This is a genomic window from Bradyrhizobium sp. CER78, assembly GCF_029846235.1.
Lineage (GTDB): Bacteria > Pseudomonadota > Alphaproteobacteria > Rhizobiales > Xanthobacteraceae > Bradyrhizobium.
In genome coordinates this window covers 1-45165 of sequence record NZ_JARVWP010000032.1, presented here as the reverse complement: position 1 = coordinate 45165, position 45165 = coordinate 1, and the positions used below count along the sequence as shown (strand labels likewise).

35 protein-coding genes and 1 pseudogene are annotated in these 45165 nt (G+C 65.3%); 21 read left to right on the top strand and 15 right to left on the bottom strand.

Features of this window, described 5'->3' with window-relative positions; genetic code table 11:
• Nucleotides 1-4 precede the first annotated feature (4 nt).
• The 4 genes and pseudogenes from QDT69_RS36365 to QDT69_RS36350 all read right to left on the bottom strand — a co-directional run bounded on the left by QDT69_RS36365 (nucleotide 5) and on the right by QDT69_RS36350 (nucleotide 6184).
• On the bottom strand, nucleotides 5-1984 hold the full coding sequence (locus tag QDT69_RS36365) for an acetyl-CoA carboxylase biotin carboxylase subunit (RefSeq protein WP_279711275.1): 1980 nt from the start codon (nucleotides 1982-1984) through the stop codon (nucleotides 5-7).
• Nucleotides 1981-3597: an acyl-CoA carboxylase subunit beta gene (locus tag QDT69_RS36360; protein ID WP_279711274.1), complete on the bottom strand. Its 1617-nt coding sequence runs from the start codon at nucleotides 3595-3597 to the stop codon at nucleotides 1981-1983. Before QDT69_RS36360 ends, QDT69_RS36365 begins: the two co-directional genes overlap by 4 nt.
• Nucleotides 3597-5193, bottom strand: a pseudogene (locus QDT69_RS36355) (AMP-binding protein). Before QDT69_RS36355 ends, QDT69_RS36360 begins: the two are co-directional and overlap by 1 nt.
• A gap of 124 nt (nucleotides 5194-5317) precedes the next feature.
• The gene (locus tag QDT69_RS36350; protein ID WP_279711273.1) at nucleotides 5318-6184 is read right to left on the bottom strand and encodes a 3-keto-5-aminohexanoate cleavage protein; all 867 of its coding nucleotides are present in this window, start codon (nucleotides 6182-6184) and stop codon (nucleotides 5318-5320) included.
• A 215-nt stretch (nucleotides 6185-6399) separates the two neighbouring features.
• Here QDT69_RS36350 and QDT69_RS36345 point away from each other — a divergent pair, with 215 nt between their 5' ends.
• Nucleotides 6400-7623 (top strand): ABC transporter substrate-binding protein, encoded by a 1224-nt coding sequence (locus QDT69_RS36345; RefSeq protein WP_279711272.1) that lies wholly within the window; start codon nucleotides 6400-6402, stop codon nucleotides 7621-7623.
• A gap of 143 nt (nucleotides 7624-7766) precedes the next feature.
• Here the strand turns inward: QDT69_RS36345 and QDT69_RS36340 are convergent, their stop codons facing one another.
• The 4 genes from QDT69_RS36340 to QDT69_RS36325 all read right to left on the bottom strand — a co-directional run bounded on the left by QDT69_RS36340 (nucleotide 7767) and on the right by QDT69_RS36325 (nucleotide 11909).
• Nucleotides 7767-8600 carry a helix-turn-helix domain-containing protein gene (locus tag QDT69_RS36340; protein WP_279711271.1) on the bottom strand — a complete coding sequence of 278 codons (834 nt, stop codon included), beginning with the start codon at nucleotides 8598-8600 and terminating at the stop codon, nucleotides 7767-7769.
• Between the two features lie 197 nt (nucleotides 8601-8797).
• Complete coding sequence (locus tag QDT69_RS36335; RefSeq protein ID WP_279711270.1) at nucleotides 8798-9454, bottom strand: glutathione S-transferase family protein; 657 nt, start codon at nucleotides 9452-9454, stop codon at nucleotides 8798-8800.
• On the bottom strand, nucleotides 9454-10620 hold the full coding sequence (locus QDT69_RS36330) for an acyl-CoA dehydrogenase family protein (RefSeq protein WP_279711269.1): 1167 nt from the start codon (nucleotides 10618-10620) through the stop codon (nucleotides 9454-9456). The genes QDT69_RS36335 and QDT69_RS36330 overlap by 1 nt, the downstream gene beginning before the upstream one ends.
• Nucleotides 10621-10772: 152 nt before the next feature.
• Nucleotides 10773-11909 carry an acyl-CoA dehydrogenase family protein gene (locus QDT69_RS36325; RefSeq protein WP_279711268.1) on the bottom strand — a complete coding sequence of 379 codons (1137 nt, stop codon included), beginning with the start codon at nucleotides 11907-11909 and terminating at the stop codon, nucleotides 10773-10775.
• Nucleotides 11910-12124: 215 nt separating this feature from the next.
• On the opposite strand from QDT69_RS36325, the gene QDT69_RS36320 reads away from it, so the two are divergent.
• The 3 genes from QDT69_RS36320 to QDT69_RS36310 all read left to right on the top strand — a co-directional run bounded on the left by QDT69_RS36320 (nucleotide 12125) and on the right by QDT69_RS36310 (nucleotide 16017).
• Nucleotides 12125-13666 (top strand): long-chain fatty acid--CoA ligase, encoded by a 1542-nt coding sequence (locus tag QDT69_RS36320; protein ID WP_279711267.1) that lies wholly within the window; start codon nucleotides 12125-12127, stop codon nucleotides 13664-13666.
• 125 nt (nucleotides 13667-13791) lie between these two features.
• The gene (locus tag QDT69_RS36315; RefSeq protein ID WP_279711266.1) at nucleotides 13792-15012 is read left to right on the top strand and encodes an ABC transporter substrate-binding protein; all 1221 of its coding nucleotides are present in this window, start codon (nucleotides 13792-13794) and stop codon (nucleotides 15010-15012) included.
• A gap of 294 nt (nucleotides 15013-15306) precedes the next feature.
• Nucleotides 15307-16017 carry a DUF1614 domain-containing protein gene (locus tag QDT69_RS36310; RefSeq protein WP_279711265.1) on the top strand — a complete coding sequence of 237 codons (711 nt, stop codon included), beginning with the start codon at nucleotides 15307-15309 and terminating at the stop codon, nucleotides 16015-16017.
• A gap of 11 nt (nucleotides 16018-16028) precedes the next feature.
• Here the strand turns inward: QDT69_RS36310 and QDT69_RS36305 are convergent, their stop codons facing one another.
• Nucleotides 16029-16793, bottom strand: coding sequence for a helix-turn-helix transcriptional regulator (locus tag QDT69_RS36305; RefSeq protein ID WP_279711264.1), 765 nt, complete (start codon nucleotides 16791-16793; stop codon nucleotides 16029-16031).
• Nucleotides 16794-16992: 199 nt separating this feature from the next.
• Here QDT69_RS36305 and QDT69_RS36300 point away from each other — a divergent pair, with 199 nt between their 5' ends.
• From QDT69_RS36300 to QDT69_RS36290, 3 genes are all read left to right on the top strand, one after another.
• Nucleotides 16993-19266: a marine proteobacterial sortase target protein gene (locus QDT69_RS36300; RefSeq protein ID WP_279711263.1), complete on the top strand. Its 2274-nt coding sequence runs from the start codon at nucleotides 16993-16995 to the stop codon at nucleotides 19264-19266.
• A 191-nt stretch (nucleotides 19267-19457) separates the two neighbouring features.
• Nucleotides 19458-20033: a class GN sortase gene (locus QDT69_RS36295; protein WP_279711262.1), complete on the top strand. Its 576-nt coding sequence runs from the start codon at nucleotides 19458-19460 to the stop codon at nucleotides 20031-20033.
• Between the two features lie 168 nt (nucleotides 20034-20201).
• Nucleotides 20202-22424, top strand: coding sequence for an acetate--CoA ligase family protein (locus tag QDT69_RS36290; protein WP_279711261.1), 2223 nt, complete (start codon nucleotides 20202-20204; stop codon nucleotides 22422-22424).
• A gap of 141 nt (nucleotides 22425-22565) precedes the next feature.
• Here QDT69_RS36290 and QDT69_RS36285 read toward each other — a convergent pair whose 3' ends face one another.
• Entirely contained in the window at nucleotides 22566-23327 is a 762-nt protein-coding gene (locus QDT69_RS36285) for a trypsin-like serine protease (RefSeq protein WP_279711259.1), read from the bottom strand.
• A gap of 438 nt (nucleotides 23328-23765) precedes the next feature.
• Between QDT69_RS36285 and QDT69_RS36280 the strand changes: the two genes are divergently transcribed.
• The 10 genes from QDT69_RS36280 to QDT69_RS36235 all read left to right on the top strand — a co-directional run bounded on the left by QDT69_RS36280 (nucleotide 23766) and on the right by QDT69_RS36235 (nucleotide 32871).
• Nucleotides 23766-24440 (top strand): response regulator transcription factor, encoded by a 675-nt coding sequence (locus QDT69_RS36280; protein ID WP_279711258.1) that lies wholly within the window; start codon nucleotides 23766-23768, stop codon nucleotides 24438-24440.
• Nucleotides 24441-24780: 340 nt separating this feature from the next.
• Nucleotides 24781-27219 (top strand): S8 family serine peptidase, encoded by a 2439-nt coding sequence (locus tag QDT69_RS36275; RefSeq protein ID WP_279711257.1) that lies wholly within the window; start codon nucleotides 24781-24783, stop codon nucleotides 27217-27219.
• A gap of 175 nt (nucleotides 27220-27394) precedes the next feature.
• A complete protein-coding gene (locus QDT69_RS36270) occupies nucleotides 27395-27589 on the top strand; it encodes a hypothetical protein (RefSeq protein WP_050419847.1) in 195 nt (64 codons plus the stop codon).
• Nucleotides 27590-27645: 56 nt separating this feature from the next.
• Complete coding sequence (locus QDT69_RS36265) at nucleotides 27646-27825, top strand: hypothetical protein (RefSeq protein ID WP_279711256.1); 180 nt, start codon at nucleotides 27646-27648, stop codon at nucleotides 27823-27825.
• Between the two features lie 50 nt (nucleotides 27826-27875).
• The gene (locus tag QDT69_RS36260) at nucleotides 27876-28214 is read left to right on the top strand and encodes a hypothetical protein (RefSeq protein ID WP_279711255.1); all 339 of its coding nucleotides are present in this window, start codon (nucleotides 27876-27878) and stop codon (nucleotides 28212-28214) included.
• A 95-nt stretch (nucleotides 28215-28309) separates the two neighbouring features.
• Nucleotides 28310-28996 (top strand): isoprenylcysteine carboxylmethyltransferase family protein, encoded by a 687-nt coding sequence (locus QDT69_RS36255; protein WP_279711254.1) that lies wholly within the window; start codon nucleotides 28310-28312, stop codon nucleotides 28994-28996.
• Nucleotides 28997-29150: 154 nt separating this feature from the next.
• Nucleotides 29151-29783 carry an HAD-IA family hydrolase gene (locus tag QDT69_RS36250; protein ID WP_279711253.1) on the top strand — a complete coding sequence of 211 codons (633 nt, stop codon included), beginning with the start codon at nucleotides 29151-29153 and terminating at the stop codon, nucleotides 29781-29783.
• A gap of 173 nt (nucleotides 29784-29956) precedes the next feature.
• A complete protein-coding gene (locus QDT69_RS36245) occupies nucleotides 29957-30271 on the top strand; it encodes a hypothetical protein (RefSeq protein ID WP_279711252.1) in 315 nt (104 codons plus the stop codon).
• A 269-nt stretch (nucleotides 30272-30540) separates the two neighbouring features.
• Nucleotides 30541-31488 carry a MoxR family ATPase gene (locus QDT69_RS36240; protein ID WP_021078095.1) on the top strand — a complete coding sequence of 316 codons (948 nt, stop codon included), beginning with the start codon at nucleotides 30541-30543 and terminating at the stop codon, nucleotides 31486-31488.
• Nucleotides 31489-31494: 6 nt separating this feature from the next.
• Complete coding sequence (locus QDT69_RS36235) at nucleotides 31495-32871, top strand: VWA domain-containing protein (RefSeq protein WP_279711251.1); 1377 nt, start codon at nucleotides 31495-31497, stop codon at nucleotides 32869-32871.
• 18 nt (nucleotides 32872-32889) lie between these two features.
• Here QDT69_RS36235 and QDT69_RS36230 read toward each other — a convergent pair whose 3' ends face one another.
• Nucleotides 32890-33417: a hypothetical protein gene (locus tag QDT69_RS36230; protein WP_279711250.1), complete on the bottom strand. Its 528-nt coding sequence runs from the start codon at nucleotides 33415-33417 to the stop codon at nucleotides 32890-32892.
• Between the two features lie 330 nt (nucleotides 33418-33747).
• Here QDT69_RS36230 and QDT69_RS36225 point away from each other — a divergent pair, with 330 nt between their 5' ends.
• On the top strand, nucleotides 33748-34971 hold the full coding sequence (locus QDT69_RS36225; protein WP_279711249.1) for a DUF2235 domain-containing protein: 1224 nt from the start codon (nucleotides 33748-33750) through the stop codon (nucleotides 34969-34971).
• A gap of 204 nt (nucleotides 34972-35175) precedes the next feature.
• Here QDT69_RS36225 and QDT69_RS36220 read toward each other — a convergent pair whose 3' ends face one another.
• The 3 genes from QDT69_RS36220 to QDT69_RS36210 are packed head-to-tail and all read right to left on the bottom strand — an operon-like array spanning nucleotide 35176 to nucleotide 39217.
• Nucleotides 35176-37389 (bottom strand): molybdopterin cofactor-binding domain-containing protein, encoded by a 2214-nt coding sequence (locus QDT69_RS36220; RefSeq protein ID WP_279711248.1) that lies wholly within the window; start codon nucleotides 37387-37389, stop codon nucleotides 35176-35178.
• On the bottom strand, nucleotides 37386-37877 hold the full coding sequence (locus QDT69_RS36215; RefSeq protein ID WP_279711247.1) for a 2Fe-2S iron-sulfur cluster-binding protein: 492 nt from the start codon (nucleotides 37875-37877) through the stop codon (nucleotides 37386-37388). The genes QDT69_RS36220 and QDT69_RS36215 overlap by 4 nt, the downstream gene beginning before the upstream one ends.
• A complete protein-coding gene (locus tag QDT69_RS36210) occupies nucleotides 37874-39217 on the bottom strand; it encodes a cytochrome c (protein ID WP_279711246.1) in 1344 nt (447 codons plus the stop codon). Before QDT69_RS36210 ends, QDT69_RS36215 begins: the two co-directional genes overlap by 4 nt.
• 110 nt (nucleotides 39218-39327) lie before the next feature.
• Here QDT69_RS36210 and recQ point away from each other — a divergent pair, with 110 nt between their 5' ends.
• Entirely contained in the window at nucleotides 39328-41196 is a 1869-nt protein-coding gene (recQ, locus tag QDT69_RS36205; protein ID WP_279711245.1) for a DNA helicase RecQ, read from the top strand.
• 49 nt (nucleotides 41197-41245) lie between these two features.
• On the opposite strand, the gene QDT69_RS36200 is transcribed toward recQ, so the two are convergent.
• Nucleotides 41246-42178, bottom strand: a complete 933-nt coding sequence (locus tag QDT69_RS36200) for a DUF1186 domain-containing protein (protein ID WP_279711244.1) — start codon at nucleotides 42176-42178, stop codon at nucleotides 41246-41248.
• 199 nt (nucleotides 42179-42377) lie between these two features.
• Here QDT69_RS36200 and QDT69_RS36195 point away from each other — a divergent pair, with 199 nt between their 5' ends.
• The gene (locus QDT69_RS36195) at nucleotides 42378-44126 is read left to right on the top strand and encodes an NAD(P)/FAD-dependent oxidoreductase (protein WP_279711243.1); all 1749 of its coding nucleotides are present in this window, start codon (nucleotides 42378-42380) and stop codon (nucleotides 44124-44126) included.
• Nucleotides 44127-44206: 80 nt separating this feature from the next.
• A complete protein-coding gene (locus tag QDT69_RS36190; protein ID WP_279711242.1) occupies nucleotides 44207-45148 on the top strand; it encodes a metallophosphoesterase in 942 nt (313 codons plus the stop codon).
• Nucleotides 45149-45165: the final 17 nt, after the last annotated feature.

Below are 45165 nucleotides of genomic sequence, written 5' to 3'. Positions count from 1 at the left end.
CCGATTATGCGGCCGCCTCGATCTCCACCACGATCTTGCCCGTCGTCACCTGCTCGCCCTCGGCAACGTCGATCGACGACACCGTGCCCGCGACGCCGGCGGTGTGGACATGCTCCATCTTCATCGCCTCCAGCGTCATCACCGGCTGGCCGGCCGCGACCTTGTCGCCGGCCTTCACCAGGACAGCTACGACCCGGCCATTCATGGCGGCGCGGACCTTGCCGTCGCCGCCGGCGGCCGACGCGCTCTCCGGCGGCGCGAGCGTGAGGTCGCGGGCCGACAGCGTGACGCCGCGATGCAGGATGTAGAGCCGATCGCCGTCACGCAGGAACTTGGCCTGCTCCATCACACCGTCGTGGTGCAAGCGGATGCTGTCCTGATCGAGCTCGTCGATCACGAAGCTGAAGCGATCGCCGTTACGGGTCGCGACATAGCTGCCGTCGCGGTCGCGAACGATCTCGATCTCCTGCATGCCGTGGCCGAGATCGATCCGCAGGCCGAGCGGGAATGTCGCCGATAGCGACCGGCCGCGCTGCCATAGTGGTGCATGCGGATGGGTGACATAGAGCAGCAGCGCCGCGAGCGCGACGTCGCTGCCGCGATCGGGCCGCGGCGCCAGCAAGGCATCGCGGTTATTGCCGATGAAGGCCGTGGTCGCCTCGCCCTTGGCGAAGACCGGATGGCGCAGGCAGTCGATCAGAAAGCCCTGGTTGGTGGTAACGCCGAACGCGGTGACCTGCTCCAGCGCAGAGATCAGCTTGCCGCGCGCTTCGTCGCGGGTCGCACCATGGCTGATGACCTTGGCGATCATCGAATCATAGAACGGCGGGATCTCCGAGCCGGACTGCAGCGCGTGCTCGACGCGGATGCCGTCGGGCATCTGCCAGCGCGCCATCGTGCCGGATTGCGGCATGAAGTCGTGCCCGGCATCCTCGGAGCAGAGCCGCACCTCGATGGCATGGCCAGAGAAACTGATGTCCTCCTGCTTCATACCGAGCGGCTCGCCCCTGGCGACGCGAAGCTGCAGCTCGACCAGATCGAGGCCGGTGATCGCCTCGGTGACGGGATGCTCGACCTGAAGCCGCGTGTTCATCTCCATGAAGTAGAAATTGCCGGCGCGGTCGAGCAGGAATTCCAGCGTGCCGGCACCCTCGTAGCCGATCGCCTTGACCGCCTGGACTGCGACGGCGCCCATCCGCGCGCGCAGCTCCGGCGTTACCGCCGGCGATGGTGCTTCCTCGATCAGCTTCTGGTGCCGCCGCTGCACCGAGCAGTCGCGCTCGCCGAGATGAATGGCGTTGCCATGGCGATCGCCGAACACCTGGATCTCGATGTGGCGCGGATCGACGATGGCGCGCTCGAGGATAACGGTGGGATCACCGAACGCGCCCTGCGCTTCCGATCGGGCGCTGCGTAGCGCATCCGGAAACGCCGCCGCATCCGCAACCAGCCGCATGCCGCGGCCGCCGCCGCCGGCGACCGCCTTGATCATGACGGGAAAGCCGATCGCCTTGGCTTCCGCCAGCATCGCCGCATCGCTCTGGTCGGCACCTTGGTAGCCAGGCACGCAGGGCACGCCGGCCTTCTGCATGATCTCCTTGGCGCCGGCCTTGTTGCCCATCGCGAGGATCGCCTCCGGCGACGGGCCGATGAACACCAGCCCTGCGTCGCGGCACGCCTGCGCAAAATCCTCGTTCTCGGCGAGGAAGCCGTAGCCGGGATGCACCGCGCCGGCGCCGCTTGCCTTGGCGGCGGCAATAATCGCCTCGATCTTGAGATAGGATTGCGCCGGCAGCGGCTCGCCGATCCGCACCGCCTGATCGGCCTCGCGCACATGCAGCGCGTCGCGGTCGGCGTCCGAATAGACGGCGACCACGCCATAGCCGAGCCGCCGCGCGGTACTCATGATGCGCAGTGCGATCTCGCCGCGGTTGGCGATCAGGACCTTGAAGAACGGTGTCCGCTTCACGATGGTACCGCTCATGGCCGCGCCACCGAGAACTGCATGCGCTGAGGAGTGCGCGCCTCCCCTTCGCGGCAGATCGCCAGCACCTCCGACAGCACCGTCCGCGTGTCACGCGGATCGATCACCCCGTCGTCGAGCACGCGGGCGCTGGTCGAGAACACGTCCATCTGACTGTCGAACACGCCGGTGATCTGCGCCTTCATCGCGTCCAGCTTCTCCTTCTCGATCGGCTTGCCGCGCCGCGCGGCAGCCGCCTCGGTGACGATCGCCATGGTCTCGGCGGCCTGCTCGCCGCCCATCACGGCGGTCTTGGCATTCGGCCAAGAGAAGCAGAAGCGCGGATGGAAGCCGCGGCCGCACATGCCGTAATTGCCGGCGCCGAACGAGGCGCCGCAATACAGAGTGATCTGCGGCACCGTTGCCGAGGTTACCGCCTGGATCATCTTCGAGCCGTGCTTGATCATGCCGGCCTCTTCATAGGCCTTACCCACCATGTAGCCGGTGGTGTTGTTCATATAGAGGATCGGCGTGCGCGACTGGCAGCAGGCCTGGATGAAATGCGTCGCCTTGTTGGCGCCGGGCACATCGAGCGGGCCGTTGTTGGTGATGATACCGATCGCCTGTCCTTCAATCCGGGCATGGCCGCACACCGTCGCCGGGCCGTAATTGGCGCCGAACTCGGTGAAATCGGAGTCGTCGATGAAGCGCGCAATCGCCTGGCGCATGTCGACGGGGCGCTTGTGGTCCATCGGCATGATGCCAAGCAGTTCCTCGGCGTCGTAGCGCGGCGGCTTGAATGAGGCCTGTTCGGGCGTCGGCCGGTCCCAGGGCACCTTGGCCATGATGTCGCGCGCGATACGCAGCGCGTCGCGGTCGTCCTCGGCGAGATAGTCGCCAAGACCGGAAATCGAGGTATGCATCTCGGCGCCGCCGAGTTCCTCCTCGGTGGCAATCTCACCGGTGGCGGCCTTGAGCAGCGGCGGCCCGGCGAGGAAGGCGCGGGTGCGGCCGCGCACCATCACGATATAGTCGGAGAGACCGGTCTGGTAGGCACCGCCCGCGGTCGAGGAGCCGTGGGTGACGGTGACGACGGGAAGCCCCGCCGCCGACAGCCGCGCCAGATTGCGGAAGATGTTGCCGCCGCGGACGAAATCCTCGACCCGGTAGCGCAGCAGATTGGCGCCGGCGCTCTCGACCAGCTGCACATAGGGCAACTTGTTCTCCAGCGCGAGCTCCTGCACCCGCAGCGTCTTGTCGAGGCCGTAGGGTTGCAGCGCGCCGGCGTCGATGCCGGCATCGTTGGCGCTGACCATACAGCGGATGCCGGAGACGAAGCCGATACCCGCGACTAGGCCGCCGCCGGGCACGCTCTTGTCCGCATCCGGCACATCGAACATGTAGCCGGCGAGCGTCGACAGTTCGAGGAACGGCGAGCCGGGATCGAGCACCAGCGCGACGCGCTCGCGCGGCAAGAGCTGACCACGCTTGTGGAAGCGGTCCTTTGCCGCTGCGGAGGCCGCGCGCGTGCGCTCCTCCAGACCCCGCATCCGGGCGATCAGCGCCAGCATGCCGTCGCGATTGCCCTGGAATGCGGCACTGCCGGTGGCGATGGTGTTCTCGATGATGGCCACTACGCGCGCTCCACAAAATGCCCACTATATTGCTGCCGCAGCTCGACCTTGCGCAGCTTGCCGGTCGCGGTCATCGGCATCTCCTCGAGGATACGCACCAGCTTCGGCACCTGGAAGCCGCCGAGATGCTTCCTGCAATGCGCCTCGATGCCGGCCTCGTCGGCCACCGCGCCGGGCTTCAGCTTGACGAAGGCAGAGACCGCCTCGCCCCATTGCGGATGCGGCAGGCCGACCACGGCGGCGTTCTGCACCGCGGGATGCGCCAACAGCGTCTCCTCGATCTTGACGGAGGCGACGTTCTCGCCGCCCGACTTGATCATGTCCTTCTTGCGGTCGAGGAACAGCACCTCGCCATTGCCGTCGATCAAAGCGAGGTCGCCGGTATGGTGCCAGCCGAACTTGCGCCTCCTCGGTGGACTTCGGGTCCTTGTAATAGCCCAGCATCACGTTGGGGCCGCGATGCACCAGCTCGCCGATCTCGCCGCGCGGCAACAGGTTGCCGTTGTCGTCCATGATCGCGGTCTCGTTGACAACAAGCGACTCGCCCCAGTAATTGCCGAAGCGGTCGAGCTGCACCTCCGGGCGCGACATCGTGGTCGCCGGATACATCTCGGTCTGGCCGCTGGTCAGCACGAAGTTCGGGCACATGTCCGCCATCGCGCGTTCGAGCAGCGGCTTGCCCATCGGCGCCATGGTATAGATGCAGCAGCGCAGGCCCGACAAATCATACTCGCGTCGGCGCGGATGATCGAGGATCGCCTGGTACATCAAGGACAGGCCGACGAACACCGTGAGCTTGTTACGGACGATCGCCTCCATGCAGACCACCGGATCGAAGCCGCGCATCAGCGCCATCCGGCCGTAGACCGAGAGATAGCTGAGCAGCAACACATGGCCGGCGCAGTGAAACAACGGGAACTGCCCGGTGATCCCGTCATCGCGCGACAGTTGCATCTCGATGCAATTGCTCATCACGGCCATGACCACGGCGAGATGACAATGCATCGCGCCCTTCGGCCGCGACGTCGTGCCCGACGTGTAGATGATCATCGCGAGATCGCGGTCGTTGATCTCGATGTCCGGCTCGATGTCGGGCTGGCCCTCCAGCAGGCCGTTGAATTCCTGCAATCCGGTCTTGCCGGCATTGCCGGTCAGGTTGACCGCGATCATCTCCATGCCACGCGCTTCCAGCGCCGCGCGGCGATCGGCCTGGGCGTGGAGGTTGTCGTCGATGACGGCGAAGCGGACCTCGGCATGGCCGAGGATGTAGTCCATGTCCGCCGGCCCGAGCATGGTGTTGATCGGCACCCAGACCAGGCCGGCGCGGTGGATGCCGAAGAGCGCTTTGACGAACTCAACGGAGTTGTTGCAGATTGTCGAGATCTTCTCGCCCGGCTTCAGGCCGCGCTGCACCAGGTGATTGGCGAAGCGATTGGCGTCGCGCTCGAGCTCGGTGAAGCTGACCTGCCTGGTGCCATCGGTCAGCGCGATGCGATCCGGAAACCGCCGCGAGGCACGCTTCAGAAGGTCGCCGATCGCGACCCGCCCGATGCGGCCCGGCCCGGTGACGCCGCCGGTTGCTGCGAGATTGTCCATGTCTTGCTCCTCCCTCGCCGTCATTCCGGGGCAGCCCGTAGGGCTGAGCCCGGAATCCATGGCGCCACAGGACGTGCGGCCTGATGGATTCCGTGCTCGCGCTACGCGCGCCCCGGAATGACGGTCAGTGTCTCGTCCCAAAAATCTGCCGCGCTTCCGCGGGGCTCGCGATCTCGCGGCCGGCACGGCGGGCGCAGACGGCGAGCCCTTCGACGAGCTGCCCGTTCGACGTCACCTTGGTGCCATCGCCGAGATAGAACGTGTCTTCCAGCCCGCTGCGCAGATGGCCGCCGAGATCGGCGGCGCGCTGGTGCAGCGGCCAGATCTCGGCACGGCCGATCGCGGTGACCTGCCAATGCGCTTCCGGCGCCTTCAGCTTGAGCAGGATCGGCAGCAGCTCCGGATCGGCCGGCATGCCCGAGGCCACGCCCATCACGAAGTTGTATTCGAGCGGTCCGGAATACATCCCGGTCTGCCGGTACATGCCAACACAGCGCACGATGCCGACGTCGAAGCACTCGAATTCGGGAATCGTGCCAGCCGCCTTCATCACGTCGAGATAGTCCTGCACCTTCTCGACGGCGTTATCGAACATCATCGGCGGCCAGGCCCAGGTGTTGTCGGCCTTGACCTTCAGATAGTTCAGCGAGCCTGCGTTGCAGGCGGCGATCTCGGGCCTCGTCTCACGCACGCAATCGAGCGCGCCCTGGTAGTTCGGTCCCGACGTGCCGGTGGTGTGGTTGATGATCACGCCGGGGCAGGCCTCGCGGATCGCCTGCTGAATCTCCTTGCTGATACCGACATCCCATGACGGCAGGTGGCCCTTGTTCGGCTCCTGCTGGCGCAGATGGATGTGCATGATGCTGGCGCCGGCGTTGAACGCGGCCTTGGCCTCGCGCGCCATCTGTTCCGGCGTCACCGGGACATTGTGCTGCTTCGGATCGGTAAGCACGCCGTTCAGCGCGCAGGTGATGACAGCCTTGTCGCTCATGGGTCTCTTGTCCGCTTTGCAGCGCACCTGCGCTGCTGGTTTTCCCATGATGAGAAATTTGCCTTCGCGCCATCTTGCGTTGACTGGCTAAGTCAATGCGATCACGCCGTAATCCGCCGCCAGCCGGTTAACACAAGACGCCGCACGAGCATGGCGCATAGGCTTTGCCGCAAGCAGAAGCGGGCGCAACAAGCCGGCATCACGGGGAGGACGTCATGGTCTCGATCAACCGGCGCTCATGGCTCACCGGCGCGGCGGGCGCGGGGCTAGCCGCCGTCTCGGGCCTCAGGCCTTCGCTGGCCGACGACACGCCAGGGGTCACTGCGACCGAGATCAGGATCGGCAGCACCACCTCGCTGAGCGGCCCGGTGTCGGCACTCGGCGTGCAGGCGCGCTGCCAGGAAGCCTATTTCAGGATGCTGAACGAGCAGGGCGGCATCGCCGGCCGGCAGATCAAGTACATCTATTACGACGACGCGTTCAATCCGGCCAAGACGGTCGAGCAGGTGCGCCGCCTGATCGAGAGCGACAATGTCGCCTTCCTGTTCAACATGCTCGGCACCGCGCCGAACTCGGCGGTCGTCAAATACATCAACGCCGCCAAGGTGCCGCATCTGTTCCTGTCGGTGAACGGCGACAAATGGGGCGACTACAAGTCCTATCCCTGGACCATGGGCTTTGCGCCGAGCGCGCGGACCGAGGCGCAGGTGTTCGTCAAATATGCGCTGAGCCAGCACAAGGACGCGAAGATCGCGGTGCTCTACCAGAACGACGATCTCGGCAAGGATTTCGTCGCCGGCACCAAGGACGTGCTGGGCGAGCGGTTCGCGACATCGGCCGTGGTCGCCTCGCACGAGGTCACCGATCCCACGATCGATTCCCAGATCGTCGCCTTGCGCGGCGCCAATCCCGACGTGCTGATCTCGGGCACAACGGCAAAGTTCTGCGCGCAGTCGATCCGCAAGATCTACGAGCTCGGCTGGAAGCCGATGCATTTCATCGCGAGCGGTGCTGCGTCGCTGTCTTCGACCATCGTCCCCGTCGGCCTCGACAAGGCCCAAGGCACGATCTCGTCGGCCTATATCAAGGACGTTGCCGATCCGGCCTGGGCCAATGATCCCGGCGTGAAGGATTTCCTCGCCTTCATGGAAAAATACTTCCCCGACGGCAATCCGAAAGAGGGCTACAACCTCTACGCCTACATGGTGGCGAACGTGCTCAAGATCGTGCTCGATCAATGCAAGGGCAATTTCAGCCGCGACAACATCATGGCGCAGGCGAACAATCTGAAAGACGTCTATGTCCCGACATTGCTGCCCGGCATCAAGGTCAACACCAGCCCGACCAATCACCATCCGCTGCAGCAGTTGCAGTTGCAGCGTATCGAAGGGCCCGGCTGGCTGCGGTTCGGCGAGGTGATCCAGGGCGCGAATTTGTAAGGGTGGGGACAAATCTCAGCCGTCGTCCCGGCGAAGGCCGGGACCCATAACCACCAATGCCTGTTGCTTCAGGTAGGCGTCTGCCATCCCGCTTCATTGATGAATCACGCGGTATGGGTCCCGGCCTTCGCCGGGACGACAATCTACGTCAGCGCGCGCTCGCTCGTTCCCTGCCCGGTGCGGTAGATCGCAAGATCCCGCGAGCCGGAGAAGATCGCGCGCGGCTTCAGGCCATAGAAGCGGCGGATCGAGTGGCTGAAATGGGTCGAGTCGGGATAGCCGATGTCCTGTGCGAGATGCGCGAGGTTGATGTCCTGGTTGGCGAAGTGCAGCAGATGCCGCGCGCGCTTCCAGGCGCGGAAGGAGCGGAACGAGATCCCGGTCTCCTCCTTGAACAGATGCAGGAAGCGCGACGGCGACAGCCCGGCCTCGGCAGCGCAACCCGCTGCGGTCACTGGCTCGCCGGAGAACTGCCCGATGCGGCCGATCGCGCGCACCACGCGCGGATCGAGCACGCGCTGCGGCAGCGCGTCGCCGAAGCACATGGTGTCGAACTCGGCATTGGCGATCGCGTCGCGATGCTGCATCTCGGCCAGCGTCGCATAGGCGTTGCGGATCCGATTGGCGAACAGATGCGAGTCCGGCCCTTGCAGGCGGCGAGCGACCGCTTCGAGCGTGCCGTCGGGCACGCTCTCCGGCTCGATCGCGACGCAGATCGCGGAACGATATTCGCTGGTGATGGTGTGCCGCAGATTCGGCATCGTTACCGCGAGCTCGCCATGGGACTCGCGGCCCTCGCTGGTCGACAAATGCAAGCCGTCGCGGATCGCGACATAGACATGGAATGCGCCGGGGCAGCGTTCACGCGGGCGGCCGAGCAGCCCGGCATAGAACACCCGCTCCGGCGTGATCAGCATCCGGTGACCAGACTGCTGCTGGCCGGACTTCTGGCACTTCGCGTCCACGATCGCGTCCATGGCGGCTCCTCCTCGCGCGGCTCTTTGGGCCGCTGCGGCGGAGCTACCATAGCGCAAATTCGCAAGCTGTCACCGACGCGAAATGTCGTCATTCCGGGGCGCATCGAAGATGCGAGTCTCAGGTGCGCAATTGCGCACCGGGGAATCTCGAGATTCCGGGTTCGATGCTGACGCATCGTCCCGGAATGACGGAGAAGTTACGGCCGCGCCCGCGGCGCAACATTCTGTTCCTTCCCGGCTTTTTGCTCCGACGCCACCGCACGCTTGTAACCGTCGCGCTGCTGCAGCCGCGCCCAATAGGCCGCGACATTCGGCCCGAAATCCTTGGCAAGACCGATATTGCTGGCGAGCCGGAGCGCATAGCCGTTGGCGATGTCGGCGGCGGTGAAGCGTTCCGCGCAGAGGAATTCCGACTTCGCGGCGGCGGCCTCGACTGCGCGCAGGCGACCAAGGAACCATTTTGCATAGTCGCCGGAGACCTGCGGGTTGCGCCGCTCCTCCGGCTCAAGCTGGCTGTAGCGGAGCACCAACGTCTGCGGAAAGGTCAGCGTCGCATCGGAAAAATACATCCAGTTCAGGAACGCGCCATAGGCCGGCTCGTCGACGCCGACGATCAGCGGCGTCGGGCCGTATTTGGTGCCGAGGTAATGGCAGATGCCGGAGGACTCCGTCATCCTGGTCTCGCCGTCGATCATGAACGGGATGGTGCCGAGCGGGTTGATGCCGAAATATTCCTTGGCGAACACGCGCGGCGGGAACGGCAGCATCTTCAGCTCATAGGGCAGCCGGAGCTCCTCCAGCATCCACAGCGGGCGGAACGAGCGCGCAGCGTCGCAGTGATAGAGCGTGATCATCAGGCGTTTCCCTTCTTCAGGCCAGGCAGCGTGCCCATCATCTTGCACAATACCATGAGCATCACCTCGTCGGCACCGCCGCCGATCGAGGTCAGGCGGCTGTCGCGATAGGCCCGGCTGACCGGGGTCTCGTTGGTGAAGCCCATGCCGCCCCAATATTGCAGGCAGGCATCGGTGAGCTCGCGGCCGAGCCGGCCGGCTTTCAGCTTGGCCATGGTCGCGAGCCGCGTGACATCCTCGCCCGCCACCAGCGCCTCGGCAGCGCGATAGATCAGCGAGCGCAAGAGCTCGACCTCGGTCTGCATCTCCGCAAGCTTGAAGTGCACCACCTGGTTATCGAGGATCGAGCCGCCGAACGCCTTGCGGTTGCGGGTATACTCGATGGTCTCGTTGATGATGAACTCATGCGCCTTGAGGCAGGCCGCGGCACCCCACAGCCGCTCCTCCTGGAATTGGATCATCTGGTAGGTGAAGCCCTGGCCTTCCTCGCCGATCCGGTTGCGCTTCGGCACCCGGACGTTGTCGAAGAAGATCTGCGCCGTATCCGACGAGCGCATGCCGAGCTTGTCGAGCTTGCGCGCGACCTGGACACCCCTGGTTTTCATGGGCACGCAGATCAGCGACTTGTTGCGATGGACCTGGCCGTCGCTGGTGTTGGCGAGCAGGCAGATCCAGTCGGCCTGGGTGCCATTGGTGATCCACATCTTGCCGCCATTGATGACGTAGTCGTCGCCGTCGGAGCGAGCGCTGGTCTTGATCGAGGCGACGTCGGAGCCGGCGCCGGGCTCGGAGACGCCGATGCACGCGACCTGATCACCGGCGATCGCCGGCACCAGGAATTCGCGCCGCACCTCGTCGGAGCCGAACCGCGCCAGCGCCGGTGTCGCCATGTCGGTCTGCACCCCGATCGCCATCGGCACGCCGCCGCAGGTGATGGCACCGAGCTCCTCGGCCATCATCAACGCGTAGGAATAATCCAGTCCCTGGCCGCCGAACTCGACCGGCTTGTTGAGCCCGAGGAAGCCGAGATCGCCGAGCTTCTTGAACAGCTCGTGCGCCGGGAAGATGTCGGCCTTCTCCCACTCGTCGACATGGGGATTGATCTCGGCTGCGATGAATTTTTGCAAGAGCCGGCGCGGTTCGTCGTGGTCGGCGGTAAAGAGCATTGTCGGTCTATCCTTTGTCATTCCGGGGCGATGCGAAGCATCGAGCTCGGAATCCATTTCACATCGAATCTGCGGCCTGATGGATTCCGGGCTCTCGCTTCGCGAGCCCTCAGGTGCGCAATTGCGCACTGGGGAATGACGAGACAGGTTTGTCACAACCCCATCTGCCGGCTCGCGAGATCCTTCATGATCTCCTCGGTACCGCCGCCGATGGCGTTGACCTTGACCTCGCGGTAGATGCGCTCGACCTTGACGCCGCGCATGAAGCCGGCGCCGCCGAAGATCTGCACCGCCTCGGAGGCGCAATGCGCCATGGTCTGCGTCGCCTGGTTCTTCATCATGCAGATCTCGGCGACCGGGCTTTCGCCCTGGCCGAGCCGCCACGCCAGCATTTCCAGCATCGCCTGCGAGGCCGCGACCTTCTGCGCCATGTCGACGATCTTGTGCCTGATGACCTGGTGCTGGGCGATCGGCTTGCCGAACGTCTTGCGCTCCTTGGCGTAGGCGATCGCCTCGTCGAGGCAGACCCGCGCATACGCCGTGCAGCTTGCCGCCATGCCCATGCGCTCGCTGTTGAAGTTGTACATGATCTGCTTGAAGCCCTGGCCCTCCTCGCCGATCAGGTTCTCGACCGGCACGCGGCATTGATCGAAATGCAGCGTCGCGGTATCCGACGCCCACCACCCCATCTTCTTCAATTTGGTGCGGGACAGACCCGGCGTATCGCCCTCGATCAGCAGCAGGCTGACGCCGCCCGGGCCCTCGCCGCCGGTGCGCACCGCGACCGTCAGATAGTCGGCCCGCATGCCCGAGGTGATGAAGGTTTTCTCGCCGGAGACGACGTAATGCTCGCCGTCGCGCCGCGCCTTGGTGCGCAGGTTCGCGACATCCGAGCCACCGCCCGGTTCGGTGATCGCGAGCGCCGAGATCTTCTTGCCGGCGAGCACGTCCGGCAGCACCCGCGCCTTGACCTCGGGGCGTGCGGCGCGCGCGATCGGCGGCGAGCCGATGGTGTGGCTCATCAGGCTCGCGGAGACGCCGCCGGCGCCGGCCCGCGCCAGCTCCTGCGAGGCCACGATCTTCATGAACTGGTCGGTGGCGACCCCGCCATATTCCTCTGGGAAACCGAGGCCGAGCAGCCCGATCTCAGACGCCTTGGCATAGAGTTCGCGCGGAAACTCGCCCTCTTCGTCCCATTGATGGGCATAAGGCTCGATTTCCCTGGCCACAAAGCGCCGCATCACCTCGCGAAAGGCCTCATGCTCGACGGTGTAGAACGGGTTTGCCATCCGCGTGCTCCGTTGATTCTCGCGCCCGACGATGTCCGGATTTCTCCCGGTTCACTTGCGTCGAGTGGCTGTCCGCCGGAACGGGTTTCCATCTGGCCACCCGCCAGCCACTAAACGCAAGACAGTATCCCGATACGCCCCGTCCACTGCCAATTCATGGCATCAATCGAGCCAGGAACAGGCGGCGCAAGACTGCCGTTCCGGAGGAGGGAAATGTGCCGGTTCGTTACTACGACTGGATCGCGCATCATCGCCGGCGCACGCCGGACAAGATGGCGCTTGTCGATCTCGCCAGCGGTCGCCGCTTCACCTACGCGGAGCTCGACGCCCGCGTGTCGCGGGTTGCCGCCTGGCTGCGTGACGGGCTGAAGGTTGCCAGCGGCGACCGCGTCGCGGTGCTGGCGCTGAACACCACGGATACGCTGGAGATCCAGTTCGCCTGCTTCCGGATCGGCGCGGTCTTCCTGCCGCTCAACACCCGCCTCACGGTTCCCGAGCTGCGCTACATCACCGGCGACGCTTCGCCGAAGGTGATGATCCATGACGACGACCTCGCCGAGACCGCGCTTGCGGTCGCCAAGCTCTGCGATGTCGCATCGACCGTGCGGCTCGGCCCGGGCGGCGCCTATGAAGCCGGCATCGCGGGGGCCAAGCCGATTGAGCGGTTCGAGGAGGTCACGCTCGATGACATCTCGACCATCATGTACACCTCTGGCACCACCGGTCAGCCCAAGGGCGCGATCATCACGCACGGGATGACGTTCTGGAATTGCGTCAATCTCGGCGGCCCCGCCTACATCTCGCCGGCCTCGGTGCTGCTGACGGTGCTGCCGCTGTTCCACACCGGCGGGCTGAATTGCTACACCAACCCGGTGCTGCATGCCGGCGGCACCGTGCTGATCATGCGCGCGTTCGATCCCGGCGAGGCGCTGAAGCTGATCGGCGATCCCGCGCAGGGTATCAACGTGTTCTTCGGCGTGCCCGCGATCTACCAGTTCATGGCGCAGCATCCGTCCTTCGCCACCGCGGATTTCAGCCGCCTGATGATCGGCGGCGTCGGCGGCGCACCGATGCCGGTGCCGCTGCTCAAGACCTGGGAGGCGCGCGGCGTCGCGCTGCAGCAGGGCTACGGCATGACCGAGACCTCGCCGGCGGTGATGGTGCTCGACCGCGAGGATGCCGCGCGCAAGGCCGGCTCGTCCGGCAAGCCGGTGCTGCACACGGAAGTGCGCATCGTGCGGCCCGACGGCAGCGATGCCGCGGTCGGCGAGCTCGGCGAGCTCTGGGTCAAGGGCCCGAACATCACGCCGGGCTACTGGAACCGGCCGGACGCCAATGCCTCGTCCTTCACCGACGGTTGGCTGCACACCGGCGATGCCACGCGGATCGACGAGGAAGGCTTCTACTACATCGTCGACCGCTGGAAGGACATGTACATCTCCGGCGGCGAGAACGTCTATCCGGCCGAGGTCGAGAGCGTGCTGCATCAACTGGCCGCCGTGGCGGAGGCCGCTGTGATCGGTATTCCGAACGAGCAGTGGGGCGAGGTCGGAATGGCCGTGATCGCCGTGAAGCCGGGCCATACGCTGACGCCGGCGGAAATTCATGCGCATTGCCAGGCTAATCTGGCACGGTTCAAGTGCCCGCGCCTGATCGAATTCATCGATGCCCTGCCGCGGAACGCGACAGGCAAAATTCATAAGCCGACGCTCCGGCAGCAATTCAGCCAGCCGAAGCCGACTGATACTGCCGCTTGATCGCAGGGACGCGTGTCGCGTCGCCTGCCATGTCGAGAGAGTGTTGCCCATAAACGTTTGCCGGGACCGGCTATGGGTTCGTTGCGTTGAGTCCCCAACCAAAATAGATCGAGGAAATTGCCTTTATGAAAACCACAAAACTGTCGCTGCTGGCCGCCGCCGCGGCGCTCTGCCTGCTCTCCACCCAGGCCGCCTTTGCCCAAAAGAAGTATGACACCGGCGCTTCCGACACCGAGATCAAGATCGGCAATGTCGAGGCCTATAGCGGTCCCGCCTCCGCCTACGGCGTCATCGGCAAGACCGAAGAAGCCTATTTCAAGATGATCAACGATCAGGGCGGCATCAACGGCCGCAAGATCAACTGGATCTCCTATGACGACGGCTACTCGCCGCCGAAGACCGTGGAGCAGATCCGCAAGCTGATCGAGAGCGACGAGGTCTTCCTGGTGTTCAACGCGCTGGGCACGCCGACCCAGACCGCGGTGCAGAAGTATCACAACGCCAAGAAGGTGCCGCAGCTGTTCCTCGCCACCGGCGCCAGCAAGTGGAACGATCCGAAAGAATTCCCGTGGACGATGGGCTTTCAGCCGAGCTATCGCGTCGAGGCGCGGATCTTCGGCAAGTACATCCTCAAGGCCAAGCCGGACGCCAAGGTCGCGATCTTCTATGCCAATGACGATTTCGGCAAGGACTACCTGATCGGCCTCAAGGAGGTGCTCGACAAGTCGAGCGTCAAGATCGTCGCCGAGGAAAGCTACGAGACCACGGAGCCGTCGATCGATTCCCACATCGTCAAGCTGAAGGACACCGGCGCCGACGTGTTCGTCAACATCTCGACGCCGAAATTCGCCGCGCAGGCGATTAAGAAGATCGCCGAGATCGGCTGGAAGCCGATGCATGTCATGACCGACGTCTCGATCTCGATCGGCGCGGTCATGAAGCCCGCCGGGCTCGAGGCCTCCGAAGGCGTGCTGTCGGCCGGCTACCTCAAGGACGCCTCCGATCCGCAGTGGAAGAATGACGAGGGCATGAAGAAGTTCATGGCCTTCGCCGAGAAGTACCTGCCGGGCGCCAATTTGTCCGACGCCAACCTGGTCTATGGCTACGCCGCGGCGCAGACCATGGTGCAGGTGCTGAAACAGTGCGGCGACAACCTGACGCGCGAGAACGTGATGAAGCAGGCCGCCAGCCTGAAGGATTTTGCGCCCGACACGCTGATCCCCGGCATCAAGATCAACACCAGCGCGACCGATTTCGCACCGGTCGAGCAGCTCAAGATGATGCAGTTCAAGAACGGACAGTGGGAGCTGTTCGGCGACATCATCAGCGCCGAGACCGGCGGTTAGCGCTGGCCTCCTCGACAAGCAGACGACGTCGCGAAGCCGCCCATCCAGGCGGCTTCGTTGCTTTTGTGGCCCCCTCGCAATTCAGAGCCAGCCGAATGAGCTTCACCGCACTCTCACCGTCACCCTGAGGAGCCGCGAAGCGGCGTCTCGAAGGGTCGACGGCCCCCGCTGGTGGCCGTGCATCCTTCGAGGCTCGCTTCGCTCGCACCTCAGGATGACGGGACTCCTGCTTGTGATCCTATCCAGAATCCTTACCTAACAAGAGGGCCGCGCCGAACCCGGACCATCGAACCGATGCATTCCCACGTTCATTATCTGCCGCTGACGCCGGGTTTCTTCTCGATCCTGGTATTCGCCGCCGTGGCGCTGGTGGTGCTGATCCAGCTGCGCATCCTGCGCTACGCCTATATGCGGCTCGGCGTCGGTCCCGGTGTCGCGTTGCTGCTGTTGTTCGGTTCGCTGATCGGCAGCTATTTCAATATTCCGATCACCGTGCTGCCCGGCCCGCCGGTGCGATCGGGGGAGATCGTCGACTTCTTCGGCATGCGCTATGTCGTGCCTTATCTGGTATCGCCGAGCACGATCCTCGCCGTCAATGTCGGCGGCGCGGTGATCCCGGCCGTGATGTCCGCCTATTTGATGCTGCGCTATCAGCTCTGGCTGAGGGCCGCGATCGCGATGATCGTCATCGCCGCGATTGTCCATGCCAGCGCCACGCCGGTGCGAGGTATGGGCATCGCCGTCCCCGTGTTCGTCCCTGTTGTGGCGACCGCGATCCTCGCACTGCTGCTGTCCCGCGAATATGCCGCACCACTCGCCTATATCGGCGGCTCGATGGGAACGCTGCTCGGCGCCGATCTGCTCAACCTCGACAAGATCGGCAGCCTCGGCGCGCCGATTGCGTCGATCGGCGGTGCCGGCACGTTCGACGGCATTTTCCTGACCGGCATCCTGGCCGTGCTGATCGCCGGCGTAGTCGCGCCCGCGCGTCCAAGCCCGGCTTGATCATATCGGGGCTATCCCGGCAGGAAGATCGCAAACGGCTCGTCGATCGTGCGGCGCAGATGCTCGCGATAGAGGGCGTAGTTCGCGTCGTCGGCCGACACCCGGCCGAGGCTCGGCTTGGGCACGTTCTTGATCGGCAGGAACGCGATCGGCGCGGCGACCGGCGTCAGCAGCGAGCCGCGACCGGCGAGCAGCGTCGTGATGATGCCGTACATCTCGCCGGAATTGCGCGGGCGCGAGACCGTGATCACGCGATGCTGGCCGTGCCGGTTGGTCACGAGATAGACGAAGCCGGATTCATTGGGCACCGCCACCTCGCCATACTGGGTGTAGTCGGCGTCCTGCCGCTCGCCCTCGCGGAAGCCGAGCGATGACGACGCGTCGTCCCAGGCGATCTCGGTGCGATAGGCATAGAACGCGCCCGGCTCGCCGAACGACGGCCGCACCGTGATGTACGTCCCTTCGATCCGCGCCACCGAGCGGCGCGAATAGGATCCGAGGCTGTCAGGCGCAATCCCGCCATTGGCGGGCGCCGCCACCGTGATCGTCTCCGGCAGCTTGCGCAGGGAGACGCCAAGCGCTTGCTCGAGCCGCACGGTGGTCGCCAGCGTGAACGGCCGGCGGCCGCCGAGCACCTTTTCCAGTGTCGACAGGCTGAGCTTGGCCTGCTCGGCCAGCGTCTGCCGCGAGATGCGGCGGCGCGCAATTTCCTCGCGGATGGTCTCCGCGATCTGCTGGCTCTGCTCAGCCGAAAGCTGCTTGTCAGGCGTCGGCATTCTGATTCCTGCCCGGTTCCCCGTGATTCCGCGCAGTCTAGCAGACCGGACAATCCATCACAAAACCGCACAAACCCGCCTTGGCCGGCGGCGGGCCGCGCCGGGCGGCGGCCAATCATTGCCGATCATTCTGCTCGCGCCAAAACCGCCGCTCTCCATGATTGCGAAGCAGCGAAAGTCTCGCTCGGGAGTGACGACAATGACGATTTACGATGCATGTGAGAGCAGTCCGCAGATACGCCTGTCGCGCAGGACGCGCATCGCGCTGTTCTTCCTGGTGGAAGGCGTGGCCGCGCTGGTGATCGGCTTTGCGGCGCTGTTTCTGAGTTTCGATCCGGTATGGTCGGCCGAGTTGCCGCAACAGGCGGTGCTGCGGCCGAGCGATGCGCGCTCCGGCTCGCTGCTGTTCAAGACCGACGACGGCTACAAGGATGCGCTGAGGCTCGGCATCGATGTCGACCTCACCGTGTCGGGCCCGACCGTCCGCGCCCGCGTCACGCAGATCTTCCGCAACCCGACCAAGGACTGGGTGGAGGCGACCTATGTCTATCCGCTGCCGGCCGGAGGCGCGGTCGATACGCTGAAGATGGTGGTCGGCGATCGCATCGTGGTCGGCGACATCAAGGAGCGGCAGCAGGCCCGCGCCATCTACGAGCAGGCCAAGCAGAACGGCCAGAAGGCCGCGCTCACCGAGCAGGAGCGGCCGAACATCTTCACCAACTCGGTCGCCAATATCGGCCCGGGCGAAACCGTTCTGGTGCAGATCGAGTATCAGGAGCCGGTGCAGCAGAACGGCAACGAGTTCTCGCTGCGGGTGCCGATGGTGGTCGGCCCGCGCTACAATCCGCGCCCCGTCGTGCAGAGCGTCGATCTTCGCGCCGATGGCAACGGCTGGGGCGCAACGTCGACCGATCCAGTGCCGGATCGCGACCGCATCGCGTCCGAGGTGCTCGATCCCGCCACCAACGCGCCGATCAATCCGACCAACATCACGGTGCATCTCAACGCCGGCTTCCCGCTCGGCGAGGTGAAGAGCCACTTCCACCAGGTCAGGATCGAGAGCCCCGACAGCACCACGCGCGTCGTCAGGCTCGCCGAGGGCCCGGTGCCGGCCGATCGCGATTTCGAACTGACCTGGAAGCCGGTCGCCGAGAAGGCGCCGTCGGTCGGGCTGTTCCGCGAGCATGTCGGCAATTCCGACTATCTGCTCGCCTTCGTCACGCCGCCGTCGGTGGAGCAGGCCCAGCAGAAGCCGCTGCCGCGCGAGGTGATCTTCGTGATCGACAATTCCGGTTCGATGGGCGGCACCTCGATCATCCAGGCCAAGGCGAGCCTCACTTACGCGCTCGGCCGCCTGCAGCCGGCTGATCGCTTCAACGTGATCCGCTTCGACGACACCATGGACACGCTGTTCCCGTCGCCGGTCGCGGCAAACAGCGCCAATATCGGCAACGCGACGGCGTTCGTCAGTGCGATACAGGCCCGCGGCGGCACCGAGATGGTGCCGGCGATGCGCGCGGCACTGTCCGACACCAACCACGACGACGCCGATCATGTCCGCCAGGTCGTGTTCCTGACCGACGGCGCGATCGGCAACGAGCAGCAATTGTTCGAGACCATCAGCGCGCTGCGCGGCCGTTCGCGGGTGTTCATGGTCGGCATCGGCTCGGCGCCGAACACTTATCTTATGACGCGCGCCGCCGAACTCGGCCGCGGCACCTTCACCCATATCGGCTCGGTGGAACAGGTCGATGAGCGGATGCGCGACCTGTTCGCCAAGCTGGAGAATCCCGCGGTGACCAACTTGTCCGCGAAGTTCTCCGAGGCGACGGCCGACCTGACGCCGGCGGTGCTGCCCGACGTCTATCGCGACGAGCCGCTGGTGCTGGCCGCGAAGCTCGACAAGCTCGCCGGCTCGGTCGAGATCAAGGGCCGCATCGGCGACCGCCCGTGGAGCGTGACGCTGCCGCTGGCGAATGCCGCCGAAGGCAAGGGCCTCTCCAAGCTGTGGGCACGCCGCAAGATCGCGGATGCCGAGGTCGCGCGCACCACGCGGCAGGCGAACCCGGAGGATGCCGACAAGACCATCCTCGCGCTGGCGCTGGAGCACCAGCTCGTGACGCGGCTGACCAGCCTCGTCGCCGTCGACAAGACCCCGAGCCGTCCCGAAGGCGAGCCGCTGAAGCTCTCCGAGCTGCCGCTCAACCTGCCCGCCGGCTGGGATTTCGCAAAAGTGTTCGGCGAGCGTCCGAGCCTGCCGGCTGCACCGGGCGAGCGTCGCGCTGACGCCGGCGACGGCAAGGTACAGCTCGCCGCGCTGAAGCGGTCACCGGTCGCAACACAACGTCCCGGCACCATCCAGCTGCCGAAGACCGCGACCGATGCCGAATTGAAGATGATCGCGGGTGTGATCCTGCTCACGGTCAGCCTTCTGCTTCTGGTGTTCAACCGGCGTCAGACGTCGCCCCAATGACGTCGGATGAAAGGAGAAGGTGCCCCCCGACCTCCTCCTTCAAGAGCGCGCGCGGCCTTCCCACCCGTCCCCCAGGGGCCGCGCGCGCAGTTTTTTCTTCGCGCGTCATTCCGGGGCGATGCGCAGCATCGAACCCGGAATCTCGAGATTCCGGGTTCGCTTCGCGCCCCGGAATGACGGAAGGCCCAACGATGCGCCGCTGCATCCTCCCCCTAGCCTTCGCCCTCATCGGCCTGATCCTGCTCGGCCAGGGCGCCTATATCCATGCCAAGGCGCTGCTCGCGCAGGTGCTGCTGGAGCGCGCCTTCACGCAGAGCATCGCGACCGGCCATCCCGTGAAGCCGTGGAGCTGGGCCGATACCTGGCCGGTGGCCCGGATCGAGATCAAGCGCCTGCACGCCTCCGCGATCGTGCTCGCCGGCAGCAGCGGCCAGGCGCTGGCCTTCGGCCCCGGCCATGTCGAGCAGAGCGTCGATGCCGGTGAGCGCGGCGTCGCAGTCTATTCCGCGCATCGCGACACCCATTTCCGGTTTTTGAAAGATGTCACAATCGGCGACGAGATCGACGTCACGAGCAGCGACGGCAGGATATTTCGCTATCGGACCGATCGCAGCGCGGTGGTCCGCTTCGATCAACCCGGCATCGACCCGCTGACCGGCCGGTATGAGCTGGTGCTGTCGACCTGCTGGCCATTCGACGCGCTGACGTCGGGGCCTGAGCGCTATTTGTTGCACGCAACCATGATCGAGTCGGAATCGGGTTCCTGACGCGCATCGATTTTGCGCCTGCCGGGATATTGCACGCGATGCCCTGACTTGCGCCAGCGTGAGTTGCCACCCCCTTTCCCTCGCCATAAAAACAATGAAAAATCGCGTCCTGCGGTGATGCGCCGTGGGCCAGAGGAAACAAGCAGAACAAGGATAAGGGCAGGCTCCATGGAAGCTTTCGCAAGCACGGCGTCTCATGTGTCCCACAAATGGGCGCCGCCCGCTGATGCCAGCGACATCGTCAAAAGCATCCATGCGATGCTGCACCCGCGCAACATCGTGCTGGTCGGCGCCACCGACAAGCCCGGCAACTACGCCGAACGGATCTGGAACAACCTGGTCAAGTACAAATATGCCGGCGGCCTGTTTCCGATCAACGCCAAGCGCGAAGCCATCTGGGGCGTCACCTGCTACAAGGATTTCGCCAGTCTTCCCGAAAAGCCCGACCACGTGCTGGTGCTGGTGCCGGCCCGCTTTGCCGTGCAGGTGATCCGCGACGCTGCCGCCGCCGGCGCGCGCTCGGCGACGATCGTCACGTCAGGCTTCAGCGAGTTGCAGGACGAGGAGAGCCAGCGGCTCGCGGTCGAGCTGAAGCAGGCGATCAAGGAGACCGGGCTTGCCGTCACCGGTCCGAACTGCCTCGGCAATCTCAGCGCCGGCGAGAACCTGTTCACCAACATCGACGACCGCATCGTCACCATGGAGCCGGGCGCGGTGGCGATCGCCGGCCAATCCGGCGCGATCGTGATGGCGATCCGCCAGGCACTGGAGGATCGCGGTGTCGGCGTCGGCTACATGGTCACGACAGGCAACGAATCCGGCCTCGAGACCCCGGACCTGATGAGCTATTTCGCGGCCGATCCGAGCATCCGCGTCATCGTGGTCTATCTCGAAGGCGTCAGGAACACCAAGGTGTTCCGCGATGCCTGCAAGGCCGCGCGCGCCGCCGGCAAGCCGGTCATCGCACTCAAGCTCGGCGCCTCCGAAGGCGGCCGCGCCGCCGCGATGGCGCATACCGGCGCGCTCGCCGGCTCGATCGAGACATTCGATGCGATCTCGACCCGCGAGGGCGTGATCCGGGTGCGCGGACTGGATGAATTGATCGAAACCACCGAGTGCTTCGTCCATGCCGATCCGCCGAAGGGCAACCGCCTCGCGGCGGTGTCGCTGTCGGGCGGCAAGCGCGGGCTTCTGATCGACGCGTTCTATTCCGCCGGCCTGAACTTCGCGCCGCTGAGCCCGAACGCGTCCGAGCAGCTGGCGAAGATGCTCGGCCCCGGCAGCATCGTCGGCAACCCGCTCGACGCCGGCTTTGCGGCCGTGGTCGATCCCTCCGTCTACATGAAGTCGATCAAGATCATGATCGACGATCCCGACACCGACATCGTCATTATCGACGCCGAGCTGCCGAAGGCGCCGCACGAGCTGCGCGAGCGCAATCTGCGCATCGTCAACGAGATGGCTGGGCAGGCCAACAAGCCGGTGATCTATATCAGCGCGATGTCAATCGGCTTTACCGACTTCACCAAGGGACTGCGCAAGTCCCTGCCCAATATCGCAGTGATGCAGGGCCTCGACCGCGCGGTCGGCGCGATCAAGTCGCTGATCGAATATGCCGGTCTGCGCAAGGAAGTGCCCGACATCGTGTCGAGCTCGAAGGCGTCCGCGCGCGCCGTTCTGGAGAAGACGCTGAAGGCCGCCAACGGCGCCGCCGCGCTCGACGAGGTCGCCTCGAAGCAGCTGCTCAAGGCCTATGGCATCCCGATCTCGAAGGAAGACGTCGCGCAGACCGCGGCGGAAGCCGTGAAGATCGCCAAGGCGATCGGCTTTCCGGTGGTCGCCAAGGTGGTCAGCCCCGACATCCTGCACAAGTCGGATATCGGCGGCGTGGTGCTGAATCTTGCCAACGCGGCTGAAGTGAAGAAGGCGTTCAACGACATCACCGCGCGGGTGAAGAAGCTGAAGGGCAAGCCGAAACTCGAGGGCATCCTGATCGCGCAACAGGTCAAGGCCGACCTCGAGCTCGTGGTCGGCGCCTCGCTCGATGCCGAGATGGGCCCCGTGGTGCTGTTCGGCACCGGCGGCGTCGATATCGAACTGATGAAGGACGTCGCGCTGGCCGGCGCACCGCTCGATGCCGCCGAGGCAAGGGAGCTGATCGCCAAGACCAAGGCCGGCGTCAAGATGAAGGGCTATCGCGGCAAGCCCGCGCTGCACGAGCCGTCGGCGGTGAAGGCGCTGGTGGGGCTCTCCAACCTGATGGCCGACGCCAACGGCCGCATCGCCTCGATCGACGTCAACCCGTTCCTGATCAACAGCAAGCTCGGCGTCGCCGTCGACGGCCTGATCGTGCTGAACAACGCAGCCGCAAACAAGGCCGCGGGGCATTAGGTTGTAGTGCACGCCCGGCCTCTGCCCCCGTCATCCTGAGGAGCGCGTAGCGCGTCTCGAAGGATGCACGGCCACCGGCCGGGCCGCGCATCCTTCGAGGCTCGCTCCGCTCGCACCTCAGGATGACGGATGAAGAGCGCGCTAAAAGCTCGCGCCCCACTGCAGCGCGGTCTGCATCACCCAGTCGCGATAGAGCGTGAGCGGCGTCACGCCGGTGATGCCGCCGCAGCCGGCGGTGCCGTTGGGGCCGGTGGACCAGCTCACCACGCCGACGATGACCGGCCCGCTCTGCTTGTCCTCGAACACAGGCGCCCCGGAATCGCCGGTGCAGGCGCCGAGCCCGTCGCGCACGCCCTGCCCGACCGGATCGACGAGACGGATCTGCAGCGTCCCGGGCTTGCCGCTCGCGATCAGGCCGGCGACGCGAATGCTGCCGCCGCTCTTGCCGTCGCCGCGCACAGTGACGCCGACGCCCGCGACGGTGAAGCGGCCGCCGACCTGGATCGGAATGTTGGGCATGCCGAGCACGGCCGGTGCCTTGCCTGCGGAAGGCACCGCAAGTTGCAGCAGCGCGACATCGGCGGTGGCAACATGATTGATCATCGCCTGCATCCGGAAGCCGGGATGGATCGCGACCGTCTTGACGTCCTGCAGCTTGGGTTGCCGGTCCGCGCCGTACTCGACGATCTTGTAGTCGGCGCCGGGCTGCACGCAATGCGCCGCGGTCAGCACCACCTTCGGCGCAATCAGCGCGCCGGTGCAGAAATTGCCGCGTGAACCGACGATGGTGACGACCGAGCGCGCAACGCCGTCGGTCGACGGCGCGCCGCCACCGACGATGGCGAAGGCCGGCGTTGCCATCAGCATGGTCAGAAAGGCCGTCGCCCGAATCAAATTCGTCATGGAACCCCGTCGATCTGCATCGGAATTGAGTACATCCGAGGCGCGGCATGGCGTCGCTCACACTCGGCCTCGGAGAACACGCAATCTTGTACAGAGCATCCGCGCCTGCATGCGTCAATTATCTAAATATCTAGCCGTCGCTGACTACAGCGCTGAAGTCACCGCCGGATTTCTCGCACGCCTTGGTGCACACGCGCTTCGTATCGTCGCTTAGCCGCGCTATCCGAGACATCGGAGCGTGCAAGGTGCCGTCGGCACGACGCCCGAATGTGAACTGCATCTCTTGATCCTGCGCGTCTCAGGGCCGTAATTTCGGCTCGATAACAATACAACCTCTGGCAGCATACCGCATACTTACCTTCATGACTTTCTGGATGCCGGTGCCGTCGATCACCGGACGGCTTTTCATCCGCCATTTCGTTGAGTTCGAGGATAATGATGAGGATCGCGGTCGTCACGCCGATCAGGCTGTTCAGCGAGGGGCTTACCTCGAGTTTCCAGAACCACGCCGAGTTTGCCGTCGAGGCGACGGTTTCCGACCTTGCCGGCCTGCGTGCGGCGCTCGAGACCGGCCGTGTGAACGTCATCCTGATCGACGTCACACAGGGCATCGATCTCGACGAGGTGCGGGTGATCGCGAGCGAACATGTCGACGTCGCCCTGGTCGCGCTCGGCCTCAACGAGGACCGGCGCGACGTGGTTCGCTGCGGCCGGGCCGGGTTCAGCGGCTACATTTCCCGGAATGCCAGCTTCGACGAGCTCTGCCGCGCACTGTCGGACGTCGCATCGGGGCGGTTGGCCTGCAGCGCCGAGATCTCCGGCGGCCTGCTGCGCGCGCTGTTTTGCATGGAGCGCCAGAGCGATACGATCGACGCGGATCAGGGACTGACGCGCCGCGAAAGCGAGGTTCTCAAGCTCATCGGACAAGGCATGTCGAACAAGGAGATCGCGCGCAATCTCAATCTCAGCCTTGCGACCGTCAAGCACCACGTCCATCACGTGTTGCAGAAGCTCGGCCTGCCGCGCCGGGCGCAGGCGATGCGGCGGGTCCGCGAAGCACCATGGATCGCATCATCTGCGCCGGCTCTCGACCGCCGCCGCGAACTCGACTGACACAAACCACCTGAATTCCGCATTCGGCTTATCGCAGCACGTGCACGCATTGGTGTGCGGCTTTGCACGCTTGCGTGCGCATCACGCCGTGAGACCGATCCCGACTAAATCCTTTGATCGATCTTTCGACGCGCAGGATTGATCTCCTGGATCGCTCGATCCGTATCATCGGCTCGATCCTTTTTGACCCATCGCGGCGAATAGGCCTTGCGCAGCACACCTGCCACAACAGCATCAACGCAGCGACACGATACTCTCTTCACTCGCAGCGTGCTTGCAGATTGCCGTGGAAGGCGGATCGGCTGCACGAATTCGCAGCAGACCGGCCAGGATTGATTTCATGAATCCAGTTGCCGACATCGCTGGTCTGACTGCCTTGTGGCAGAAAATGTCGGGTGGCGACCCCGCGGTGAAGATCGCGATCATCGACGGTCCCGTCGATCTCAACCATCCCTCGCTCAGGCAGGCCCGCGTCGCCATGGGCGGCGAATTCGTCGCGCCGTCCTCGCCGACGATCCAGTCCGAGCACGGCACGCATGTCACGAGCGTGCTGATGGGTACGCCCGGCAGCCCGGTGCTCGGCGTCGCGCCGAATTGCAGCGCGACCGTGTTCTCGATCTATCGCGAGGACGCATCCGGACAGATCGAGCCGTCCTCGCAAAGCACGCTGGCGCTCGCGATCAACCAGGCGCTGGCCGCCGGCGCCGACATCATCAACATCAGCAGCGGCCAGCAGTCCGCAACGGGACAGGCCGATCGCATTCTGGTCGACGCGGTGCGCGCCTGCGAACGTGCCGGCAAGCTGATCGTGGCCGCCGCCGGCAATGACGGCTGCCGCTGCGTCCAGGTGCCGGGCAGCCTCGCCTCGGTGCTGGCGGTCGGCGCGTGCGATCTGGCCGGCAATCCGCTGCCCTTCAGCAATTTCGGCGACGCCTATCTCGAGAACGGCATCCTCGCGCCGGGCGAGAACATCGCCGGCGCCTCGCCGGTCCGCAATGTCGGACTGCGTTCCGGAACGAGCTTCGCTGCGCCGATCGTCACCGGCGTCGTCGCGCTGTTGCTCTCATGCCTGCGCCGGAACGGGCGCAAGGCCGATCCGCAAGCCGTCCGTGCCGCGCTGCTCGAAAGCGCGGCGCCCTGCCGGAGCGACGGCAGCGCCCCGCGCTGCCTCGCCGGACGGCTCGATATTCCCGCGGCTGTCGCCGCCCTGCTTGGCGAGCAGGCGGACGCCGTCATGCCGTCGGGTGCCACGGCCGCGTCTCCCCGCTTCTGGGGAGTGTTCGCGCGCCCTTTCCTCCAACCGTCATCCGCCGCTCAGCCAACTGCAACCAGAGAGGATTCCATGGGAGATCTATCAGCAATGTCTGCACCATCGGCTCCGCGCATATTCGGGCCGGACGGCTCGGTCCTGCGAAGCAGCGCCGGGATCATGCCAAGCGAGGCGCAGCCCGCCGCACCGGCAGCACCTGCGGCCATGGCCGTTCCCGTTGATCACGGCGTCGTCGCCGCGCCGATCGCAGCGCCCGCGCCGTATCCGTACCACGCTCCCCATCCGGGCGGCGACATGGTCTGGATGCCGGCACCGGCTCCGCAGATGATGATGCCGCAGATGGCGATGCCAACCGCCGGCATGATGCCGCAAACCTGGCTGCAGCCGCAGCAGATGCCCGCGCTGATGCCGAGCAACGCGCTTCCCGTCGCAATGCCGCAGGCGCTGCCGATGTACGAAGCGCCCGCGGTTCGGACCAGCGAAAAGAGCTGCGGCTGTCGCGGCGGCATGCGTCCGCGAGGAACTGCGACCGAGCCCACCGGTCAGTTCGCCTTCCCGATCGGTCGGCTGTTTTACGATTTCGGCAAGGAAGCCCGCCTCGACTACTTCGTGCAGGCGATCGCCAACTGGCGCGACAGCCTGATCGGACGCGGCGATCCGGCGTTTGGAACGGATCGCGACCGCTCCGGCGACACCTCGGCGCCGTACAATCCGGCGATCATGGCGCGCTATCTGTTGAACCAGGCCGAAGGCGAGACGTCGGCGCCGGCCGGCTCCGGCAACAACTTCCCGGACGCCGACGCCATCACCTGGACAATGACGATCGATTCGATCCCGATCTACGCGATCAAGCCGCTCGACGTGTTCGGACTCGGGTTCTTCGCCGCGCTGATCCTGGCGCTGTGGCACCAGGAGGTCTCGCGCGACGATCCTTCGACGGCCCGCACCGTGGTGAAAGCGACAGCGGCCGTGGCCGACGCCGACGCACGGCCGACGTCGAACCCGCCATTCCCGCCGCCCGGCGGTATCGCGCGGGTCTCGATGGCCGGCTGGGTCGACAGCACCAACACGACCAAGCTGCTGAACGGCACCGTCGTGCCGACGCTGGTGACCGATTGGCGCGGCTTCTACCAATGGGATCTGTTCACACTGTTCGGACCACTCCCTTGGCCGGACGGCGCGGAAGGCTTCCTCGAGCGGATCTACAACGAGTTCCGCAACGTCGGTCTCTCGCCGCAGGATCGCGCGCTGAATTATTCGGCGATGAATGCCTACAACACGCGGAAGATCTTCATTGAGGCCGCCAAGAAGGGCCTGCGGCTCGACACCGTCGAGGTCGACCAGAGCGTCATTTGCCGGCCGGACTCGGATTGCCACGACGTGACGTACCGCTTCTTCAACCCGACGCAGGTCCTGACCCAGGCGCGCGAAGTCTATCAGTACACGATCGACGTCAGCGACGTGGTGCCGGTGGCGGTCGGGCCGCTGCGGTACTGGCAGGTCTATTGAGACAATTGCTCCTCTGCGTCCGGAGGAGATCAGAACGTGACGCGAATGAGCGTCACGTGGTCCAGGGGATCGACGCGATGAGCGATCCCCTGGGCGACGTCCAGCGACGGCGACCGCGGTCGGGTGACCACCTCCCGTAGTTGCCGTCAATTCAAACCGAAAGAAGGAGCTGAACATGTACGCAAGGAACGACTTTGAGACCTTCGGCAGCGTGCGTAGCCCGATCCAGTGTGAGGGCATCGAGCGCGGTCCGAAGCGGATTGCTGAAGTGGCGGTCAACGGGTCCGTCAACCCGCAGGGCTGGGGCGACATCCTCGGCGGGATCGCAAAGGTAGCGATCCCCGCCCTCAGCGGCGTCCTCGGCATCTGATCGCCGAACTCGGGGCCCGGCACTGTCGGGCCCCACCCATCCTCAAGGAGGCCACCATGATGCAGAAATCCACCGCCAGGAGCCCACAGCAACAGCTGCAGAACGGTCGCCGGGTCGAGCCCTCCGGGAAGATCGTCGTGTCATCAGTCGTGACCCACGCCTCGCTGCTCGCCGCGATCAGCGACCGCAACCCGATCATCGCCAAACGCACCACATCCGACGAGGACAATTCCTGACGTCCAAATCCTGAAATCATCGTCATCACCCAACCTATGGAGCCGATGCCATGGCAAGACCGCCCCGCCAATCCGGATCCGGCAATGCCGCCCCGCCGCCGGCGGAATCCGCAGCCTCAGCCTCAGCCGTTGCCGAGGCACGGCGCCCGCTGGAAGCGGCTGTTGTCGCCCGTCCGAAGATCGCCACCACGCCCGCTCCGCCGACAACGTCGGCCTATATGGCGCCGCCGCAGGGCCCCGGCGCCCCGCAGCAGATGCGCCATGACGGCTCGCCGAGTTCGGAAGAGAGACTCAACTCCGCGATGAAGATCCTGCTCGATCCGGCGGCGCGTGCGCTGCCGAGCAAGGTCTATTCCGGACAGACGCGAAATTGGACCCGCCGATCGTGACCGGCTTTGCACGTTGAGGCTCGGTTCGATTCGTTACCAACGCAACGGCCCGCCCGATCCGGTGGCGCGGCCGTTGCCGTTCGCCGGAGAGCGAGATGGACGAGAACGGCAGTCATCCGACCATCAATTTGCGCGGCGCCGTCCTCACAAGCGCGGGCCTCGGAGCACTCCTGTTTCTCGCGGCCGGCACCGTGCGCTGGACCGGCGGCTGGCTGTTCCTGATCGAGATCACGATCGGCGGACTGATCACCGAGGCCTGGCTCGCCAGGCACGATCCGGGACTGCTGGCGGAGCGGCGCACCGTGCGCGGCCAGGCCGAATGGGATCGCGTCATCACATCGATCATGCCGCTGTTGTGGCTGACATGGCTGCCGCTGATGGCGCTCGACGCGGTGCGCTACCAGGCATCGCTCGTCCCCTTCTGGCTGCAATGTGCCGGCGCCTTGATGATCGCCGCATCGTTCTACATCGTCTACCGGACCTATCGCGAAAACAGCTACGCCGCGCCGGTCGTGAAGATCCAGCGCGAGCGCGGGCATGCCGCGGTGACCACCGGGCCGTACGCCTATGTGCGGCACCCGATCTATGCCAGCGGCCTGTTGACCTATGCCGGCACGCCGCTGCTGCTCGGATCCTGGTATGGCCTCGTCATCGTGCCGGTCATGGCGGCGCTGCTCGGCCTGCGATCCATGATGGAGGAGCGGATGCTCACCGCCGAGCTCGACGGCTATGCCGAATACCTCGGGCGTGTGCGTTATCGCCTGGTTCCGATGGTCTGGTGAGCCCGTTCCGCACGGCGGAGTTTGCCGTAAACTGGCGGCTTGCCTGATCGGCGGCAATTCCAATAAAGAAGGCGTAACGCGCGTTTCCCTGTCTTCGGTCAAGCGGCCGGACGACCCGAGGCGAAGCCGCCGCTTTGCAACGGGCAGGACATTGATGATCGAGGCAGTGATCTGGGATTTCGGCGGCGTCTTGACCACCTCGCCGTTCGAGGCTTTCGCGCGCTACGAGACTGAGCGCGGCCTGCCGGTCGACATCATCCGCCGCACCAACGCCGCCAACCATCTCGAGAACGCCTGGGCCAAGTTCGAGCGCGCCGAGATCGGCATCGATGCGTTCGACGAACTGTTCGCGACGGAATCCAAGGCGCTCGGCGCCGAGGTGCGCGGCAAGGACGTGCTGCCGCTGCTCTCGGGCGACCTCCGCCCCGAAATGGTCGAGGCACTGAAGCGCATCAAGGCGAAATTCAAGACCGGCTGCATCACCAACAATCTGCCGTCGAACGCAATCGGCAGCCACAGCGGGCGCACGCTCTATGTCGCCGAGGTGATGGCGCTGTTCGACCACGTCATCGAGTCCGCGAAGATCGGCTTGCGCAAGCCCGATCCGCGGATCTACCGGATGATGGTGGAGACGCTGCAGGTGAATCCTGCGAACTGTGTCTATCTCGACGACCTCGGCGTCAATTTGAAGCCGGCGCGCGAGATGGGCATGACCACGATCAAGGTCGCGAACGCCGCGCAGGCGATCTCCGAACTCGAGGCCGCGACCGGCCTCACGCTGAGGTGAAGCGGTTTCCCCGCACATTCACTCCGCATTCAGGCGGCGGCCTCTAATTGTCGACCTCCCCGTGGATCACGGCGCGATCGCAAGATCGCAACATGATCCTTTACTGGTCTGAGCATGACGTTCCGGAAAACCGATGCTCGGTTCTCCGGATCATGCTTGCGGAGGCACATCCCATGAAACGTCTCGTCGTCGCCCTGGTCTCGGCCACCTCGCTGCTGGTCTCGGTCGAAGCGTTCGCGCAATCAACCTCAGCCCCCGCGCCGGCAGCAGCGCCGGCGGCAGCTCCCGCGCAGGAGAGCACGTCCACAGCGCCCGGTGCGAAGCGCGCGGCCTGCCAGAGCGCGGCGAAGGCGCTGAAGGGTCAGGACCGGCACGACCAGATGCAGCTCTGCATGGCGCAGGCGCATCTCGACTGCCTAAAGCAGGCGATCGACCAGAAGATCGTCGGCCCGCAGCGCAAGGATTTCGTGAAGAGCTGCGCGGGGTAAGCCTGCCGGGGCGCAGAGCGCCCCCGGGCTGCGCGTCTGTTTCGTAGCCCGGATGGAGCGCAGCGAAATCCGGGACGGTCGCTCCGCGGCTCGTCTGTCCCGGATTGCGCTTCGCTTCATCCGGGCTACGGTTTTAGGTATTGCGCTCGGCGGAATACCCCGGAACCATGCGCTAAACCCATGCGCTTGCGGGCCAAACGAGCCTTGTGCTTTGCCCGCAACGGGCGCAGAACAGCTCCGAGTTCAAGGCAAATTCGGAGCTGATCCTCGTGGCTGACACCAGGCCCACCGCCTCGATCGAGGCCGTGGAAAGCGGCCTCGCCGCACAAGGCTATATTGCGAGCCGGCAGATTGCGACCGCAGTCTATCTGTCGCAGCAGATCGAGAAGCCGATCCTGGTCGAAGGCCCTGCCGGCGTCGGCAAGACCGAGCTCGCGAAGGCGATCGCCGCCTGGCGCGGCATGAAGATGATCCGCTTGCAGTGCTATGAGGGCCTCGACGAGGCCAAGGCGCTGTATGAGTGGAAATACGCCAAGCAGCTGCTCTACACCCAGATCCTGAAAGACAAGCTCGGCGAAGTGCTCGGCGGCGCGCAGTCGCTGGCCGCAGCGCTCGACCAACTCCACACCTTCGGCGACGTGTTCTTCTCCAAGGAATTTGTCGAACCGCGGCCGCTGTTGCAGGCGCTGGAGCAACCCGCCGGGTGCGTGCTGCTGATCGACGAGATCGACAAGTCGGACGCCGAATTCGAATCGCTGCTCCTGGAAATCCTCTCCGACTTCCAGGTCACGATCCCCGAGCTCGGCACCGTCTCCGCGGTGGCGCCGCCGACCGTGATCCTGACCTCGAACAGCGAACGCGATCTCGGCGACGCATTGAAGCGGCGCTGCCTGCATCTGCACATCGGCTTCCCCGAGCAGAAGCTGGAAGAGCGCATCGTCGAGAGCCGTGTGCCGGGCATCTCGCAGACGCTGCGCAAGCAGATGGTCGGCTTCATCCACGAGATCCGCTCGCTCGATCTGAAGAAACTGCCTTCGGTCAGCGAGGCGATCGACTGGGCGCGCGTACTGGTGCTGCTGCAGGCCAGCGAGCTCGACCACGAGATCGTCAAGGACACGCTCAACGTGCTCCTGAAATACGAGGCCGATATCGAGGCCGCGACGCCGCAGATCTCGTCCTTCATCGCCAAGGCGTCGCGCCAGGGCGTGTTTAGTTAAGCCAAGATGCGCGAGAACCTGCATCGCTTCTTTCGTGCGGCGCGGGGAGCCGGGGTCCGGGTCTCGCCGGCCGAAAGCATCGATGCGATGCGGGCGGTCGCGCAGGTCGGGTTCAACGATCGCGACGTGCTGCGCGACACGTTCCTGCTGACGCTCGCCAAGACGCAAGACGAGAAGCGCGCGCTCGGCGAATGCTTCGATCTGTTCTTCAGCCAGCCCGAGCCGCAGCAGGAAAGCGCCGATCAGAGCAAAACCGACGACAACAGCGAATCCGGCGCCAACCCGTCGGCCGACGAGCATGGCAACAACGCAGGCGGCGCCGCCAACGAGAATGTCGGGCCGCTGGCACAAATGCTGCTGTCGCAGGATCGCTCGGCGATATCGACCGCGATCGCCAATGCCTCCGGCGCCGCCTCGCTGCCTGACATCCGCTACTTCACCCAGCGCGGCATCTTCCAGACCCGCATCCTCGATGCGATGGGCATCCAGCGCCTGCGTGACGACATCGACGAGCAGACCACCCGCAATCCGGCGCTCGCCGAGCGGCTGCAGGAAGCGCTCAACGGCCTCCGCGGTACGGTTCGCGACGCCGTCTCGCAGGCCCTGCTACTCTACGGCCGCGAGGAAGCGGAGAATTTGCGCAACGAGATCCTGCGCAACGCACCGCTGGCGCGGATCGAGGCGCGCCAGGTCGAGCAGATGCGCGCACTAATCCGCCAGATCGCGCGGCGGCTGCGCGAACGCTATTCCAAGCCGCGCAAGCGCCAGCGCCGCGGCCATCTCGACGTCCGCCGCACGCTGCGCCGGAATGCGGCCTGGGGCGGCGTGCCCTTCCTGACCGCGTGGAAGCGCAAGCATCGCGACCGGCCGAAGATCGTCGCGCTGTGCGACGTCTCGGGCTCGGTCGCTCGCGTCTCGGACTTCTTCCTGCTCCTGATCCACAGCCTGCACGAGGTGGTCGACGACGTCCGCTCCTTCGCCTTCTCCGGCCATCTGATCGAGGTCAGCGACATCCTGGAATCGAACTCGCCGGAAGAGGCGATGAAGGAGATCATGTCCAAGGTCGGCTTCGGTTCGTCCGACTACGGCAATTCCTTCGCCGATTTCGAGGACAATTGGATGAGCGCGATCACACCGCAGACCACGGTGATCGTGCTCGGCGATGCCCGCAGCAACAACCTTGACCCGCGCGCCGACATCCTGCGCCGCATCGGCGAGCGCTCGAAGCGGCTGGTGTGGCTCAACCCCGAGGGCCGCATGGTCTGGGGCTTTGGCGATTCCGAGATGCCGCGGTATGCGACCTTCTGCACCGTGGTGCGTCAATGCGCGACCGCGCAGCAACTCGAGCGCGCCGTTTCGGATATCGTCGCGACTTATCAGTAGATCGCTCCACCGCGCGGTCTAGATGGCCAGCGACTCGGTGTGGAACAGCCACCCGACGAATGCAACCAGCGTCAGCGCGATCGAGGCCGTAACACTGACGAGCTTGATCGTCGTGATCGCCTTCAGCACCGAGACGGATCGCGCCGCCGCATCCGGGTCGCCGTGCAGCAACAGCCATGCCAGCAGGCAATCCTCGATCAGGTCGCTGAGCAGGTACACCGCCGGCACGACCAGGCCGAGCCACGCCGCCGACGGATAGATCTGGTTGAGCCAATGCGATGACGCCGCGCCCATCGCGCCCGCCAGCGCCAGCATGACGACGAGATCGAGCGGGAACAGGATCGGGAACACATACTTGATCCGCAGATCGGACTGCACCAGCGCGCCAAGCTGATCGCCGCTGTAGCTCAGCGTCTTCTCCGGAAAGCGGGTGCGGAATCGTTTGGCAAAAACGCGATCGGAATAGCTACCGACCCACCAGAACAGTCCGAACGCACTCACCACCAGTCCCGCGAGAATGATCGTCACGAGAGCTTGATGGCTCATGCCGATCGATTCCTGTCCTTGGTGAGAGAGCCGCGGAAAGCCGCAGGCCGAATGATCGCGCGCACCGGCGAGGTCCCTGGAAGGGAGAAAATATCAACGCAATATAACAATGATTGACGAGCAGATTTCCACCTTTTCCAAAGCCTTGCAATTGAATTCTGCGGACGCAGCGTCGAGCGGGCTCTCATCGCCCGAGCCGGCCGCAGGCCTCCGCAAGACGATGGCTGGTCACGCCGCTACACAGAACCGTCTTCAATTGGAGATTGAATCATCCCCGCGTTCTGCCGTACATAGAAGCCGCGAATTTCACGGCGACCGCAGGGGCTACGGATGCCGAAGGATATTGTGATCTTGTGCGACGGCACCGGCAACGAGATCGGCGCCAATATTTCCAACGTCCTGAAGCTGTTTCGCGTCGCCGACAAGGATGACGGGCAGCGGATCTACTATCATCCGGGTCTCGGCACCATCGGGCTGCAGAACAGCTGGGGCCGTTTCAAGCAGGAGGCGTGGGGCCTGTTCGGGCTGGCCTTCGGCGCCGGTCTCGACAAGGACACGCTCGACGCCTACCAGTTTCTCTGCCGGCTCTGGGAGCCCGGCGACCGCGTCTGGATGTTCGGCTTCAGCCGCGGTGCCTACACCGTGCGCACGCTGGCGGCTTTCGTCCATGTGATGGGCCTGTTGCCGGTCGACCAGCTCGACCTCGCCGGCTACGCCTTCGGCGCCTACAAGAAGGCCAGCGCGGACGCCCAGAAGTCCGACGGGACATTTGACCCTGCCCCGCTGAAGGAAGTCTGGCATTTCAGCCAGATCGCCGGCGGCCGCAACATCGACATCGAATTCGTCGGCGTCTGGGACACGGTGGCCTCGATCATCGTGCCGCGGCAGGACAACTTCCTGTTCGACATGCAGACGTTGCTGTTCACCCGCACCAATTCCAGCGTCAGGCGGTTCCGCCAGGCGATCTCGATCGACGAGCGCCGGCGCATGTTCCGCCTCAACCGCTGGATCGAGCCGCAGAAATTCCGCACCGATCCGTTCGACCCGTCGACCGCGATCGACCAGGACATCCGCCAGGTCTGGTTCGCCGGCGTGCATTCCGATGTTGGCGGCGGCTATCCGGAGGACCAGAGCGGGCCGTCGAAGTATCCACTGATCTGGATGCTCGAACAGGCCAGGGCCGCCGGGCTGCACATGGACCAGGCGTTGATCGATCATCTCGCCTGGGGGATGCCGCTGCCGCCGCACAGCCACGAATATGCAGCGCCGAGCGTGACGGACCCGCTGCACAATTCCCTGACGGCCGCCTGGGAAATCCTGGAATGGATTCCGAAGCGCGACAAATGGAAGGAATGGAAGGAGCGGAAATCCTTCCTCGGCTTCTATTTGCCGCGCGGCGAGCCAAGGCCGATACCGGAAGGCGCGACCATCCACGCCTCAGTGCTGGAGCGGATGCAGAAGGATCCGGCCTACAAGCCGATCAACATGCCCAAGACCTACACGGTCGAGCCGATGCCGACGCCCCCGGCGCCATCCGCTCCGACGGCGGCCTGACGATCAGACTTGAATATGCTTTAGATCGGGCAACGGGCCTCTGCTCCACCTCACCCCCGCGTGCGGGGAGAGGTCGGAACGCATCGCTAGATGCGTTCCGGGTGAGGGGGAGTCTCCGCAAACGCAGCTGTCACCGTATACGCGGAGGCGGCCCCTCACCCCACCCCTCTCCCCGTAAAGAACGGGGAGAGGGAGAGCATCGCTCTACGCATCGATCGCATCCTTGATCCGCTTGCGGCTGAGCGGCAGGTCGCGCAGCCGCTTGCCGGTCGCATGCGCGATGGCATTGGCGAGCGACGCCGCGGCCGGCCCCTGCCCGGTCTCGCCGCTGCCGAGAAACGGCTGCCCCGGACGGTTGATGATGTGGACGGCGATGCTGTCGGGCACGGCATCGAAGCGCAGGATCGGGTAGGTCTGCCAGTCGATGCTGGTGATCCGCGCTTCGTCGAACGTGACGCTCTCATAGAGCGTCCAGCTCGTCGACTGCACGATCGCGCCCTCGATCTGGTTGGTGATGCCATCCGGATTGACGACCTGGCCGGCGTCGACAGCAGCGACCGCGCGCACCAGGCGGGCCCGGCCGGTCTCGGGATCGACCTCAACCTCGGTCGCAATGGCACAATAGGCAGCGAGGTTCTTGTAGCGCGCGAATGCAAAACCGTAGCCGCGATTCTGCGGTGCCTTCCCGCGCACCCAGCCGAATTCCCCGGCGGCCTTCTCGACCACCGCCCGCCCGCGCTGATCGTCGAGATGCTTGAGCCGAAACGCGACCGGATCGTCCCCGGCGAGTCCGGCCAGCTCATCCATGAAACTCTCGATCGAGAACACATTGTGATAGGCACCGAGCGCGCGCATCGCGGAAATCCGCAGCGGCATCGCGGGGATAAAGTGATGCATCACATGCGCATTCGGGAAATTGTAGATCGGGATCGCGTTGCGATCACCGCCGCCCTCCGGCAGCGGCAGCGGCTTTGGCGCAGGTACCGTGAACGATCGCGCCATGTGCTGGGCGGCCAGCAGCGAGCCGGCGCCGCCCGGCCGCATCGAATGGGTGTTGCTCCACACCGCAAAATTCCAGTCGGCGATCTTGCCATTGCCATCCAGCGATGCGCTCAGCTTGGTCACCATCGCCGGACCATACGGCTCCCAGCCGTGCTCCTGCTCGCGCATCCACTGCACCCGAATTGGGCGCCCGGGCAGCGCACGGGCAATCAGCGCAGCGTCGGCCGCGGCATCGTCGGCGCCGTTATGGCCGTAGCAGCCGGAACCTTCGACATGGATCAGGCGGACGCTCGACTGCGGCATGCCGAGCATCTCGGCAATCGCCTGCCGGTCTGGATAGACGCCCTGGGTATGCGTCCACACCGTCGTCGCGCCGTCGACGAACTGCGCGACCGCGCAGGATGGGCCGATCGAGCCATGCGACTGATAGGGCCGCGTATAGGTGGCTTCGAGCGATCGCGCGCCGCTCACCGTGGAATCATTACGCTGGAAGATCGCAAAATCCTGCGACGGCAGCGCGGTCAGCATATTTGCCAGATCCTGCTGGTTCGGCAGTTTCGCGCTCTCCCGCCACTTCGCCGCGGCTGATAGCGCCTGCATCGCCTTGACCGCCCCAAACTCTTTCTCCGCCACCACGGCGAGGAAATCGCCGTCCCGTACGATTCCGATCACGCCGGGCATCTTCTCGATCGCGGCAGTGTCGCATTCCACGAGCTGCGCGCCGTAGCTCGGCGGGCGCACCACGCGTGCATGCACCATGCCGGGCAGCCGCATGTCCTGCACATAGGCCGCGCCGCCGGTGACCTTGGCCGGAATATCGACGCGCCGCACCGGCTGCCCCATCACCTTGAAGCTCGCCGGATCCTTCAGGGGCGATGCCGGCTGAGCCGGGACATGCAGCATGTCGGCGGCAACCAGCTCGCCATAGCTCAGGCGGCGCCCATCGGGGGCGATGACAGCCGCGTTCTCGGTTCGTAATTTATCGGGCGGAATGTCGAACCGCTTCGCGGCCTCCGCCACCAGCAACGCGCGCGCCTGCGCCGCGGCGTGCAGGATCGCGGTGCCGCTGTCCTGCATCGAGTGGCTGCCCGAGGTGTAGCCCTCGTTCGCCGTGAGTTTTGTATCCGCCGTGATCACCTTCAGCGCATCGAAGGCAATATCGAGCTGCTCGGCCGCGACCTGCTGGAACGCGGTGCGGAATCCCTGGCCGAGCTCGGCCTTGCCCGTGAAGGCCGTGATCCGGCCGTCGGCATCGATCCGGATCCAGGAATCCAGATTGGGCGTTTTCGCCAGGCTGCCCGGCAGCTCCGGGCCTTTCTGCTCCTGTGCCGCCGCACCGCGCAGCGAGAAGCTGACGATCAGCGCGCCGCCACCGGCCAGCACGCTGCGGCGATCGAGCACCACGGGCGCGGTCATCGGACGCTCCTGTCGCTTGTGGCATCGGCCGTATCCATCAGCCGGGCGGCGCGATGCACCGCGCGCAAGATACGCATATGCGTGCCGCAGCGGCAGAGATGCGGCTCCAGCTCGGCGCGGATCTGCGCATCCGACGGTTTCGGGTTACGCATCAAGAGCGCCTGCGCGCGCATCATCATCCCGGCGATGCAATAGCCGCACTGCGCCGCCTGTTCCTCCATGAAGGCGCGCTGGATCGGCGCCGGCGCGGCCACCGTGCCAAGCCCTTCCAGCGTCGTCACCTGCTTGCCCTCGACGAGCAGCAGCGGCGTGACGCAGGACAGCACCGCCTTGCCGTCGACGATCACGGTGCAGGAGCCGCATTGCCCGAGCCCGCAGCCGAACTTGGCGGCATTGAGCGCGAGATCATCGCGCAGCACATAGAGCAGCGGCGTATCCGGATCAGCGTCGATCTGATGATCCCGGCCATTGACCTTCAATGTCGTCATGGCTTGCCTCGTTGACTTGATTCTGCAGGGGCGTCGCGCGACACAAGCGACGCGGCCTGCACCGCGCGCGCATCGCGCACCGCCTTGTCGAGATCGTTCCACGCCGGCCGCTTCCCGAACCGGGCACGTAGATAATTCGCAAGCGCGACCATCTGCGCATCATCAATACTGGCCGCGAAGCCCGGCATGATCGGACTGCGCTCGCCAGCGACGGCGCCGACGCCCGACAGCACGATGTTCAGAAGGTTGCGCGGATCGGGGCCTGCGATCGCCGTGCTGAGCGCGAGATTGACGCCGCCATAGGGCAGCGCCCGGCCGCCCTCATGGCAGGAAGCGCAGGCCGCGGCATAGATCGCAGCGCCTGCGGCGTTGGGCTGTGTTGCGTCCGCCGCAGCCGATTGCGCCACCGCGTCATTGGGCGACTTGCGATCCGGCGCCGGCGCGCCCGAGACATCGGCCATATACACGGCGATGGCGCGCACGTCGCTGTCGGGCACTGTCGCGAGATTGCCGACCACTTCGGCCATCGGCCCGCGCGCGGTGCCGTGATCGCTATGCCAGCCGTGGCGCAGATAGGCGTAGAGCGCGTCAGCCGTCCACCGCACCGGAGCATGCGAGGTGTCGTTCAACGCATAGGCGTGCCAATTGTCGACGTCGCCGCCGGCGAATTGCGCATTGACTCGCTCGGCGCCGAGCGCGTTGCGCGGCGTATGGCAGGCGCCGCAATGCGCGAGCCCCTCGACCAGATAGGCGCCGCGGTTCCATTCCGCGCCCTTCGCCGCATCGGAAGGAACGTCGCCGCTGCGAAGATACAGCAGCTTCCACCCTGCAATCAGCGGCCGGTAGTTGAGCGGAAACGTCAGCTGATTCGCTGGCGGCGAGGCGTGCACCGGCTGCCGCGTCATCAGGAACGCATAGAGCGCCCGGTCATCCGCGTCAGACACGTTGGTGAAATGGTCATAGGGAAAGGTCGGGTAGAGATGGCGGCCGTCACGGCTGACGCCAAAGCGCATCGCGCGGACGAACGCCGCCTCCGGCCAGTTCCCGATGCCGGTCTCGGCATCCGGCGTGATGTTCGACGAGAAGATGGTGCCGAACGGCGTCGGAACCGGAAGCCCGCCGGCGTAATTTCCGCCGCCCTGCACGGTATGGCAGGTGTTGCAGTTGCCGATCGCGGCGAGATCACGGCCGCGCTTGACGATCTCGGGATCGAAGCTATCGGGCCGCGGCGGCGCCATGGCCGCAATCTGCGGCCGCCAGGCGACTGCAAAGCCCACGGCCGCCGCCGCGACCAACACGATCGCGGCAATGCCTGTGATGATCCGCAGCTGACCGGCCATGCGTGAATTGAGTTTGTTGTTGGGACGTGTATTAACACGTTTCGTTCCGGTATCGTTCGCCCAGAAAAGCTCGATCACCGCCTGTTGACCCCAGGACATACCAAGGGATCATGACCGCCCAGCCCGCCCTCGATCGCGCATCCGCTCCGCCTCGCGACGCGCGGTCCGTGCTCAGTTCCGTGTTCGGCCTGTCCGGTTTCCGCGGCGCGCAGGAGAAGATCGTCCGCCACGTCACCGATGGCGGCAATTGCCTGGTGCTGATGCCGACCGGCGGCGGCAAGTCGCTGTGCTACCAGCTGCCGTCGCTGCTGCGCGACGGCTGCGGCATTGTGGTGTCGCCCCTGATCGCGCTGATGCGCGACCAGGTCGCGGGACTCACCGAAGCCGGCGTCAACGCCGCGGTGCTGAACTCGACGCTGTCCTATGAGGAGGCCTCCGAGGTCGAGCGGCGGCTGCTCGCCGGTGATCTCGATCTGCTCTACGTCGCGCCGGAACGCCTGCTCACGCCGCGCTGCCTCAACCTGCTCAGCCAGGCGCAGATCGCGCTGTTTGCGATCGACGAGGCGCATTGCGTCTCGCAATGGGGGCACGACTTCCGCCCGGAGTATATCGGGCTGTCCGCGCTCGCCGAACGCTTCCCCAACGTGCCGCGCATCGCGCTGACCGCGACCGCGGACGCGCTGACGCGAAAGGAGATCGCCGAGCGGCTGTCCCTCACCGACGCGCCGGAATTCGTCGCCAGCTTCGACCGCCCCAACATCCGCTACGAAATCGTCGACAAGCAGAATGCGACGACACAGCTGAAGAACTTCATCAAGGAAAGGCATGCCGGCGACGCCGGCGTGGTCTATTGCCTGTCGCGCGCCAAGGTCGAGGATGTCGCCGCGGCGCTGAGCGAGGCCGGCATCCCCGCGCTGCCCTACCATGCCGGGCTCGATGCCGGCGTGCGCGCCCGGCATCAGGACCGCTTCCTCAATGAGGACGGCCTTGTCATCGTCGCGACGATCGCGTTCGGCATGGGCATCGACAAGCCCGACGTGCGCTTCGTCGCTCATCTCGATCTGCCGAAGAGCATCGAGGCCTATTACCAGGAGACCGGACGCGCCGGCCGTGACGGCAAACCGTCGGCGGCGTGGATGGCTTACGGTCTTTCCGACATCGTGCAGCAGCGCCGCATGATCGACGAATCGACCGGCTCCGACGCCTTCAAGCGCGTCTCGATCGGCAAGCTCGACGCGCTGGTCGGGCTGGCCGAGACCGTGCATTGCCGGCGGCAGCGCCTGCTCGGCTATTTCGGCGAGACCCGCAGCGATGAAAGCTGCGGCAATTGCGACAACTGCCTGACGCCGCCGCGCGTCCGCGACGGCAAGGTGCTGGCACAGAAGCTCTTGTCCTGCGTCTATCGCACCGGGCAACGGTTCGGCGCCATGCACCTGATCGACGTGCTGGTCGGGCGGCTGACCGAGCGGGTCAAGCAGTTCAACCACGACCAATTATCCGTATTCGGCATCGGCCGCGAGCTCAACGAGAAGCAATGGCGCGCGGTGCTGCGCCAGCTGGTGGCGATGGGTCACCTGCACGCCGACAGCGACGCTTTTGGCGCGCTGAAGCTGACTGATAGCGCCCGCGGCGTGCTGAAAGGCGAGACCGCGGTGATGCTGCGCGAGCAGCCGGAAGGCGCGCGCAATCGTGCGGTGCGCAGCAAATCGCGCCGCGGCGAACTCGTGGCCGTGGCCGACAGCCCCGGCGGCGTCGCAAACCCGGCGCTACATGCGGCCTTGCGCGCCTGGCGCTCGGACGTCGCGCGCCAGCGCGGCGTGCCGGCCTATGTCGTGCTGCACGATTCGACCATCGACGGCATCGCCGCGATGCGGCCGGACACGCTGAGCGAACTGCGCAACATCGCCGGGATCGGCGACAAGAAGCTCGAGCACTACGGCGCCGAGTTGATCCGGATCGTGAAGTCAACGGAGGGATAGGCGACGCAGCGCCCGGTTTGCGATAAGCTCGGCCGTGCCGCACGTCGGCTCAGGCCAGATTGGCAAGGCAGCATTTCTTGTATTTCTTGCCGCTTCCGCACGGGCATGGGTCGTTGCGTCCGACGTGGCGCAGGGGATTTCTCACGGGCTCGGTTGGCGTCCATCCCGCCTCGAAGTCTTCGTCGACGAGTTGGTCCGTGGCGTCGTCGTATTCGGTCCATGCCAATGCATCGGCAACATCTTCGATATAGCCGAGATAAGCTTCCTCGAAGCGGGTAACGTCCTCGGGCCTCTGCTCGGCATCGGCGAGATCCTGCTCAAATTCGTCGTGTCCGGACATCCAATCGGGGATACGGCCTTCATCGATAGCGCGGTGCACCAGCGGCACAAGCTCGCGCAGCCCTAACAGGGCGATTGCCCGCTGCCAGCCGAACCACGCCTGGTCCTCGTTCTCAGCGAAGTCGTCCTCATAGAATGCCACCAGCAGGCGCCGCATCCGCTCATGCGGAATGCTCCCGTTCCACGTGAGGAAAGTCGCCGCGCCGAGAATCTGTTCGCGGACGAACTGGTCGATAGATCGATCCGCAATCGGGCTCAACAAGGCCTCGACATCACCATCGAACACGCCGGCAACGATGCTTGCCATGCTCTGCGTCACGACGTCGCCCAGCAGATCATCGAGCTCGGCTTCGGGTCTGCGCAGCAACCGGAGCAAGTCCCGACAAACCTCCCTGTCGCGGCCGCCGCCGAGAATATACAGGCCGCGAAACAGCAGCACGACTTCGTCGTCGGAGAGCGTTTCGCCATCAGCGGCCCGAGCGACCAGGGCGCGCAGCGGGGGCCCCGCCTCTTCCATCCTGAGCAGGCACATTCCGACGGCAGGGGCAGGCAGCCGCGGTTGCGTAGCAATTGCATCAAGGTAGTCTTCGATCGGTCCCAGTTCACCTTGGCCGAGGGCAGCCTCTAGTTCTTCCTTCTTCATGAAACACAGCCCCTTGCTTGGCGACGAGAGCTTGCACGCGTGCTGCCGTACTGGATCACCTCGGTATCGGGCGCAGCATAGGAGATATACCCGACGAGGCAACGCATGTGCTTGCGGGCCGCGCCGCAACAGCCCTAATGTTTTGTCGCCGTGTCCAACGAGGCGCGGCCGAAGACAAAGCACAGGGAAGAGACGGGACATGGCTCAGGAGAGCATCGCGCGCACGACCGCGCGCCCTGCGGAAACTGGAACCTTCGATGCCGTGGTGATCGGCGCGGGATTCGCCGGCATGTACATGCTGCACCGGCTGCGCGGGCTCGGCTTCACCGCGCGGGTCTATGAGGCCGGCGGCGGGGTCGGCGGCACCTGGTACTGGAATCGCTATCCCGGCGCGCGCTGCGACGTCGAGAGCCTGCAATATTCCTTCTCGTTCTCCGAGGAACTCGATCAGGACTGGAGCTGGTCGGAGAAATATTCTCCGCAGCCCGAAATTCTCGCTTACGCCAATCATGTCGCCGACCGCTTCGACCTGCGCAGCCAGATCGTGTTCGAGACCCGCGTCACCGCGGCGACCTTCGACGAAAAGGCAGGGACTTGGCTGGTCGCGACCGACCGCGGCGACAAGGTCACCGCGAAATTCTGCATCATGGCGGTCGGCTGCCTGTCGGCGCCGAACCGCCCGGCCTTCACCGGCATAGCGGATTTCCGCGGGCCGATCTATCACACCGGCGAATGGCCGCATGAGGGTGTCGATTTCACCGGCCTGCGCGTCGGCGTCATCGGCACCGGCTCGTCGGCGATCCAGTCGATCCCGATCATCGCACAGCAGGCCTCCGAGCTCACGGTGTTCCAGCGCACGGCGACCTGGTCGGTGCCGGCATGGAACGAACGGCTGTCGGCGGAGTATCTGAAGGAAGCCAAGGCGCATTATCCGGAGCTGCGCGCAAAAGCGCGCGCGCGCCCGACCGGCTTCTATTTTCAGTTCAACGCCCAGCCCGCCCTGCAGGCGAGCGAGGATGAACGCGAGCGGCTGTATGAGGAAGCCTGGCAGCGCGGCGGCTTGCCCTTCCTCGGCTCGTTCGGCGATCTCCTGTTCGAGAAGGCGGCCAACGACACCATCGCCGATTTCGCGCGCGAGAAGATCCGCGGCATCGTCAAGGATCCCGCCACCGCCGAGCTGCTGTGCCCGCAGAACGTGTTCGGCTGCAAGCGGCTCTGCGTCGATACCAACTATTTCGAGACCTACAACCTGCCGCATGTGAAGCTGGTCGACGTCTCGAGGACGCCGATCGAACGCTTCACGCGTGACGGCATCGTGGTCGACGGCACCGAATACAAGTTCGATGCGATCGTTTCCGCCACCGGCTTTGCCGCCATGACCGGCTCGTTCGACAAGATCGCGATCACCGGCCGCGGCGGGCAGACGCTGGCCGAAAAATGGCGAGCCGGCCCGCGCGCCTATCTCGGCCTCGCCTCGGAGGGATTTCCGAACCTGTTCATGATCACCGGGCCCGGCAGCCCGTCGGTGCTCGCGAGCATGATCCAGGCGATCGAGCAGCATGTCGACTGGCTGGCGGATTGCCTTGGCCACATGCGCGACATCGGCGCCGGCACCATCGAGGCGGTGCGCGACGACGAGGATGCCTGGGTCGCCCATGTCAACGACGTCTCCACGGTGTCGCTGCGCTCGACCTGCAGCTCCTGGTATGTCGGCACGAACATCCCGGGCCGGCCCCGCGTGTTCATGCCCTATATCGGCGGCTTCCCGATCTATGTGCAGAAATGCAATGAGGTGATGAATTCGGGTTACGACGGCTTCGTGCTGCAGGGCGGGCGCAACGGCAATGCGCCGCCACAGGTCCGCTTCACCGAGCGCTGGCAGGTGCCGCTCGACATCGAGGTGATCTCGCCGGCCGCCGTTGCCGCCAGGCGCGTCCCCGTGGTCTGAGCCTCAGCGGTATCCCCATCGGGATCGCGCGTGATAGTGTCGCGCCGGCCCGCGTCGCATCGCGGGCCGCACGGGGGACGATGGCCGACACGGCATTGCAGGGATTGGTCGAGCGGATCGGCGCGGATCACGTCGTGCGCCGGCTTGGGATCGAGGCCGCGCACGAGAAGCAGCTGATCGGCCAGGGCACGCTGGTGTTCAATGTCGAGAACTGGCGGATGGCGCCGTGGATCGTCACGACTGCGCTCAAGGTGGTCGGCCTCCATGGCCGTGCGCGGCGCAACGCCGACCGGGTCGAGGTGCGGCGCAATCTGGTGACGTCGGCGCGGCTGCCGGCGGCCTTCGACGGCTTCACCATCCTTCATCTCAGCGATCTCCACGCCGACATCAGCCAGGGCGCGATGCGGCATCTGGCCGACATCGTGCGCACTATCGCCTGCGACATCTGCGTCCTGACCGGCGATTATCGCGGCAGGACGTTCGGCCCGTTCGAGACCAGCCTCGCGCTGATGCGGGACGTCTGCGCGCGGATCAAGCTGCCGCTCTACGGCATCCTCGGCAATCACGACAGCATCCGCATGACGCCGGGATTGGAGGCGATGGGGATCAGGATGCTGTTCAACGAGCAGGAGCCGATCACGCGCGACGGCGCGACCATCCATCTCGCCGGGATCGACGACGCGCATTTCTACCGCACCGATGACATTGCAAAAGCCGCCGCGGCGATCCCGCGCGAGGCGTTCTCGATCCTGCTTGCGCACACGCCGGAATCCTATCGCGAAGCGGCGGCCGCCGGCTTCGACCTGATGCTGAGCGGCCATACCCATGGCGGCCAGCTCTGCCTGCCCGGCGGCATCGCGATCAAGCTGGAGGCACGGCTGCCGCGCCGCATGGGCAAGGGCGCGTGGCGCTTCGGCGAACTCGCGGGCTACACATCAACCGGCGCCGGCACCAGCCTCGCGCCGGTGCGGCTGAATTGCCCGGCCGAAATCACGGTGCACACGCTGCGGCGGCTCGGTTGAGCTCTGATACTCCTGCC

What these genes read in the sequence shown, in the direction of transcription:
- QDT69_RS36365 (WP_279711275.1), bottom strand. Translation starts at nt 1,984, where the DNA reads ATGAGCGGTACCATCGTGAAGCGGACACCGTTCTTCAAGGTCCTGATC.
- QDT69_RS36350 (WP_279711273.1), bottom strand. Translation starts at nt 6,184, where the DNA reads ATGAGCGACAAGGCTGTCATCACCTGCGCGCTGAACGGCGTGCTTACC.
- QDT69_RS36345 (WP_279711272.1), top strand. Translation starts at nt 6,400, where the DNA reads ATGGTCTCGATCAACCGGCGCTCATGGCTCACCGGCGCGGCGGGCGCG.
- QDT69_RS36340 (WP_279711271.1), bottom strand. Translation starts at nt 8,600, where the DNA reads ATGGACGCGATCGTGGACGCGAAGTGCCAGAAGTCCGGCCAGCAGCAG.
- QDT69_RS36335 (WP_279711270.1), bottom strand. Translation starts at nt 9,454, where the DNA reads ATGATCACGCTCTATCACTGCGACGCTGCGCGCTCGTTCCGCCCGCTG.
- QDT69_RS36330 (WP_279711269.1), bottom strand. Translation starts at nt 10,620, where the DNA reads ATGCTCTTTACCGCCGACCACGACGAACCGCGCCGGCTCTTGCAAAAA.
- QDT69_RS36325 (WP_279711268.1), bottom strand. Translation starts at nt 11,909, where the DNA reads ATGGCAAACCCGTTCTACACCGTCGAGCATGAGGCCTTTCGCGAGGTG.
- QDT69_RS36315 (WP_279711266.1), top strand. Translation starts at nt 13,792, where the DNA reads ATGAAAACCACAAAACTGTCGCTGCTGGCCGCCGCCGCGGCGCTCTGC.
- QDT69_RS36310 (WP_279711265.1), top strand. Translation starts at nt 15,307, where the DNA reads ATGCATTCCCACGTTCATTATCTGCCGCTGACGCCGGGTTTCTTCTCG.
- QDT69_RS36305 (WP_279711264.1), bottom strand. Translation starts at nt 16,793, where the DNA reads ATGCCGACGCCTGACAAGCAGCTTTCGGCTGAGCAGAGCCAGCAGATC.
- QDT69_RS36300 (WP_279711263.1), top strand. Translation starts at nt 16,993, where the DNA reads ATGACGATTTACGATGCATGTGAGAGCAGTCCGCAGATACGCCTGTCG.
- QDT69_RS36295 (WP_279711262.1), top strand. Translation starts at nt 19,458, where the DNA reads ATGCGCCGCTGCATCCTCCCCCTAGCCTTCGCCCTCATCGGCCTGATC.
- QDT69_RS36290 (WP_279711261.1), top strand. Translation starts at nt 20,202, where the DNA reads ATGGAAGCTTTCGCAAGCACGGCGTCTCATGTGTCCCACAAATGGGCG.
- QDT69_RS36285 (WP_279711259.1), bottom strand. Translation starts at nt 23,327, where the DNA reads ATGACGAATTTGATTCGGGCGACGGCCTTTCTGACCATGCTGATGGCA.
- QDT69_RS36280 (WP_279711258.1), top strand. Translation starts at nt 23,766, where the DNA reads ATGAGGATCGCGGTCGTCACGCCGATCAGGCTGTTCAGCGAGGGGCTT.
- QDT69_RS36275 (WP_279711257.1), top strand. Translation starts at nt 24,781, where the DNA reads ATGAATCCAGTTGCCGACATCGCTGGTCTGACTGCCTTGTGGCAGAAA.
- QDT69_RS36270 (WP_050419847.1), top strand. Translation starts at nt 27,395, where the DNA reads ATGTACGCAAGGAACGACTTTGAGACCTTCGGCAGCGTGCGTAGCCCG.
- QDT69_RS36265 (WP_279711256.1), top strand. Translation starts at nt 27,646, where the DNA reads ATGATGCAGAAATCCACCGCCAGGAGCCCACAGCAACAGCTGCAGAAC.
- QDT69_RS36260 (WP_279711255.1), top strand. Translation starts at nt 27,876, where the DNA reads ATGGCAAGACCGCCCCGCCAATCCGGATCCGGCAATGCCGCCCCGCCG.
- QDT69_RS36255 (WP_279711254.1), top strand. Translation starts at nt 28,310, where the DNA reads ATGGACGAGAACGGCAGTCATCCGACCATCAATTTGCGCGGCGCCGTC.
- QDT69_RS36250 (WP_279711253.1), top strand. Translation starts at nt 29,151, where the DNA reads ATGATCGAGGCAGTGATCTGGGATTTCGGCGGCGTCTTGACCACCTCG.
- QDT69_RS36245 (WP_279711252.1), top strand. Translation starts at nt 29,957, where the DNA reads ATGAAACGTCTCGTCGTCGCCCTGGTCTCGGCCACCTCGCTGCTGGTC.
- QDT69_RS36235 (WP_279711251.1), top strand. Translation starts at nt 31,495, where the DNA reads ATGCGCGAGAACCTGCATCGCTTCTTTCGTGCGGCGCGGGGAGCCGGG.
- QDT69_RS36230 (WP_279711250.1), bottom strand. Translation starts at nt 33,417, where the DNA reads ATGAGCCATCAAGCTCTCGTGACGATCATTCTCGCGGGACTGGTGGTG.
- QDT69_RS36225 (WP_279711249.1), top strand. Translation starts at nt 33,748, where the DNA reads ATGCCGAAGGATATTGTGATCTTGTGCGACGGCACCGGCAACGAGATC.
- QDT69_RS36220 (WP_279711248.1), bottom strand. Translation starts at nt 37,389, where the DNA reads ATGACCGCGCCCGTGGTGCTCGATCGCCGCAGCGTGCTGGCCGGTGGC.
- QDT69_RS36215 (WP_279711247.1), bottom strand. Translation starts at nt 37,877, where the DNA reads ATGACGACATTGAAGGTCAATGGCCGGGATCATCAGATCGACGCTGAT.
- QDT69_RS36210 (WP_279711246.1), bottom strand. Translation starts at nt 39,217, where the DNA reads ATGGCCGGTCAGCTGCGGATCATCACAGGCATTGCCGCGATCGTGTTG.
- recQ (WP_279711245.1), top strand. Translation starts at nt 39,328, where the DNA reads ATGACCGCCCAGCCCGCCCTCGATCGCGCATCCGCTCCGCCTCGCGAC.
- QDT69_RS36200 (WP_279711244.1), bottom strand. Translation starts at nt 42,178, where the DNA reads ATGAAGAAGGAAGAACTAGAGGCTGCCCTCGGCCAAGGTGAACTGGGA.
- QDT69_RS36195 (WP_279711243.1), top strand. Translation starts at nt 42,378, where the DNA reads ATGGCTCAGGAGAGCATCGCGCGCACGACCGCGCGCCCTGCGGAAACT.
- QDT69_RS36190 (WP_279711242.1), top strand. Translation starts at nt 44,207, where the DNA reads ATGGCCGACACGGCATTGCAGGGATTGGTCGAGCGGATCGGCGCGGAT.